Source organism: Rhizobium sp. CCGE 510, from assembly GCF_000292525.1.
Classification (GTDB): Bacteria; Pseudomonadota; Alphaproteobacteria; order Rhizobiales; family Rhizobiaceae; genus Rhizobium.
The window spans coordinates 737,850-795,086 of the sequence record NZ_AEYF01000045.1 but is presented as its reverse complement, the minus strand read 5'-3'; the positions used below and the strand labels follow the sequence as shown (position 1 = coordinate 795,086).

General features: G+C 60.9%; 53 protein-coding genes and 1 pseudogene (2 of these 54 running past the window's edge). 38 read left to right on the top strand and 16 right to left on the bottom strand.

The annotated features are described in order from the left end of the window. From RCCGE510_RS27725 to RCCGE510_RS27705, 5 genes are all read left to right on the top strand, one after another. Nucleotides 1–737, top strand: partial view of a sialic acid TRAP transporter substrate-binding protein SiaP gene (locus tag RCCGE510_RS27725; RefSeq protein WP_007635759.1) — the 3' portion only. It extends 238 nt beyond the left edge of the window; 737 of the gene's 975 nt are visible here — the last part of the coding sequence; the start codon falls outside the window, past its left edge; its stop codon occupies nt 735–737. A gap of 250 nt (nt 738–987) precedes the next feature. After that, complete coding sequence (locus tag RCCGE510_RS27720) at nt 988–1,560, top strand: TRAP transporter small permease (RefSeq protein WP_007635758.1); 573 nt, start codon at nt 988–990, stop codon at nt 1,558–1,560. A 4-nt stretch (nt 1,561–1,564) separates the two neighbouring features. Further along, the gene (locus RCCGE510_RS27715; protein ID WP_007635757.1) at nt 1,565–2,971 is read left to right on the top strand and encodes a TRAP transporter large permease; all 1,407 of its coding nucleotides are present in this window, start codon (nt 1,565–1,567) and stop codon (nt 2,969–2,971) included. Between the two features lie 10 nt (nt 2,972–2,981). Beyond that, nucleotides 2,982–4,016 carry an L-idonate 5-dehydrogenase gene (locus RCCGE510_RS27710; RefSeq protein WP_007635756.1) on the top strand — a complete coding sequence of 345 codons (1,035 nt, stop codon included), beginning with the start codon at nt 2,982–2,984 and terminating at the stop codon, nt 4,014–4,016. A 259-nt stretch (nt 4,017–4,275) separates the two neighbouring features. Continuing rightward, nucleotides 4,276–4,476: a hypothetical protein gene (locus RCCGE510_RS27705; protein WP_052029508.1), complete on the top strand. Its 201-nt coding sequence runs from the start codon at nt 4,276–4,278 to the stop codon at nt 4,474–4,476. A gap of 58 nt (nt 4,477–4,534) precedes the next feature. Here the strand turns inward: RCCGE510_RS27705 and RCCGE510_RS27700 are convergent, their stop codons facing one another. Continuing rightward, nucleotides 4,535–5,842 (bottom strand): GGDEF domain-containing protein, encoded by a 1,308-nt coding sequence (locus RCCGE510_RS27700; protein ID WP_007635754.1) that lies wholly within the window; start codon nt 5,840–5,842, stop codon nt 4,535–4,537. Between the two features lie 152 nt (nt 5,843–5,994). Here RCCGE510_RS27700 and RCCGE510_RS27695 point away from each other — a divergent pair, with 152 nt between their 5' ends. Next, nucleotides 5,995–7,641 carry an HWE histidine kinase domain-containing protein gene (locus tag RCCGE510_RS27695; protein WP_007635753.1) on the top strand — a complete coding sequence of 549 codons (1,647 nt, stop codon included), beginning with the start codon at nt 5,995–5,997 and terminating at the stop codon, nt 7,639–7,641. Nucleotides 7,642–7,726: 85 nt separating this feature from the next. Here the strand turns inward: RCCGE510_RS27695 and RCCGE510_RS27690 are convergent, their stop codons facing one another. Continuing rightward, nucleotides 7,727–8,191 (bottom strand): Lrp/AsnC family transcriptional regulator, encoded by a 465-nt coding sequence (locus tag RCCGE510_RS27690; RefSeq protein WP_007635752.1) that lies wholly within the window; start codon nt 8,189–8,191, stop codon nt 7,727–7,729. Nucleotides 8,192–8,318: 127 nt separating this feature from the next. Between RCCGE510_RS27690 and alr the strand changes: the two genes are divergently transcribed. The 3 genes from alr (at nt 8,319) to RCCGE510_RS27675 (ending at nt 11,841) form a co-directional block, all read left to right on the top strand. After that, nucleotides 8,319–9,452, top strand: coding sequence for an alanine racemase (alr, locus tag RCCGE510_RS27685; RefSeq protein WP_007635751.1), 1,134 nt, complete (start codon nt 8,319–8,321; stop codon nt 9,450–9,452). A gap of 30 nt (nt 9,453–9,482) precedes the next feature. Beyond that, nucleotides 9,483–10,739: a D-amino acid dehydrogenase gene (locus tag RCCGE510_RS27680; RefSeq protein ID WP_007635750.1), complete on the top strand. Its 1,257-nt coding sequence runs from the start codon at nt 9,483–9,485 to the stop codon at nt 10,737–10,739. A gap of 82 nt (nt 10,740–10,821) precedes the next feature. Continuing rightward, nucleotides 10,822–11,841 carry an AraC family transcriptional regulator gene (locus RCCGE510_RS27675; RefSeq protein ID WP_037079842.1) on the top strand — a complete coding sequence of 340 codons (1,020 nt, stop codon included), beginning with the start codon at nt 10,822–10,824 and terminating at the stop codon, nt 11,839–11,841. A gap of 20 nt (nt 11,842–11,861) precedes the next feature. On the opposite strand, the gene RCCGE510_RS27670 is transcribed toward RCCGE510_RS27675, so the two are convergent. Then, on the bottom strand, nt 11,862–13,193 hold the full coding sequence (locus RCCGE510_RS27670; RefSeq protein WP_007635746.1) for an aspartate aminotransferase family protein: 1,332 nt from the start codon (nt 13,191–13,193) through the stop codon (nt 11,862–11,864). A gap of 142 nt (nt 13,194–13,335) precedes the next feature. Between RCCGE510_RS27670 and RCCGE510_RS27665 the strand changes: the two genes are divergently transcribed. Continuing rightward, nucleotides 13,336–13,884 (top strand): cupin domain-containing protein, encoded by a 549-nt coding sequence (locus tag RCCGE510_RS27665; protein ID WP_007635745.1) that lies wholly within the window; start codon nt 13,336–13,338, stop codon nt 13,882–13,884. 13 nt (nt 13,885–13,897) lie between these two features. Here the strand turns inward: RCCGE510_RS27665 and RCCGE510_RS27660 are convergent, their stop codons facing one another. The 3 genes from RCCGE510_RS27660 to RCCGE510_RS27650 are packed head-to-tail and all read right to left on the bottom strand — an operon-like array spanning nt 13,898 to nt 15,862. Then, a complete protein-coding gene (locus tag RCCGE510_RS27660; protein WP_007635742.1) occupies nt 13,898–14,347 on the bottom strand; it encodes a DUF5086 family protein in 450 nt (149 codons plus the stop codon). Nucleotides 14,348–14,352: 5 nt separating this feature from the next. Continuing rightward, complete coding sequence (locus RCCGE510_RS27655; protein ID WP_007635740.1) at nt 14,353–15,138, bottom strand: pyrroline-5-carboxylate reductase; 786 nt, start codon at nt 15,136–15,138, stop codon at nt 14,353–14,355. Nucleotides 15,139–15,142: 4 nt separating this feature from the next. Further along, nucleotides 15,143–15,862: a GntR family transcriptional regulator gene (locus RCCGE510_RS27650; protein WP_007635738.1), complete on the bottom strand. Its 720-nt coding sequence runs from the start codon at nt 15,860–15,862 to the stop codon at nt 15,143–15,145. Nucleotides 15,863–16,058: 196 nt separating this feature from the next. On the opposite strand from RCCGE510_RS27650, the gene RCCGE510_RS27645 reads away from it, so the two are divergent. The 10 genes and pseudogenes from RCCGE510_RS27645 (at nt 16,059) to RCCGE510_RS27600 (ending at nt 25,708) form a co-directional block, all read left to right on the top strand. Further along, nucleotides 16,059–16,892, top strand: coding sequence for a transporter substrate-binding domain-containing protein (locus RCCGE510_RS27645; RefSeq protein ID WP_007635736.1), 834 nt, complete (start codon nt 16,059–16,061; stop codon nt 16,890–16,892). 62 nt (nt 16,893–16,954) lie between these two features. Further along, entirely contained in the window at nt 16,955–17,737 is a 783-nt protein-coding gene (locus RCCGE510_RS27640; RefSeq protein ID WP_007635734.1) for an amino acid ABC transporter ATP-binding protein, read from the top strand. A gap of 10 nt (nt 17,738–17,747) precedes the next feature. Beyond that, a complete protein-coding gene (locus tag RCCGE510_RS27635) occupies nt 17,748–18,410 on the top strand; it encodes an amino acid ABC transporter permease (protein WP_007635732.1) in 663 nt (220 codons plus the stop codon). Nucleotides 18,411–18,419: 9 nt separating this feature from the next. Further along, nucleotides 18,420–19,088: an amino acid ABC transporter permease gene (locus RCCGE510_RS27630; RefSeq protein WP_007635730.1), complete on the top strand. Its 669-nt coding sequence runs from the start codon at nt 18,420–18,422 to the stop codon at nt 19,086–19,088. A gap of 31 nt (nt 19,089–19,119) precedes the next feature. Then, on the top strand, nt 19,120–19,998 hold the full coding sequence (gene dapA, locus RCCGE510_RS27625; protein WP_007635728.1) for a 4-hydroxy-tetrahydrodipicolinate synthase: 879 nt from the start codon (nt 19,120–19,122) through the stop codon (nt 19,996–19,998). 74 nt (nt 19,999–20,072) lie between these two features. After that, nucleotides 20,073–21,107, top strand: a complete 1,035-nt coding sequence (locus RCCGE510_RS27620) for a proline racemase family protein (RefSeq protein ID WP_007635727.1) — start codon at nt 20,073–20,075, stop codon at nt 21,105–21,107. A gap of 12 nt (nt 21,108–21,119) precedes the next feature. Beyond that, nucleotides 21,120–22,370 (top strand): FAD-binding oxidoreductase, encoded by a 1,251-nt coding sequence (locus tag RCCGE510_RS27615; protein ID WP_007635726.1) that lies wholly within the window; start codon nt 21,120–21,122, stop codon nt 22,368–22,370. 34 nt (nt 22,371–22,404) lie between these two features. Continuing rightward, complete coding sequence (locus tag RCCGE510_RS27610; RefSeq protein WP_007635725.1) at nt 22,405–23,895, top strand: aldehyde dehydrogenase family protein; 1,491 nt, start codon at nt 22,405–22,407, stop codon at nt 23,893–23,895. Then, nucleotides 23,892–24,926: a proline racemase family protein gene (locus RCCGE510_RS27605; protein ID WP_007635724.1), complete on the top strand. Its 1,035-nt coding sequence runs from the start codon at nt 23,892–23,894 to the stop codon at nt 24,924–24,926. Before RCCGE510_RS27610 ends, RCCGE510_RS27605 begins: the two co-directional genes overlap by 4 nt. Before the next feature lie 9 nt (nt 24,927–24,935). Further along, a pseudogene (locus RCCGE510_RS27600) lies at nt 24,936–25,708 on the top strand (SDR family NAD(P)-dependent oxidoreductase). 93 nt (nt 25,709–25,801) lie between these two features. On the opposite strand, the gene RCCGE510_RS27595 reads toward RCCGE510_RS27600, so the two are convergent. From RCCGE510_RS27595 to RCCGE510_RS27570, 6 genes are all read right to left on the bottom strand, one after another. Next, nucleotides 25,802–26,803 (bottom strand): Ldh family oxidoreductase, encoded by a 1,002-nt coding sequence (locus tag RCCGE510_RS27595; protein WP_007635720.1) that lies wholly within the window; start codon nt 26,801–26,803, stop codon nt 25,802–25,804. A gap of 376 nt (nt 26,804–27,179) precedes the next feature. Further along, the gene (locus RCCGE510_RS27590) at nt 27,180–27,764 is read right to left on the bottom strand and encodes a TadE/TadG family type IV pilus assembly protein (protein ID WP_037079839.1); all 585 of its coding nucleotides are present in this window, start codon (nt 27,762–27,764) and stop codon (nt 27,180–27,182) included. Between the two features lies 1 nt (nt 27,765). Next, nucleotides 27,766–28,296 (bottom strand): TadE/TadG family type IV pilus assembly protein, encoded by a 531-nt coding sequence (locus tag RCCGE510_RS27585; RefSeq protein ID WP_007635715.1) that lies wholly within the window; start codon nt 28,294–28,296, stop codon nt 27,766–27,768. Then, nucleotides 28,293–29,657 (bottom strand): TadE/TadG family type IV pilus assembly protein, encoded by a 1,365-nt coding sequence (locus tag RCCGE510_RS27580; RefSeq protein WP_037080017.1) that lies wholly within the window; start codon nt 29,655–29,657, stop codon nt 28,293–28,295. Before RCCGE510_RS27580 ends, RCCGE510_RS27585 begins: the two co-directional genes overlap by 4 nt. A 419-nt stretch (nt 29,658–30,076) precedes the next feature. Further along, the gene (locus RCCGE510_RS27575) at nt 30,077–31,327 is read right to left on the bottom strand and encodes an ABC transporter substrate-binding protein (protein ID WP_037079836.1); all 1,251 of its coding nucleotides are present in this window, start codon (nt 31,325–31,327) and stop codon (nt 30,077–30,079) included. A gap of 64 nt (nt 31,328–31,391) precedes the next feature. Then, nucleotides 31,392–33,503 carry an EAL domain-containing protein gene (locus tag RCCGE510_RS27570; RefSeq protein WP_037079833.1) on the bottom strand — a complete coding sequence of 704 codons (2,112 nt, stop codon included), beginning with the start codon at nt 33,501–33,503 and terminating at the stop codon, nt 31,392–31,394. Between the two features lie 732 nt (nt 33,504–34,235). On the opposite strand from RCCGE510_RS27570, the gene RCCGE510_RS27565 reads away from it, so the two are divergent. From RCCGE510_RS27565 to RCCGE510_RS27505, 13 genes are all read left to right on the top strand, one after another. Further along, a complete protein-coding gene (locus tag RCCGE510_RS27565; protein ID WP_007635708.1) occupies nt 34,236–36,362 on the top strand; it encodes a bifunctional diguanylate cyclase/phosphodiesterase in 2,127 nt (708 codons plus the stop codon). Nucleotides 36,363–37,040: 678 nt separating this feature from the next. After that, a complete protein-coding gene (locus tag RCCGE510_RS27560; RefSeq protein ID WP_240539688.1) occupies nt 37,041–37,220 on the top strand; it encodes a hypothetical protein in 180 nt (59 codons plus the stop codon). Nucleotides 37,221–37,831: 611 nt separating this feature from the next. After that, entirely contained in the window at nt 37,832–39,025 is a 1,194-nt protein-coding gene (locus RCCGE510_RS27555; RefSeq protein WP_007635707.1) for an ABC transporter substrate-binding protein, read from the top strand. A gap of 21 nt (nt 39,026–39,046) precedes the next feature. Continuing rightward, a complete protein-coding gene (locus tag RCCGE510_RS27550) occupies nt 39,047–39,919 on the top strand; it encodes a branched-chain amino acid ABC transporter permease (RefSeq protein ID WP_007635699.1) in 873 nt (290 codons plus the stop codon). A gap of 40 nt (nt 39,920–39,959) precedes the next feature. After that, complete coding sequence (locus RCCGE510_RS27545; RefSeq protein ID WP_007635697.1) at nt 39,960–40,946, top strand: branched-chain amino acid ABC transporter permease; 987 nt, start codon at nt 39,960–39,962, stop codon at nt 40,944–40,946. Then, nucleotides 40,943–41,713, top strand: coding sequence for an ABC transporter ATP-binding protein (locus tag RCCGE510_RS27540; RefSeq protein WP_007635695.1), 771 nt, complete (start codon nt 40,943–40,945; stop codon nt 41,711–41,713). Before RCCGE510_RS27545 ends, RCCGE510_RS27540 begins: the two co-directional genes overlap by 4 nt. Then, on the top strand, nt 41,706–42,446 hold the full coding sequence (locus RCCGE510_RS27535) for an ABC transporter ATP-binding protein (protein ID WP_007635693.1): 741 nt from the start codon (nt 41,706–41,708) through the stop codon (nt 42,444–42,446). The genes RCCGE510_RS27540 and RCCGE510_RS27535 overlap by 8 nt, the downstream gene beginning before the upstream one ends. A gap of 27 nt (nt 42,447–42,473) precedes the next feature. After that, nucleotides 42,474–43,682: an aspartate transaminase gene (locus RCCGE510_RS27530; protein ID WP_007635691.1), complete on the top strand. Its 1,209-nt coding sequence runs from the start codon at nt 42,474–42,476 to the stop codon at nt 43,680–43,682. A 76-nt stretch (nt 43,683–43,758) separates the two neighbouring features. Then, nucleotides 43,759–44,697 (top strand): nitrogen assimilation transcriptional regulator NAC, encoded by a 939-nt coding sequence (gene nac / locus RCCGE510_RS27525; protein ID WP_007635676.1) that lies wholly within the window; start codon nt 43,759–43,761, stop codon nt 44,695–44,697. A 156-nt stretch (nt 44,698–44,853) separates the two neighbouring features. Then, the gene (locus tag RCCGE510_RS27520) at nt 44,854–46,917 is read left to right on the top strand and encodes a hydantoinase/oxoprolinase family protein (protein WP_007635674.1); all 2,064 of its coding nucleotides are present in this window, start codon (nt 44,854–44,856) and stop codon (nt 46,915–46,917) included. A gap of 11 nt (nt 46,918–46,928) precedes the next feature. Beyond that, nucleotides 46,929–48,605, top strand: coding sequence for a hydantoinase B/oxoprolinase family protein (locus RCCGE510_RS27515; protein WP_007635672.1), 1,677 nt, complete (start codon nt 46,929–46,931; stop codon nt 48,603–48,605). Nucleotides 48,606–48,616: 11 nt separating this feature from the next. After that, entirely contained in the window at nt 48,617–49,426 is an 810-nt protein-coding gene (locus RCCGE510_RS27510; RefSeq protein WP_007635670.1) for an SDR family NAD(P)-dependent oxidoreductase, read from the top strand. A gap of 9 nt (nt 49,427–49,435) precedes the next feature. Beyond that, nucleotides 49,436–50,137, top strand: coding sequence for an aldolase/citrate lyase family protein (locus RCCGE510_RS27505; RefSeq protein WP_007635668.1), 702 nt, complete (start codon nt 49,436–49,438; stop codon nt 50,135–50,137). Nucleotides 50,138–50,174: 37 nt separating this feature from the next. Here the strand turns inward: RCCGE510_RS27505 and RCCGE510_RS27500 are convergent, their stop codons facing one another. Genes RCCGE510_RS27500 through RCCGE510_RS27490 form a run of 3 tightly spaced genes read right to left on the bottom strand, consistent with a single transcriptional unit; the run spans nt 50,175 to nt 51,781 of the window. Beyond that, complete coding sequence (locus tag RCCGE510_RS27500) at nt 50,175–50,888, bottom strand: RNA polymerase sigma factor (RefSeq protein WP_007635666.1); 714 nt, start codon at nt 50,886–50,888, stop codon at nt 50,175–50,177. 43 nt (nt 50,889–50,931) lie between these two features. After that, a complete protein-coding gene (locus RCCGE510_RS27495; protein WP_007635663.1) occupies nt 50,932–51,252 on the bottom strand; it encodes a cupredoxin family copper-binding protein in 321 nt (106 codons plus the stop codon). A 7-nt stretch (nt 51,253–51,259) separates the two neighbouring features. After that, nucleotides 51,260–51,781, bottom strand: coding sequence for a DUF4142 domain-containing protein (locus tag RCCGE510_RS27490; RefSeq protein ID WP_007635661.1), 522 nt, complete (start codon nt 51,779–51,781; stop codon nt 51,260–51,262). A gap of 227 nt (nt 51,782–52,008) precedes the next feature. Here RCCGE510_RS27490 and RCCGE510_RS27485 point away from each other — a divergent pair, with 227 nt between their 5' ends. From RCCGE510_RS27485 to RCCGE510_RS27465, 5 genes are all read left to right on the top strand, one after another. After that, entirely contained in the window at nt 52,009–53,076 is a 1,068-nt protein-coding gene (locus RCCGE510_RS27485; RefSeq protein ID WP_007635659.1) for an ABC transporter substrate-binding protein, read from the top strand. 70 nt (nt 53,077–53,146) lie between these two features. Then, nucleotides 53,147–54,181 carry an iron ABC transporter permease gene (locus tag RCCGE510_RS27480; protein WP_240539687.1) on the top strand — a complete coding sequence of 345 codons (1,035 nt, stop codon included), beginning with the start codon at nt 53,147–53,149 and terminating at the stop codon, nt 54,179–54,181. Then, nucleotides 54,174–54,932, top strand: a complete 759-nt coding sequence (locus tag RCCGE510_RS27475; protein WP_007635655.1) for an ABC transporter ATP-binding protein — start codon at nt 54,174–54,176, stop codon at nt 54,930–54,932. The genes RCCGE510_RS27480 and RCCGE510_RS27475 overlap by 8 nt, the downstream gene beginning before the upstream one ends. After that, a complete protein-coding gene (locus RCCGE510_RS27470; RefSeq protein WP_007635653.1) occupies nt 54,925–56,223 on the top strand; it encodes a hypothetical protein in 1,299 nt (432 codons plus the stop codon). The genes RCCGE510_RS27475 and RCCGE510_RS27470 overlap by 8 nt, the downstream gene beginning before the upstream one ends. A gap of 301 nt (nt 56,224–56,524) precedes the next feature. Beyond that, nucleotides 56,525–57,100, top strand: coding sequence for a hypothetical protein (locus RCCGE510_RS27465; protein ID WP_007635648.1), 576 nt, complete (start codon nt 56,525–56,527; stop codon nt 57,098–57,100). 56 nt (nt 57,101–57,156) lie between these two features. On the opposite strand, the gene RCCGE510_RS27460 is transcribed toward RCCGE510_RS27465, so the two are convergent. Further along, nucleotides 57,157–57,237: the 3' portion of an aldehyde dehydrogenase gene (locus tag RCCGE510_RS27460; protein WP_007635645.1), read on the bottom strand. The gene runs 1,365 nt beyond the window's last position; 81 of the gene's 1,446 nt are visible here — the last part of the coding sequence; its start codon lies beyond the right edge, outside the window; the stop codon is at nt 57,157–57,159.

Sequence of the window (57,237 nt, the reverse complement as noted above, 5' to 3'; positions counted from 1 at the left end):
AGCTCGGCACGGTCGATATCATCATCTCGGGATCGAGCTTTGCCGCACGCGACTACAAGCCGATCGGCGTCACCTACTTCCCCTATATTTTTCGCGGTCCCGATCACCTGATCGCCTACACCAAGAGCGATGTCTTCAAACGCCTAGCCAAAGGTTATGAGGACAAAACCGGCAACCATATTGCCGCCGTCAGCTATTACGGCACGCGCCATACGACCGCAAACAAGCCGATCGCCAAATGTGCCGATATGCAGGGCTTGAAGATCCGCGTACCCGACGTTCCGGCCTATCTCGCCATGCCGCGGGCCTGCGGCGCCAACACCACGCCGATCGCCTTCGCCGAGGTCTATCTCGCTTTGCAGAACGGCACAGTCGAGGCACAGGAAAACCCGCTGACCACAATCGAGGCGAAGAAGTTCTACGAAGTCCAAAAGAACATCATCCTCACCGGCCACATCGTCGATCACCTCAACACGGTGGTCTCGAAGACGCGGTGGGCGAGCCTGTCCGACGAAGACAAAAAGATCTTCGGCGACGTCATGCAGGAGGCAGCCGAGCGCACGAGCAAGACGATCGCCGGCAAGGAAAACAGCCTGATTGCAACGTTCAAGGAAAAGGGACTGAACGTTGCCGAGGTCGATAAATCTGACTTCGAGAAGACCGTGATGGAAAAGGTCAAGTTCGAGGACTTCGGCTACGAGAAGGCCGATTGGGAAGCTATCCGCGCGATCCACTAAATCCGTTCGGTTCGCGCCTGCGGCTGCCCCTCACCCTAACCCTCTCCCCGTAAAAGGGGACGTGCCCCGCGAGACGTTGGCGAGGGATGGAGAGGTTGCCGCGTCACCCCTTCGCCCCGTTTGCGGGGAGAAGGTGGCGGCAGCCGGATGAGGGGCCGCACCTCCCGGCAAGGGACAGGATTCATCAACAAACTTGGGTCGCGCCGCTCAATCGCCGCGCCCTTCTTCCCCAACCGGAACAAGGCCGATCATGTCGCAAGAAATACACACGCAAATCACGGCCGAGGAAATCGGTCACGAATTCGAAGGGCATGCGCCGACCGCAAACATAGCTGACTACGCCATCGAAGACTGGATCACGCTGATCGTCTTCTGGCTGATGGCGGGCTGCGTCTTCCTGCAGTTTTTCACGCGCTATGTGCTGAACGACAGCTATGCATGGACCGAGGAGATCGCGATCAACTGCCTGATCGGCGTGGTCTTTCTTGGCTCCGTCATGTGCGTGCGCACCTCGCGGCATATCCAGGTGGACGTGTTTTATCACTACATGCCGGCGGGGCTTGCCCGCGTGCTGGCGACCGTCGTCGACATCGTTCGCATCGGCTTCTTCGCCTATGGCTGCCACCTGATGTGGCGCTATGTCGATATTGTCGCCGACGAGCAGATGGTCACCGTCGAGCTGCCGCGCAACATCGTTTTTTACTCCGTTCTCGTCGCCTTCGTGCTGATGCTGATCCGCGCGGTCATCGTCTTCATCGCCAATATCCGCCGCGGCTACTCCGTTCTGGAGCGCCCGGAAGAATTCCAGACTGTCGAGGATTGATCCGATGCTGTTGCTTCTTGGCTCGTTTCTGGTGCTGATGCTGATCGGCGTGCCCGTCGCAATTTCGATGGCCGTTGCGTCTGTGCTTTACATCGTTCTCTACGGCGTTGCGCCCGACATCATCGTCGCCCAGCGCATGATCGCCGGTGTTGAAAGCTTCCCGTTGCTGGCCGTGCCGTTCTTCATCCTGGCAGGCAATCTGATGAATTCGGCGGGTGTCACCGGTCGCATCTATTCCTTTGCGGTCGCACTCGTCGGCTGGATGAAGGGTGGGCTGGCGCAGGTCAATATCATCGGTTCCGTCATTTTCTCCGGCATGTCGGGCACCGCACTTGCCGATGCGGCCGGTATCGGCACGATCGAGATCAAGGCGATGAAGGACCACGGCTATCCGGTCGAGGCCGCGGTCGGTGTGACGGCGGCGTCGGCAACGCTCGGGCCGATCTTCCCGCCCTCGCTGCCTTTCGTGATTTACGGCATGATGGCGAACGTCTCGATCGGCGCACTTTTCATGGCCGGCATCCTGCCCGGCATCGTCATGACGTTGCTGATGATGATCACCGTCGCCGCCTTTGCCTATTGGAAGCGCTGGGGCTCGGACGCGCCCTTCGATGTAAAGCAACTGCTGTCGGCGGGAATGGAAATCGTCGTCGTTCTGGCGGTGCCCGCAGCAATCTACCTGCTGATGCAGGCGGGCGTATCGATGAATGCGGCGGCGGGCATAGCCCTTGCCGCGCTTCTCGCCCTCGACTGGTATTTCGGCTTTTCTGCGGTCATGGCGCTGATGACACCCGTGATCCTGATCGGCGGCATGACGATGGGCTGGTTCACGCCGACTGAGGCGGCCGTCGCGGCCGTCCTGTGGTCGCTGTTCCTCGGGCTCGTGCGCTACCGCACGATGACATTCTCGACACTTGCCAAGGCAAGCTTCGATACGATCGAGACGACGGCATCGGTTCTCTTCATCGTCACCGCCGCCTCCGTCTTCGCCTGGCTGCTGACGGTGAGCCAAGCCGCAGCACTGTTGTCCGATGCGATCCTGTCGATCACCGACAATAAATGGGTGTTCCTGATCCTCGTGAACCTGCTGATGCTCTTCGTCGGCTGCTTCCTGGATACGATCGCGGCCATCACCATCCTCGTGCCGATCCTGCTGCCGATCGTCGCCAAGTTCGACATCGATCCGGTGCAGTTCGGCCTGATCATGACGCTGAACCTGATGATCGGCCTGTTGCATCCGCCGCTCGGCATGGTGCTTTTCGTGCTGTCGAGGGTGGCGAAACTCTCGGTCGAACGCACGACAATGGCGATCCTGCCATGGTTGGTGCCGCTCTTCCTGGCGCTGATTCTGATCACCTTCGTGCCCTCCATATCGCTCTGGCTGCCGGAGCAGATGGGGCTGCTGAGATAGGAGGGACACGATGCACACACGTCTGGCGCGGCTTTACCAGAAGGGCGATCTCAGGATCGAAACCGACACCGTCCGGGTCCCCGCTCCGGGCGAGGTGCTTCTCAAAATGGCGGCCGCAGGTATCTGCGGTTCGGATCTGCATTATTATCAGGATGGCGGCTTTGGGCCAGTCAGGGTTCGCGAGCCGATCATACCGGGCCACGAGGCTTCGGGAGTCGTCAGCCAGGCAGGCGAGGGCGTCGACCTCAAGGCCGGCACGCTGGTGGCGGTCAATCCGAGCCAGCCCTGCGGACATTGCGAGTATTGTGAGAAGGGCTTGCCGATCCATTGCCTGGAGATGCGCTTCATGGGCAGCGCGATGCGGCTGCCGCATGAGCAGGGCATGTTCCGAGAATGGCTGGTGGTGCCGGCCAGGCAGTGCTTCGAGGTGGCGGCCGCGACCACCGCCGCGGAAGCCGCCTGCAGCGAGCCCCTTTCGGTCTGCCTGCATGCCGCATCGCGCGCAGGCGATATCACAGGCAAACGCGTCCTCGTCACCGGTGCCGGCCCGATCGGCGCCCTGACGGTCGCCGTCGCGGCTTATCACGGTGCAGCCGAGATCGTGGTGACCGATCTCGCGGATGCGGCGCTGGAGAGGGCCAAGGCGATGGGTGCCAGCCAGACGATCAACGTTTCCCGGGATGCCGCAGCGCTGGCGCAATTCGAGGCAGGGAAGGGCTATTTCGATCTCGTTTTCGAATGCTCGGCCGCCGCACCCGCCATCCGCAGCGCCATCGCCGCCATCAGGCCACGCGGCACGATCGTGCAGGTCGGCGTCACAGGAGAGATCCCGATCCCTCTCAACGCCATCGTCGGCAAGGAGCTTCACATCCTCGGAACGCAGCGCTTCCACGAGGAATTCGCCACCGCTGTCGACCTGATCGCGAGCCACAAAATAGACGTCCGTCCGATCATCAGCCACAGCCTGCCGCTTGAACAGGCCACTGCAGCTTTCATTCTTGCTGGTGACCGCAGCGCCGCCTGTAAGGTCCAGCTTACGTTTTAGCGGTTGGGCCGGCCGCCGGCACCCAGTCGCGAAAAGCCCGATGACTCCTGGCGCCGATCGTCGTCAGCGGCTGCGGCGGCAGCGAAACCGGTTCGGCCAGGCGGCAGTAGACGCGGCCGAGATCGGCCTAGAGGGTCGCCTCAGGGGTCTCACGATAAGGTGCGATACCGTACCGAAACAAAAAGGCCCCCGCGTCGTTACCGGTCAACCCGCGCAGGAGAATTTCCGTGCCGGGCGTGCATCCGCATTGGAGCAGGACATGGATACGGCAACGCAGTGGGCGCTTCTTCTCGGTGCCCTGACATTGGCGAGCTGGATCGCCGGCGGGCTGACGGCCGTCTTCGGAAACGTGGAGCCCGGTCATCCCCGACAAAAAGCAGCGGAATATCTGATGTTCGGGCTCAACGCCGCGGGCCTCGTCTCGGCAGTCGCCATGGTTGCGATCCTGGTGATCCGATGACGTCGATCAGCCGGTGGCCACAGACGAGAACGTCCCGCGATCGTCGAGCGCCCCTGTTCTAGCGGCGGGCGGCGATCTGCTCCGTGGCGGACGGCACAGCCTGCTGTGGCCGGCGAAAGACGCAGACCTGATTGCGTCCCGCTTCCTTGGCCCGATAAAGCGCCATGTCGGCCTGGTGCTGGAGATTGGCCAGTGAAATGTCGGTATCGAGAGCCGATTTCAGGGCTACTCCAACGCTCAGCGTCACCGACGGGCCGACACCGGAGGAAGGGTTTGGAAGGGCGGCGGCTTCCACGCTCTCGCGTATTCGCTTTGCAACCGCGACGGCCTCCTCTTCTTCGGCATCCGGAAGCACGATTAAAAACTCCTCGCCGCCATGGCGCGAGACGAGGTCGCGATCGGCCCGCACGCAGCTCTGGATAATGCCGGCAACCTTGACGAGGCAGCGGTCGCCCTCGCCGTGACCGAGCTTATCGTTGAGTGCCTTGAAATGATCTATGTCGCACATGAGCATAGCTGCGACGACGCCGGTTTCACGGTCGTCGCGCCACAGACCCTCGAGCGTTTCCATCATCCAGCGGCGATTGGCAATTCCCGTCAGTGGATCGGTTCTGGCCAGCCGCTCCAACCTTGCATTTGCATCGGCAAGCTCCGCGACCCGGTTCCGATCCCTGCAGTCCAGCAGAAATGTCTTTTGCGCCAGGATGTTCATCGTCCGCCGGGCAACGACGGTCGCGATGATCCCGCAGGAAAAGAACAACGTCGCGGCGACGACACCGCCCGTTTCCAAAAGGGGGTTGTACCATTGAAGGATGAAATAGAGGCAGAGGGCATAACAGGCGATCGCGATCGTCCATGGCAACGGCACACTAAAGATGGTGATTGCACTTGTTGCGACGAACAACATGATGTTCAAATGCCGCTCGTAAAACTCCCCTCCGGCAAAGACGCCGACGAGTGCGACCGAGAGAAGAATGACAGACATTCCCGCAAGCAGCGACGCTCGCTGAACCGTTGCGGCGCGCGGTTTACTCCAGACGACCGCCGCACAAATTGCTGCCGGCGGCAAAAGGCAGGCGGGGGCGACCATCGACAGGACGACGGGGTGGGGAAGCAGAATAGCGTTCAGCGCCAGCGTCAGAACATCGACGAATGCCACCCATATCATCCAGGAGCGGATGACCTTCGCCGTCTGCCGCCATGACCTTTCGTCGAATCGGCGACGCAGATCTCCTGACAGGCGGATATCACGGGTTCGGCCGGATAAAAGACGTTCGACCTCATCCACCATCGCACCAGTCAGGGGCCGCGACGAGAAAGACCCGGCTGCAGAACCTTCGGAGGGCGTGCTTTTGGCATCATTCATTCTTGGATTATCTAGCCGCGATCGAAAGTTCGGCAAGGTTTGCGCGCGGACGTCCGGATTCGTGCGTTGATATTTTGTAAACAAGTTAACCCGCGTGATCTGGGCCGGAGCGTCTCGATCATGCTACGAACCCTCGTCCGAGAGGGAACAGGATGAGACTCAAGCTGGTTGCAGTTGCGGTCGCGGCGCTCGCGCCGGTGGTTGCGATGCTCGCCTACAACGAAGTCGCGCTCCGCCATCAGCGCAATGAAGAGGTGCGCGCATCAGCAGCGCAGGCGGCTAGGCAAGCATCGTCGGAAGTCGAAAGGATTGTGGAGGGCCTGCATGCCCTTCTCGTGTCGGTGTCGGCCATGCCTTCGGTCCGCCATCTCGACATCCAGGCTTGCAACGAGGCTCTCAAGTCGGTCGCCGAAAGCATTCCGAACATTCGCACCATCTTCGTCGTCGGCCTCGATGGACGACCCGTCTGCGGAAGCATGGCCTTTCCGGACGGCGTGGTGTTCTCCGATCGCGATTACTTCCAGCAGACGATCGAGACCAAACACTTTTCCGTCGGCACCTACACGCAGAGCCGCCTATCCGACAGCCCCGTCCTGCCGCTTGCGATGCCTTTGATGGAAGGCGAGACCGTCAAGGCCGTCATCGTCAGCGGCATCCGGCTGGACTGGCTGCAGAACCGCGTCACCGAGCGCGGCGTCGCGCCGGGTAACGCGGTGACGATAGCCGACGGCAAGGGAAACATCGTCGCGCGCGTTCCCGCTCCGGAACAGTTCGTCGGCACTGTCATACCCGACGACTACCAGCACCTGATCCACGCCGAACAGCCCGACGTGATCGAGGTGATGAGCCAGGATGGAACAGCGCGCATCCTCGGCTATCGACCGATAGCGCTGCCTTCCAGTCCCCTCTATGTCAGCGCCGGTTTCTCGAAACCGGAGGCTTTCGCCCCAATCAACCGGGCGACGCTGATGAATACGCTCGCCATCATCGGCGGCGCGCTTTTCGCCTTCCTCGCCGCGATCTTCATCGGCAACCGCTTCATCCTCGTGCCGATCTCCAGGATCGCCGAGGTGATGGAGAAGTGGCGCGGCGGCCAGACGACGGCGCGCACCGGCATGAGGGGGCCGGACGAGTTGGAGGTCGTCGGCGCTACCTTCGATCGGCTGCTCGACGAACTCGACGAGCGCAGACGTCGCAACGAGCAGGCCGAGGAGGAGCGATCCCTGCTCGTCCGCGAAATGGCGCACCGGGTCAAGAATGGCTTCGCCCTCGTTCAGGCGATCGCCCGGCAGACCTTCTCGCGCTCCAATCCGGAAAGCTACAGCGCCTTTGCCGAAAGGCTGGCGGCGCTCGCCAGCACATATGATCTGATCTTATCGCGGGAGGGATCGGCCGCGCCCATCGGGGAGATCATCGCCGCCGCCTTGCGGGCGCACATCGCCTCGGAGGAACGTATTCGTCTTAATGGCCCCGACGTGGTTCTTCCCGCCGACATCGCCCTGCCGCTTTCACTCGTACTCCACGAACTGGCGACCAATGCGACGAAGTACGGGAGCCTGGGGAGCGAGCAGGGAAGCGTCGCCATCGAGTGGAAGCACGATGATGAGCGTGTCCTTCTCGTCTGGACGGAAACCGGTGGGCCAGCAGTGTCGACGCCGACGAAAAGAGGCTTCGGCTCCGTCCTTATAGAGCGGGCCTTTTCCTCCAAAGCGCGGGCGCAATCCAGGTCGGACTACCGGCCCGAAGGGCTCGTCTTCGAAATTGTCTTCTCAACCGGGGAGCCGGCAGGCGGAAGGTAAAGTCCAGATAGGAATATCATTCGAGCAGATATGCCGGGAGGCATGAGCGGTGGCGCCCTGTGCATTTCGACCAGCGCGGTGTTGTTCAGCGCCTGCCCCTGGTGCGCGTCGCCAGAACATTGCGGATCGAGAAACTGGAATGAATCCTAAGGACCCCGGGCAAGGTCGATAGTATCTCCTTGTGGATCCGCTCGAACTCGCCGGCACTGGCGACCTCCACGCGCAGCAGGTAGTCGGAGCCGCCCGTCATCAGAAAACATTCGCGAATCTCCGGATGCCGACGGACCGCCGCCTCGAAGCGGTCGAGATGGTCCTCCGTCTGCCGTTCGAGGGTGATGTTGATGATCACGGCGATCATCTCATCGGCATTGCCGGTCTCCACCAGCGCCGTATAGCCGCGGATCACGCCTGATTTTTCCATGATCTTGATGCGCCTGAGGCAAGCCGACGGCGACAGGCCGATCTGGCCTGCGAGTCTGGCATTGCTCATACGGGCGTCGAGACGCAGCAGTCTCAGTATATTGCGGTCGGTCGCGTCGAGAGCCGGCATGATTGATCATTCCAATTATGAGCAGATTATGCGGACATTATCGCAATAACGCAATAATCAACGAATAAATGATCGGCAATTTCGTTCATTATTTCATAGACTCCCAGCCAATAGAGAAGGGCTCGAGATGGATAGCGATATTCTGGTTTCCCACACACGCACCGCTATGACCGCGCAGGGAGCCACGGGCTATCTGACGATCGATCTGGCTGCTCTCGGCCGCAATTATCAGACGCTCGCATCGATGCTGGCGCCGGTCCGCGCCGGCGCCGTCGTCAAGGCCGACGCCTATGGCCTCGGCGCCGAGCGGGTTGCGGCAACGCTCTACGGCGAAGGTTGCCGGCATTTTTTTGTCGCCCAGTTCGTCGAGGCTGTGAGGCTGCGGCCGGCTCTTGCGCGGGACGCCCAGATTTTCGTGCTGAACGGATTGCAGCCGGGCAACGAGATCGCCTGCGCTGAGATGGGCATCGTCCCGGTTCTCAATTCGCTGGCGCAGTGGCGGAAATGGTCGGAGACGGCACGTATTCTGAAGCGCTGCCTGCCTGCCGTCCTGCAATTCGACACCGGCATGTCGCGCCTCGGCTTTTCCCGGGAGGAACGCCCCTCACTCGCCGCAGCCCTTCGCAACGGCACCAATGTCGAGATCCTATTCATCATGAGCCATCTGGCCTCGGCCGACGACATTGAGAGCGAGCAGAACGGCGAGCAATTTGCCGAGATGTCCCGCATCGCCGATGAATTTCCCGGCTTCGACATATCCTTCGCCAATTCCGGCGGCGTCTTGCTCGGCGATGCTTATCACGGTGTGCTTGCCCGGCCCGGCATCGCGCTTTATGGCGGTGCGCCCAACACCGGCGAGAAGAACCCGATGGAGCCGGTCGTCAGCCTCGACGTCGCCGTCGTGCAGACGCGCGCGGTGCCGGCAGGCGCCAAGGTCGGCTATGGCGGCGCGCATGTCACGCGAGGGGAGATGCGTCTCGCCACCATTGCCGCGGGCTACGCCGACGGCCTGCCGCGCAGCCTCAGCGATCGCGGCGCCGTTTATTTCAACGGCACCCGCCTGCCGATCGTCGGCCGCGTCTCGATGGACAGTGTAACCGTCGACATCTCGGCGCTCCCCGAAGGTGTCCTGACACTGGGCAGTCTCGTCGAAGTGCTCGGCCCGAACCAGACGCTCGAAGACGTGGCGCGGGATGCCGGCACGATATCTTACGAAATCCTAACCGGTCTCGGCGATCGTTATCACAGGCAATATCGCTGAAAGCCCGTCGGCTCCATTATTGGGAAGATCATGAAAGTCATCGTTCTGGGGGCCGGCATTGTCGGCATCACATCCGCTTATCAGCTGGCTAAATCAGGCCACGAGGTCATCGTCGTCGATCGGCAGATAGGCCCGGCGCTGGAAACGAGTTTCGCCAATGCCGGCGAAGTGTCCTTCGGCTATTGCTCACCCTGGGCAGCGCCCGGCATTCCAGCGAAAGCGATGAAGTGGCTGTTCATGAAACATGCACCGCTCATCCTGCGCCCGAAACTCGACATGGCGATGCTCTCCTGGATGGCGAGGATGCTGTCGAACTGTACCTCCGAGCGCTACGCGATCAACAAGAGCCGCATGCTGCGGCTTGCCGACTACAGCCGTATCGCGCTTGCCGAGCTTCGCGCCGAGACCGGCATCGCCTATGACGAACGCATGCAGGGAACCCTGCAGCTGTTCCGCACGCAGCAGCAGCTCGACGCCTCGGCCAAGGACGTCAAGGCGCTGGCGGCAGACGGCATTCCCTATGAAGTGCTGGACCGGGACGGCTGCATCCGCGTCGAACCGGCATTGAAGCACGTGCGCGACAAGATCGTCGGCGGCCTGCTGACGCCGAAGGACGAAACCGGCGACTGCTTCAAATTCACCAATGCGCTGGCCGCCAAAGCCGAGGCACTCGGCGTCCGCTTTGCCTATGGCACGACGATCAAGGCGCTGGATGTCGAGGCTGGTCGCGTGCGCGGCGTCATCACCTATCGCGAGCGCGAACGGATGAGTGCCGATGCGGTGGTGGTTGCGCTCGGCAGCTATTCGCCGTTGCTGCTGAAGCCCTTCGGCATCAGCCTGCCGGTCTATCCGGTCAAGGGCTATTCACTCACCATCCCGATCACCGATGCGTCGCGCGCACCGGAATCGACCGTCATGGACGAAACTTACAAGATCGCAATCACCCGGCTCGGCGACCGTATCCGGGTCGGCGGCATGGCTGAAATCTCAGGTTATACCAACGATCTCGGGTTCGCGCGCCGCAGCACGCTGGAACATTCGGTCACCGATCTTTTCCCCGGCGGCGATGTGTCTAAGGCTTCCTTCTGGTCCGGCCTGCGCCCGATGACGCCGGATGGCACACCGGTCATCGGCGCGACGAAGATCGCCGGCCTCTTCCTCAATACCGGCCACGGCACGCTCGGCTGGACGATGAGCACCGGTTCGGCGCGGTTGATCAGCGACCTGGTCGGCGGCCGCACGCCGGAGATCGATGCGCGGGATCTCGCAATCAATCGCTACGGCTGAAACCGCATCCGACGCCGCTAAATGAAAAGAGTTGATTGCGCAAATCGCCTATCACCGATGGCCATTGTCTTCGAGGTTATGAATGTCCGGTCGTTCCCCTGTGCCCGCCAATGGCAGCTTCCCCCACGATCCGGCGAGGCAGAGCCCGTCGTTTTGGAAGACGGCCTTCAAGGGTACAGACCCTGACGCACTCTCGGAAATATTGTCGACGCCTAGCTCCCCGATCAAGGCTGCGGCGCAAGCCGGCGCGCCTATCGCCTACCGCTGCAATTTCGTCTCGACGGAGGAGCTGACCATAGCCGATTGTGCCTATGATGGCCTGATCTCGATCAGGCGGGAAGCGCCCAGCGGCAAGGTGATCATATTCCTGCCGATGGAGGGGAATGCCGTCTTCGATGTCGGGAAGGAGCAGATCCATTCGATTCCCGGTCGCGGCTCCATTCTCGGAGCGGGCCGCGCCTCGGGTTCCCGCCTGGTCGGCCCGCGCCGTCATCTCGGCCTGTTCGTCGATCAGGCGAGGATCAACAGACAGCTCACGCATATGTTCGAGCGGACGATTATCGGTGACACCGATTTCCATCCGATCATCGATCTGACGGCAGGTTCGGGGCTCGTCTTGCAGCAACTCGCCGTAAACCTCTATCGCGGGCTTAGCGGCGACGGGCCGCTGCAGCAGTCGCCGCTGGCTCTGAGCGCGCTCTGCGACGCGATGATGTACCTGCTTCTGGAGACCTGTCCCCATCGCTATTCGGAGGCGCTTGCGCTCCCTGCTCCGGCCCCGGCTCCTCGCCACGTGAAATCGGCAATCGACTTCATGCGGGAACATATGGCCGAGCCGATTTCGCTGAGCGACATTGCGACCGCAGCCAAGGTCAGCGTCCGCAGCTTGCAACAGGGTTTCCGGCAGTTCAGGAATACGACGCCGATGGCCTACCTGCATGAATTCCGGATGCTTGCCGCCCATCGCGATCTGCTTGAATCCGGCCCGGGACAGGCCGTCTCCGACATTGCGCTCAGATGGGGGTTTACCCATCTCGGTCGATTTTCAGCCGAGTACCGCAAGCGTTTCGGTCGACTGCCGTCACAGGTCCTGAAGCGCTGAATGCCATGCCGGACGCAGGTCTAAGCGGCGCGCTTCAGCGCGTCGGCGATCGTCGAAACGATCGTGTCGATCTGGGCCTTCTCGATGATGAGCGGCGGCGAGAGCGCGATGATGTCGCCGGTCACGCGGATCAGCAGGCCCTTGTTGAAGCAGTCGACGAAGACGTCATAGGCGCGGGTTCCCGCTGCCGCTCGGGGCGCCAGCTCTATCGCGCCGACCAGGCCGAGATTGCGGATGTCGACGACACCAGGCTGGCCCTTCAGAGAATGCAGAGCTCCCTGCCAGTAATCGGCAAGCTCGGATGCGCGGGTCAGCAGCCCTTCCTCCTCGTAGATCTCGAGGGTGGCGAGCCCGGCTGCGCAGGCGACCGGATGGCCGGAATAAGTATAGCCATGGAACAGTTCGATCGAATTTTCCGGGCCGACCATCAAGCCGTCATAGATCTTGCGGCTGGCAAAGACCGCGCCCATGGGGATTGCGCCGTTGGTCAGGCCCTTTGCCGTGGTGACGAGATCGGGCACGACGCCGAAATAATCCACCGCGAAAGGCGTGCCGAGACGGCCGAAGCCGGTGATGACCTCGTCGAAAATCAGCAGGATGCCGTGTTTGTCGGCGGTTGCACGCAGCTTTTCCAGATAACCCGTCGGCGGCAGGACCACGCCCGCCGATCCCGACATCGGTTCGACGATGACGGCGGCGATGGTCTCGGCGCCGTGCAATTGCACCAGGCGCTCGAGATCGTCGGCCAGTTCGACGCCGTGGGCGGGAAGGCCCTTCGAAAAGGCATTGCGCTCGACGTCGAGCGTATGGCGCATATGGTCGGCCGGTATTTGCGGGAAGACCCGGCGGTTGTTGACGAGGCCGCCGACGGAAATGCCGCCGAAGCCGACGCCGTGATATCCCTTCTCGCGCCCGATGATCCGCGTGCGCGTGCCCTGGCCGATCGCACGCTGGTAAGCGATGGCGATCTTCAGCGCCGTATCGACCGATTCCGAGCCCGAGCCGGTGAAAAACACCCTGTCGAGCTTGGCTTCCGGGCCGCCCGGCGCGTTCGCGGCTAGCTTCGCGGCGAAGTCGAAGGCGATCGGATGGCCCATCTGAAAGGTCGGAGCATAATCCAAGGTCGAAAGCTGCCGCTCGACCGCCTGGGCGATCCTCTTGCGGCCGTGGCCGGCATTGCAGCACCAGAGCCCGGCGGTGCCGTCAAGTACCCGGTTGCCATCGACATCGGTGTAATACATGCCCTCGGCGGCCGCCAGAAGGCGCGGCGTCGCCTTGAATTGCCGGTTCGCGGTGAACGGCATCCAGAAATTCTCGAGTACGGGCGCGTTCGTCTTGCTGATCTGATCCATGCTGGCCTCCTGTCATTGGCGCCGACAATGGCAATTTTTCCTTTTCAAACAAGTCCTTTTCTTTGATAGCGCAAGTTATTGAAATTCAACGGATGACTAGGTATGTTTTTCGATATTCTGGACAACCCAAACGGACCGTATCATGTCAGTCGACATTGGCAGCCGCCTTCGCCATCTCCGTATCGCCCACAAGCTTTCCCAGCGTGAACTCGCCAAGCGCACGGGCGTGCCCAATTCGACGATTTCGCTGATCGAATCGAACGCCTCCAACCCCTCGGTCGGCGCTTTGAAGCGGATTCTCGACGGCATCCCCATCGGGCTGGCGGAATTCTTCGCCTTCGAGCCCGACCGTCCGAGGAAGGCCTTCTATGCGGCCGAAGAGCTAGTGGAGATCGGCAAGGGCGCCATCTCCTACAAGCAGGTCGGGGAAAGCCTGTTCGGGCGCAGCCTGCAAATGCTCAAGGAATGTTATCAGCCGGGCGCCGATACCGGAAAGATTCCGCTTGTTCACGAGGGAGAGGAGGGCGGGATCGTGCTCTCCGGAAGGCTTGAGGTGACAGTCGATGACGAGCGGCGTATCCTCGGACCGGGGGATGCCTATTATTTCGAAAGCCGGCGACCGCACCGGTTCCGCTGCGTCGGGCCGGTGCCCTGCGAAGTCATCAGCGCCTGCACGCCGCCGACGTTCTGAAGCGCGTCACATCTTATTCTGAATCGGATTTGATGCATTCGAGAATTGCCGTACGGCAAACCACGGCCTCCCTTTGCGCCGGAGGTTGTTCGCGCCAGGCCCGGTAGGAGATCCGGAACTCGATGTCCTTGTAAAAATAGGTCTTTGCTTTCTGTTTGAGGCGGCTCCTGTCCAAAGCCTCCGCCGTCACGACGAGATGGGTGGCAAGACGTTGGAATTGCCATGGCGGCGTATGCCGCTCCTTCTCGATCACCTCGACATGGTAATAGGGATCGTGATCGGCGGGATCGGGAACCTTATAAATGGTGGCCCAACGCACGGTCCGTGGTGACAGGGAGAGAATGACGGTGGAAACGGCCGGTCGTTTTGCCGCCGCGGCATCTGCCGAGACGGTTCCGCCGAAAAGGACCGCGGTGGCCGGAAGGACGGCGCCGAGGCCTATTCGCAGCCATGTCGATGCCATGCGTTTCAGCTCCTGCGGCCCTCGATGCGGGCAAGCACGCCGTCGAGCGCGGCGGTAAGCGCGGCAAGGCCGCCCTGCTTGTCGAAGTCCGAAAGAACCTGCTCGTTCAACCCGCCTTTGGTGGCGAATTCGCGGCTCAGCGCGCTAAACGGCTCGTTACAGGGGCTGTTGGCTTTCTGCGCCAGGCTTGCGAAGAGCGGGGCAATGTAGGCTTGGCTCTTCGCCCTTTCGAGGCCGCTTTTCTCCAACCAGCCGGCAACTGATTCCATGACGCCGAAATAAGTCGACATGACAGCGCTTGCGGCTGCGAGAAGATCGTATTCCTTCCGCGACTGACACTGGACGGCGGTTCCGAGTGTGTCGAACAGCGCTGCGACGGCGGCATCCGGCGGGAAGATGGCGGTGACGCCTTGCCGCTGTGCGACGAAGGGCAATGGGATCGCCTGGACGAGGTGCACGTCGGCTCCGATCCAATCGAGAAGGGCCTGGCGCTCCGTCGCTGCAACGAGGCTGATGACCGCTTGGCCGTTTCTGAACGAAAGCGCGCGCACCACCTCCTCGGCGACCTGCGGCCGGATCGCCAGGAACACCATCTCGCTGCGATCGACGACAGTCTGGTTGTCCCCGGCTATCCTGACGGAGGCAAACTCTTCTGCCAATGTCGCGGCGATGTGGGCGCTTCGCGGGGAAACGTGGATCTCGGAGGCGTAGGCCGGTTCGGTCAGAAGTCCGCGGACCATCGCTTCGGTGATCGCGCCGGTGCCGACGAATCCGATGCTGTTGATTGTCATGCGATTACTCCGCGGCCCGCAACGGTCCCAGCGCGACATCCGTCGTGTAGTTCTCGCGCATGAAGTTGATGAAATTGTCCTGGAACTGACGCGTATGGGCGTGGGCGAGTTCGTCGGCGAGATCCACGTTCTTTTCCTTGATCGCATCGAGCATGAGCGTGTGCTCGTCGGTCAGGAGATAACCCTCATGTGTCCGCTCCAGATATTCGAAATGCAGGTGGAGCATGCGCTGGCCCTGCGACAGGAGCTTCTCGTAGAAAGAGGCGAGATACTGGTTTTTTCCGGCACGGGCGATCGCCATGTGGAATTCCTTGTTGGCCTCCGACATGGCCAGGTGATTGCCGGTTTTGACTGCCGCCTCGAAAGTTTTCAGCCGCTTGGCGATGGTCTTCAGGTCGGTTTCCGTCCTGAGTGCGGCGGCAAGCCGCGTATTCATGCGCTGCGCGATATCGAGCGCCTCGACATATTTGGGAAAGGTCGCCACTTCGATCGGCGCAACGATCGTGCTGCGGTTGGAAAGCGTCACCACCAGCTCGTCGGCGCCGAGCCTGATCAGGGCTTCGCGCACCGGCGAGCGCGACATGTCGAAGCGTTCGGCGAGCGTCATCTCGTCGAGAAGCTGACCGGGCGGCAGAGCGAGCGACAGGATCTCGTTGCGGAGCGTCTCGTAGACGCTCTTCCAGCCGGTCCCGCGGATACGTTTCACTTCCGATTCATCAGACACTTAAGTCCCTTTCTCCAGATGCGCTCGGCATTGGGCCAGAAAAACACTGTGTCGGCAACGTAATTTTTACGCTTGACTTTGTCGACACGCTGTTGACATATTCTCTTCAGTCGACACGTAGCCGACAATAAAAACAGAAACGGCTTGAGCCGACGAGTGGAACCGCGCGCTTCGCGCACAGCAAAGAGGAATGCCGATGCTTTCGAAGTTCATAACGTCCGCCATGCGGGCGCTGCCCGCGCTCGCCCTGATGGGAGGTCTTTCCGCAACCGCCGCACACGCCCAGACCAATGACGGATATTGGCAGGGCGTGCAGAAGTCCGGCACGTTGCGCTGCGGCGCGGCCGTCGCGCCGCCCTATGTCATGCGCGACCCGGCGACCGGAGAATACTCCGGCTTCTTTGCCGATCTCTGCAAGGAATTTGCCGACGTCCTCAAGGTTAAGCCTGAATTTGTCGACACAACCTGGGACAATATCGTCGCCGGCCTGCAGGCCGGAAAATGGGATCTGTCGCTGGCGCTCAACCGCACGCCGACGCGGGCCATGGCCGTGCAGTTCTCGATCCCGGCGATGGAGTACCAGATCTCGCTCGCCTATAACAAAAACAATCCGAAGATTGCGGCCGGCGCCGCTTCGGTGGCCGATATCGACAAGGCGGGCGTAACGCTCGCGGTCATGTCGGGCACGGCCCAGGACAAGGCGATTTCCGCAGCGGTGAAGAACGCCACGGTCATGCGTCTTCCCGGCAACGACGAGACGCGCCTTGCCGTGAGCTCTAAGCGCGCCGATATCCTGGTCGACGCCTCCGACACCAACCAGCTCTTCACGCAGTCGAACCCGGATTGGGCGGTTGCGCTCAACCCGACGCCGGCGCTGGCCAAACAGGGCGTCGCCTTCGGCCTGCCGCACCAGCTTTCGGCCGCCGATGTCGAAGTGATCAATATCTTCCTCGAAGAAAGGGTCGCCACCGGTCACATCGACGAGTTGATTCACAAGGCGGTCGACGACGTGCTCAAGGGCGCAAAGTAACCTCGCCGGGCCGGAGCGGGGATCGCGCCGGCCCTTCCAGCTTCGATCATCGGAGATTGGCCATGACCACGTCCTTCAGCCTTCCCCTCGTGAAAATGCAGGCGCTGCACAAAAGCTACGGAGACGGCGCAATCCAGGTGCTGAAGGGCATCGACATCGAAATGAAGCCCGGCGAACGCGTCGTCGTCATCGGTCCGAGCGGCGGTGGCAAGAGCACGCTGCTGAGGGTGATGATGGGGCTGGAGCAGATCGACAGCGGCTCGATTAGCTTCGATGGCAAGGCCTATATTTCTTCCGACGGCACTGCCAGGAAGACCCAGATCGACACGAATGTCCGCCGCTCGATCGGCATGGTCTTTCAGCACTACACGCTGTTTCCGCATCTGAGCGTCATTCAGAACCTGATCCTCGCTCCCCGCAAGGTGCGTGGAGAAAGCAAGGCAAAGGCCACGGCCCGCGCAAAGGCGCTGCTCGAGCGCTTCGGGCTCGGCGCCAAATCCAATGCCTATCCGGCCCAGCTTTCCGGCGGCCAGAAGCAGCGCGTCGCCATCGCCCGCGCGCTGATGCTTGACCCGAAGCTGATGCTGTTCGACGAGGTCACCTCGGCGCTCGACCCGGAGCTCGTCAGCGAAGTGGAGCAGGTCATCCTGCAACTCGCTGCCCAGAATATGCCGATGATGATCGTCACCCACGACATGTGGTTCGCCAAGAACATTGCCTCGCGCGTCATCTTTTGCGCCGGCGGCGTGGTCGTCGAGGACGGTCCGCCCGAGCAGGTGCTCGGTGCCCCGCGCGAGGAGCGCACCAAGGAATTCATCGACCGCGTCTTCCACATCAAGCAGTAGGGAGGCACACATGAACTATACGTTCGATTTCAATTCCGTCTCCATTGCTCCGCTTCTGCAGGGGCTGTGGGTTTCGCTGCAGCTGACGGCGGCTGCGAACCTCATCGGCATCGTCCTGGGCTTCGCATTGGCCTTGCTGATCATGAGCCCGATCAAGGTTGTGCGGCTGCCGTTCATGCTGTTCGTCGAATTCTTCCGCTGCACGCCGGCGATCGTGCAGATCGTCTGGATATTCTATTGCGTGCCGATGTTGTTCGACGTCTTCCTCGATCCGATGACGATGGGCATCATGGCGCTCGGGCTCAATCTGATGGCCTTCAATGCCGAGGCCTACCGGGCATCCATCCAGGCGGTGCCGCGCGAGCAGCTCGACGCCGGCATCGCGCTCGGGCTCAATCCGCTGCAACGAGTGCTCTACATCGTGTTTCCGACGGCGTTCCGCGCCTCGATTCCGGTACTTCTGACCAACGGTATCGTCATCTTCCAGCAGAGCGCGTTGGTCGCGATCGTGGCGATCCAGGACCTTATGTACCAGGGCAAGACGCTGGCGACGGAAACCTACCGTCCGATCGAGACCTTCACTGTCGTGGCTCTCATCTATTTCGCCGTGTCCTTCCCGATAACCCAGATCGTCGGCCTTCTCGAACGCCGCCGCCAGATCCTCGTCAACTAGGAGCCCAGCATGATGACGCTCGACTTCTCGATCCTGCTGCGCTTCGAGCACGCGCTGCTGCTCGGTCTGTGGATGACGATCAAACTGACGGTCATCTGCATCGTGCTCGGATGTTCTCTCGGCTTTCTCGTCGGCCTTGCCCGCACGTCGCGCAACCTCGTACTTCGCGGGGCCTCGAGCCTCTACGTCGAATTCTTCCGCGGCACGCCGGTCCTCATCCAGCTCTTCTGGATCTTCTTCTGCCTGCCGCTGATCCTTGGCGTCGAGCTCTCGAACCTGAAGTCCGGCGTCATTGCGCTCACGCTCTATATGGGAGCGATTGCCAGCGAAACCTTCCGGGCGAGCCTTAAGTCCATCGGCCGGGAACAGCTGGACGCCTGCGTGGCTCTCGGCTTGCCGCGCAGCGCCCAGGTGATGAACGTCGTGTTGCCGCAGGCCGTGCTGCGCGCCATCCCGACGCTGCTGTCGAACTGCATCAGCCTCTTCAAGGAGAGCGCGCTCGTCTCGGCGGTGGGGATGGCCGACCTGATGTTTGTCGGCCAGAACATTTCGAACAATACCGCCCGTCCCGTCGAAGTGCTGACAGTCGTCGCCCTGATCTACTTCGTCATCGCCTTTCCCCTCACACGGGCCGTCTCCCTCATCGAGGGGCGCATTCTCAAGAAGCTTGCAATCTGAAAACCGTCGTTCCCAAGACAGGAGAAATCCCATGAAACTTTCCGGCGTCATGCCCGCGCTCATCACCCCCTTCGACGCAAATAACAAGATCGACTTCAAGGCGTTCGAAAAGCTTCTGACCCATCTGCGTGAGGCAGGCGTCACCGGCTGGGTTCCAAACGGATCGACCGGCGAGTATTTCAGCCAATCCAGGGAAGAGCGCCGTGACGTGCTGCAGTTCGTCAAGGATTTTGCCAGGCCGGGCGAAATTCTGATCGCCGGCACCAACGCTCCCGCCACCCGCGAGGTCATCGAGCAGACGGCGTTGGCCAGGGATATCGGCTATGACACCGTCCTGCTGGCGCCGCCATTTTATACCCGTCCGACCCAAGCAGAGCTTACCAAGCACTACGAAGCCGTGCTCGGCGCCGTCGATGTGAGCCTTGTGCTCTATTCCTATCCGGCCAAGGATGGTTCGGACATCAGCTTTGAGCTGATGGATCATTTTGCCGACAATCCGCGGGTGATCGGGATCAAGGAAAGCTCGGGCGTATTGCAGCGGGCGATCGACATCGCCAGCCGCTATGAGGACAAGATCCAGCTCGTCAGCGGCTCCGACGATATCGCGCTCGACTTCATGTTCTGGGGCGCGGAAAGCTGGATCTGCGGCCCGTCCAACTGCATGGCCAAGGCCTGCTGCGATCTCGACCGAACCTACAAGTCGGGAGACCTGGGCAAGGCCCGCGAGATGATGAAGACGCTCTATCGGGCGATGAACATCCTCGAAAGCGGCAAATTCGTGCAGAAGATCAAGTATGGCTGCGAGCTTCAGGGCTTGCCCGTGGGTCAGTGCCGCGCGCCGCTCGGCGAGCTGACCTCGGAGGAGAAGGCCGAGTTCCGGGCTGCGATGCAGCCGATCCTCAATTGGTAGAATTTTTCATTGCAGACAGCGGGATCGCAAGGGCCGATCCCGCGTTCCCCACCAGGAATTGGCAGGCTGTAGCGATGCGATTCAAGAAGGTTCTGTCCGTCGTCGATTGTCATGCGGAAGGCGAGAGCGGCAAAGTGGTCGTCGGCGGTGTCGGCCAGGTGAAGGGCGAGACCATGTTCGACAAGCGGACCTATCTCGAAACCCACATGGACGATATCCGTAAGATGGTTCTCTTCGAACCGCGCGGCGCGGTGTGGCATAACGCCAATATCGTTCTGCCCTCCAATCATCCGGAAGCCGATTTCGGCTATGTCATCCTGGAGACGACGGAATATCCGGCCATGTCGGGTTCGAACACCATGTGCGTGGCGACGGTGCTGCTTGAAACCGGCATTCTTCCGATGCAGGAACCGGTAACGAATTTGACGCTGGAATCGCCTGCGGGTCTCATCCGGGTCCGCTGCGAATGTTCAGACGGAAAGGTCACGAGCGTCCGGCTCGTGAACCAGCCGGCTTTCTGCTACCACCTCGACAGCAACATCGAAGTCGAAGGTCTCGGAACCGTCCGGGTCGATATCGTCTATGGCGGAATGACCTATACGATGGTCGATGCCGCGGCTCTCGGCTTTTCGATCGATCCCTCGGAAGCCCGCGACCTTTGCGAGATCGGGCAGAAGCTCAAATTCGCCGCCGCCGAGCAGCTTGCGGTGGAGCATCCTGAAAATCCCGAAATCCCGGGCATTACCAACACCCAATTCATGGGACCGATTCGCCGTGAAAACGGCCAGCTGATCTCGAAGAACTGCGTGGTCGTCTCTCCTGGCCGCTGCGATCGTTCGCCCTGCGGTACCGGTTCGTCAGCCCGCCTTTCCCTGCTGCATGTCAAGGGTTTGATCGCGTCCGGGGAAACCCTCATCCATGAATCGATCACCGGAAGCCGCTTCACCTGCGCCATCGACGGGCTGGCCAAGGTTGGACGATATAATGCCGTTATCCCGGCAATCGCAGGCCAGGCGTGGATCACGGGCTTCTATCAGATGGGCATGGATCCGACCGATCCTTATCAGCAGGGGTTCACCGTGGCTGACACCTGGATGACGACGGTGTGAGAGAGAATGGATATGAGCGTAAATAAAGCCCCTTTGGTCGTCGTGGGCGCCGGCATCATCGGCGTCGTCATTGCCTATGAACTCCAGCGCCGCGGGCAGGCCGTCCTGCTGGTTGACAAGGCCGCCCCCGGCATGGGCGCCTCCTACGGCAATATGGCGAGCATCGCCGTCACCGAATTCATGCCGGCCTCACGCCCAGGCATCTGGGCGCAGATGCCGAAATGGCTGCTCGACCCGGAAGGGCCGGTCCGCATCCGGCCGGGCTATCTGCCGAAACTGGCACCGTGGTTCCTGAGGTTCCTCGCCGCCAGCCGCCCCTCAAAATTGAGGGAATTGGAAGCGGCCGGCGCCGCGCTCTGCGGCCGTGTCTATGAAGATCTGGACGTCCTGCTCAAAGAGACCGGCCTGACCCACATGCTGACGGCCGATGGGTGCCTCAGCCTCTATACCGACGAGGCCGAATTCAGGGTGGATCGGGAGCATATTGACATCCTGGAGCGCTTCGGATTCCGGCACGAAATCCTCGGCGGCAACGCCATCCGCGATCTCGAGCCGGCCTTGACGACGAAGGTCGGCAAGGCGGTGCTCTTTCCCGACAACCGCTCTATCACCGATCCGTACAAGCTCGTCACGGCCCTTACCGAAAAGTTCCAGGCGTTCGGCGGCAGCATCGTTGAAGGCGATGTCGTCGGTTTCGAGCAAAACGAGGCCGGGGTCTCGGCCCTCCGCCTGGCGGATGGGCGCAGCGTCGCGGCCGATAAGGTGGTGCTTGCTGCCGGGGCCTTCACCGCCCGGGTTTCCGCTCTGTTGCGTGAACATATTCCGCTCGAAACCGAGCGCGGCTACCACACGCAGATCATGGAGCCCGGCATTTCGATGCGCCACTCGATCATTTGGCCGGCACGCGCTTTCATGGTGACGCCGACGGCGGGGGGCATCCGCGTCGGCGGCACGGTCGAGATGGCCGGCCTCGACGCGCCGCCGGATTATCGGCGGGCAAAGATCCTGGTGAAGCGTGCACGAGAAGCGTTGCCGGAGCTGAAGGCCGAAGGGGTGACGGAATGGATGGGGCACCGCCCGGCACTGCCCGACACCGTTCCGGTCATGGGTCCATCGGCCAAGCGCCGCAACGTCTGGTACGCGACGGGCCATGGACATCTCGGTCTGACCTATGCCGCCACGACAGGCCGCTTGATGGCCGACCTCGTTATGGGCGTCCAGCCGCCCGTGGACATGAAACCTTATCGCGTCGACCGCTTCTAAGAGCGGCGCCGGCGCAAGGAGAAAGGGAGTGAACATGCGAAGCGAACTCTATATCGACGGACAGTGGGTGAAGCCGGTCAAGGGCGGCACCTGCGCGGTGACGAACCCGGCAACGGAGGAGGTGATCCAAACGATCGGAGCCGCAACGGCTGAGGACGTCGATCTTGCCGTCAAGGCAGCGCGGCGCGCCTTCGACAAGGACGGCTGGCCGAAGCTGACGGGCGCCCAGCGCGCCTGCTATCTCCGCGCCATCGCCGACGGTATCCGTGCCCGCCAGGCCGAGATCGCCCGGCTGGAAGTTCTCGATAACGGCAAGCCGTTCCCCGAGGCCGACTGGGACGTCGCCGACGCGGCGGGCTGCTTCGACTTTTATGCGGGCCTCGCCGAACAGCTCGATAACAATCCCGAGGAGGCGATCGCGCTTCCCGACGCACGTTTCACCTCCAAAGCGGTGCGCGAGCCGCTCGGTGTGGCCGGCGCAATCATTCCCTGGAACTATCCGCTGCTGATGGCGGCATGGAAGGTCGCCCCAGCGCTGGCCGCCGGCTGCACCGTGGTGCTGAAGCCCGCCGAGCTGACATCGTTGACGGCGCTTGAACTGGCTGATGTCGCCGACGAAGCCGGGCTGCCGCCCGGCGTGCTCAACATCGTAACGGGGGTAGGGTCTGTCGCCGGGCAGGCGATCATAGACCACAGCCAGGTCGATAAACTCGCCTTTACCGGCTCCGGGCCGGTCGGCTCGAAAATCATGGCCGCGGCCGCCCGCGACATCAAGCGCGTCAGCCTTGAACTCGGCGGCAAGTCGCCCTTCGTTGTCTTCGAGGACGCCGATATCGACAAAGCCGTCGAATGGATCATGTTCGGCATCTTCTGGAACCAGGGCCAGGTCTGCTCCGCGACATCGCGCGTCCTCGTGCAGGACACCATCTACGAACGGTTGCTTGCGCGTCTCATCGAGGAAACGAACAAGATGAAGATCGGCAACGGTCTGGACGAGGGCGTCCTCCTGGGGCCGCTGGTGTCCAAGCGCCAGCATGAGCAGGTGGTTGCGGCGATCGACGCGGCCCGGCAGGCGGGCGCAACGGTTGCCTGCGGCGGCGCCCGTCCTGAAGGATTCGACACGGGCTACTATCTCCAGCCGACCGTTCTGACGGATGTCCCGCTCGACAGCGCCGCCTGGGTGGAGGAAATCTTCGGACCGGTCGTCTGCATCCGGCCGTTCAAGACCGAGGAGGAGGCGGTCGACCTCGCCAATGATTCCCGCTTCGGCCTTGCCGCCGCCGTCATGTCGAAGGACGATGCCAGAGCCGAGCGCGTCGCGGCCGCTTTCCGTGCCGGCATCGTCTGGATCAACTGCTCGCAGCCGACTTTCACCGAAGCGCCTTGGGGCGGCTACAAGGAATCCGGCATCGGCCGCGAGCTCGGCCGCTGGGGCCTCGACAATTATCTCGAAACCAAGCAGATCACCCGCTTCGTCGGCGAGGATCCCTGGGGCTGGTACATCAAGCCGGAGGCGGCCGAATGAACTGGGACCGCAGCCTTGATCTCCTCCAGGTCCACTGCCAGGGCGAGATCGGCAAGGTCCTCATGGCGGGGGCGCCCAAGATACCGGGCGCGACCATGCTCGACAAGATGAACCACATCAACACCGTCGACGACAGCCTGCGCCGCTTCGTTACCTTCGAGCCGCGCGCCAATGTCGCCATGTCGGTGAACCTGCTGGTCGAACCGACCCGCGCCGACGCGGATGCCGGTTTCATCGTACTGCAGGCCGACCGCGCCCACCCGATGTCCGGCAGCAACTGCATCTGTGTGGTCACCGCACTGCTCGAAAGCGGACGGGTGCCGATGTCGGAGCCTGAGACGATCGTCCGCCTGGACACGCCGGCTGGTCTGATCGTCGCGCGTGCCGCCTGTCGTGACAACAGGTGCCTGTCCGTCAGCCTCGACAACGTGCCAAGCTTTGCGGAAGCGCTGGACCGGGAGGTGGAGACCCCGAAATGGGGGCGCATCAGGATCGACGTCGCCTTCGGCGGCGTCTACTATGCGCTTGTCGATGTCGACCAGCTCGGCCTCGACATCGCGCCTGCCAATGCCCGGCTGCTGGCGGAAGCCGGCATCGAGCTCAAATCGCTTCTGGCTGGCCAGGTCTCGGTCGCCCACCCGATTCTCGCCGGCGTCGACGAGATCGCCTATGTGATGTTCCGCGGGCGCGAGGCTGACGGTGCGGTCAGGACCTGCACGACGTTGCAGCCGGGCCGTGTCGACCGTTCGCCCTGCGGCACCGGCAGCTCGGCCAACCTCGCAACACTCTACGCCCGCGGCGAGATCGCCGTCGGAGATTGCAGAACGTCCCGGTCGATCATCGGCGGCGAGTTTCTCGCAGAAGCGATCGGCGAGACCGAGGTGGGCGGCCGCCGCGCCGTGCTGCCGAGAATAACCGGCCGCGCCTATGTCTATGGCCGCGAGCAGCTGCGCATGTCCGAGGACGACCCCTTCGCCACGGGCTTTGCGCTCTCTGACACATGGGGGCCGCAGGTCGGCCTGCTCGGCTAGGAGCTTGCAATGTCTCATCTTCAACCTCTGACCGGCCAGACTGTCCTCGTCACCGGGGCATCCGGCGGAATCGGCGCAGCCATCGTCGAGCGCCTTTCGGCCGAAGGCGCGCGGCCGGTCATCCACTACGGCCGCGACAGGCAACGGGCGGAAGCCCTGCTTCATCAACTCGGCGGAAACGGCCTGATCGTCCAGGCCGACCTCTCCAGCCCGGCGATATTTCGCGGAAATCGGAATGCGTCGACCTCATCGAGAAGACCTTTGCGATCAAGGGACGGCTCGATGTGCTGGTCAACAATGCCGGCATCAACCGGCGCGGAAATCTCTTGTCGCTATCGGACGAGGATTGGAGCGTGAGCTTCGCCGTCAATGTGGATTCTATGTTCCATCTCTGCCGCGCGGCGCTGCCGCATATGATCGCCGGCGGCGGCGCGATCGTCAACACGGCCTCGCAATGGGGGCTCTACCCCGCGCCGAACCACATCGCCTATAACACGACGAAAGCGGCGGTCGCCGCCTTCACCCAGAATTTTGCCCGCGACTATGCGCCCTACAAGGTTCGGGTCAATGCGGTCTGCCCCGGCGAAATCCACACGCCGATGCTGGAAGCGGGCGTTACCCGTTCCGGCCGGACGATCGCCGATCTCGACACACTCGTTCCCTTCGGCCGCATCGGCAGGCCGGAAGAGGTGGCAGCGCTCGTTGCCTTCCTGGCATCGGATGAAGCGGCCTTCATGTGCGGCTCGCTGGTGGAAATCACCGGAGCGCAAGCCGTGGCGTGAAAGCGCCAATCGGCTTTGCATCCGGATCGTTCCTCGAACATCTGCCCGCAAAAAAGCCCCGCTGTGCCGTGGTCCACGATCGGCGGGGACCCGTCAGGCTCCCGCAATCTTCACGATGGCCTCGAATACCGCACGCGGCATTTTCAGCCCTTCCGACCCTGGCCTGGGATAGTCGATGCCGCTGACACCAGGCATGAACACGCCGTGCTCTTGGAGGCGGGCTGTCTGCCGACGTGCGCGTTCGACAAGGCCATCATCAGTGCGCCCGGGCATCATCGCCACGACCGTCAAGCCCACTGCGGGGCTGGCGCTCCCCTCTCTGAAAGACGGCGTGTCCAATGACCAGGGGCCACCGGATAGACCGGCCGACAGCATTTCCACTATCAGCGCCACATTGGCGCCCTTGCGCCCGCCGAAGGGAAGCAGGGCTCCGCCGAGCGCTTTTGCGGCATCCGAGGTGCTCATTCCCGCTTCGTCGACGGCCCATCCCTCCGGGATGCTGCGCCCCTCGGCTGCTGCTGCGACGATATTGACATAGGCGGTGGCGCTGGAGGCCTGATCGATGATGAGAGGCAGCGACCCTTCTCCAAGCGGAAAGCCGAAGGCCAGCGGGTTGGTGCTGTAGACAGCCGGGCCGCCTGGTTTGGCGACCACCATGGCATTGGCGTTGGTTGCGGCGATGCCGACAATCCCTTCGTCGGCAAGCCTGCGAACATAATAGCCGAGTTCTCCTGCCGTATAGCTGTTCGTCTGTGTGAAGATCGCGAGCCCGAAATTGCGCACCGCTGCTGTGAGATCGTCGAACGCTAGATCGAAACCGAGCTGGGCGATGCCCTGATCGGCATCGGCGACGAAGAAGGCGGGATAGGGACGCTCGCAGGTCGGCGCAGGATCGCCGTTGATGCGGCCCTCGCGAAAGCTGTCGAGGTAATCCACCATGTGCGGAAATCCGAGTGTCGAAGGTCCATAGAGTGCGGCGGACAAGGTGGCGTTCACAAGAGAGCGGGCAGTGGCTTCCCTGGCGCCTGCTGCCAGACAGGCCCGCATCGCTAAAGCCTCGGCTTCCGCCTGCTGCACTACGACCTCATCCGACATCCCAAATCTCCGATCTTTCAGGGCATCCGGTACGATCGGCGCCGTGGCTCGACCGTCCTAGCAAAAGCAGGGGACCGCCAACAGAAAAATGTACAATAGCGTCAGAAAGGAAGACGAGCGCGTGATTTAACCATCGGATTGAGAGACTGCCGGGCTCGCTCACCATCCGGCGGGGCCAGACACAGATCCAGGGGTGGACCCTGGTCAAGGAGGCCATTGCCACGCATTTGCAGCGGCTGCCGGGACCATGCGGCCATTGCCGATCTCGGGATGCCCCGACGACATATGCGAACGCAGCGTGGTCGGCAGAACGAGGGGGCGCCGCGGCCGGCCGCCGCCCGTTACGCTTCTGCACCATGCCGTCGTGACTTACGGTCTATTTATAGGTGATCGTATCGCTGGTCCGCGGTCGATTGAAGAAATGCTGATCGAAGCTGTAGCCGGTCTGTCCGGTAAAGCTTGAAAAGAACGCCGAGACGGGTGTCGTCAATTTGTATTGCACCCGCGTCAGTACGACCTGAACGCCTTGATCCTGGATTTGCGACGGGATTTCGATCACGCTCGCGGTGCCGGATTTGAGCGCGGTGGTGTTGAATGCGGCAGACCAGTTGACCGTGGCGTTGCCGGTCTTGCCGATATCGTTGACGGTGACCGTTATCGTCAGACCCGTCGTGTCATAGGGCTGCAGGATGAAGCTCGCGCCGGAAAGAAGCTTGGTGACGTCAGACGTCGACCAGGTGTTCTGCTGCGAGATCATGTCGCCCGTTGTGGAGGCGATTTCGTCTATCTTGCGGCTGACCGTGAGCGCATGGCCTAGGTCGACAGTGCCGAACAGCAACATCACGAGGAGCGGCAGCACGAGCGCGAATTCGACCCCCGAGGCGGCTGTCCGGTCGCGCGTAAGACGGAGGATGCGGGATGCCACGCATCGGAAGAGGGACGGGTTCCGCTTTATCATCATCTCAGAAAGGCTCGTTACGAAACAGCACGGAAGATCCGATGAGATAGCGGCCGTCGGAAAGCTTGGCGCTCGAAAGACTGAGGAAGTTGACGACGGCCGTCCAGGGCAGAAAGGTCTGGACCAGGATGTAGTCGCTGCCCTGACCGATATTGTAGGTCTCGGTGACGGCGAGTTTACCGCTGGTGTCGATTGGATTGCCACTGGCCGCGGACGACAGGTTGGAAAGCACGCTCACCTTGACCAGGAGATCGCTGGAGCAGTTGAACGAGAGGAGCATGTCATTGCAAATTCTGGCTTTGAGATCAGCCAATGTGATCTTCGAAGACGCAACCTCGCCGGTGCGGATCATCCGGGACATCTTGTGCACCGAAGCATCAAGCGCGGCGTTGACGAAGAACATCAGTGACACTTCGATAATGCCGAATATGATGATGAAGAGCGGCAGGGCCAGGATCGCAAATTCGATTGCGGCGACGCCATCGCGATCCCCCATGAGGCGGCGCAACGGGACAAACGATTTCCTTCGCCTCATTGGGTCAGCCGAACGGAAGAGAGATATTGTGTGAAGAGTGCCGACAGGCCCGCGGTGATTTCTGTGGACGACGCTGCTGAAATGAACAGGCTCTTGGAAGATGCGCAGTCCGAGAGCGCATAGGGAATGTAGTCGCGTCTCGTGATGCTGGTCGACACGCCGCTCTGCATGGTGCCACCCCAGGTGTTTTTCCAGTTGGCGCTTGCCATGGTCGAGCCGACGGTCGCTTTGTACCCCCAGTCCGAGGTGAGCGGCAGGTATTCGGTGTAAAGCACCGCCATCGTGTCGGATTGATCTTTCAGATAGGCACACCAGGCTGGATTGAGCGGCGCGACCTTATTCCAATATGCCCCAGATGTGGCGTTTCCGTTTTTGTCCCAAGTCACCTTGTCGGTAACCCATTCGCGCTGCGACTGGACGCCATCCGTCAACAGCAGAACGAGCTTGAGCGGCGTGCCTGAGGTGGTTCCGTCCCCTCCGGTGCCGACCTTCTGCTTCAGCGTCGCCAGCGACACGTCGAAATAGGTGGCCGCTTTCGAGGTTGCGCTGGTGAGGCCGTAGCTCGAGTCTGCGAGGCGGCTGCGCGCCGTGTCGGTGCTCAGCGTCGGGCTTAGAACTTCCGTCAGCGTATCGCCGAGGCTGTATAATCCGACCTTGATCCGTTGATGATTGCTATCGGCCGTGTCGACCAAAGCAAGCACGTCCTTGACGGCGTCACCGGCGACATCGGCACGCAGCTTTATGCCCTTCGCCGTACTGTATTCATAGTTGTTGGCGTATGTCTTGTTGCTGACAGTGTGGGAATCTCCCGTGTGGCAGGCGAACTGGCAACCGATCCCGGAATACATGGTGGCCTGACCTGCAGTCGTTGCCGCCAGAAGCATCGAAGGCGACGTGTCGATGACGATATAGACGTTAAGGTAGGAGGTGGCCGGCCCCTTGACGGCGCTGCCGACGCTGATGGGAACGGTATTGATATTGGCAATCTTCATCAACGTCGTCGGAACGGTGCCGCTTGCCGTCGCGGTTATCTTATGGTTGCTGGTATCGATATTGATGTCACCAAGCGTATAGCTGCTTTCCACCTGCGCGCCGAACCAGTCGGACACTTTCTGTTTGAGGGCGGTGCTGTCGTCGGTGTCGATTTCTTTGACAGCGGCAATCAGGGCAGTGTCAAGATCGCTCTGCATCCTCTGTCGGATGTTGTAGGTGCGAATGTAGTCGAAGCTCGCGCCGACCGCGATGATCATCGGGACCAAGGTGAGGGCGACGACGATCGCGACGTTGCCGCCTCTGTCTCTTCCGAGGCCGCGAAGGGTACGGAAACATCGACCCAATGAAAATGAAAGAACTGACCTCAAAAAAACCACCGTCGCACAGCATGAAAAAATACTAATGCAAGATGTATCCAGGAAGCTTAAGTCTTTGTTAAATCTTGCAAGTTCTGACCGGAAACGAGCTGCCTACGTATCGTTTGCTGCGTGTATTGGATAAGTCTGCGAATTTTGGATATTCGCATAACGCCACGTCATCGTGTTTCACGGCGCTGATCTCTTCGAGCTGGTACGATGTCTCCTCCCCTATTCAACGATCATTGTTCAGCGCGTGGCTAGAACAGGATGACATTCAGGCTGGGCCAGCCTAAGTGTCGTCCTGTTGTGGCTTGAAGAATTGGAGCATGATGTCGTCCGAAAACCGCTGACACTTTTCTGGTCCAGGGCGGCGGCTCAGTTCGTCGGCGACTGATTGAACACGTGGAAGTCCAACGGCTGTCGGGGGGTCAACGCTGCATCAGGAGGTCATGCAGGTGTTTTTGAACGTCTTGCGGAGGCATACTCCGATTATTGAAGAAGTCGCCCACCACGGCAATCCAGCCTTCTGACATCTGGGTTGGCATGGCCTGGGATTGGGCGCTCACTTCGCCCTTCTTTGCCTTGATCATCTCCAACCCAAGCTTGCCGCAACGATCAAGTCCAGACGGATCGACATCGGTGCGCACCGGCAAGGATCCCTTGATCCGGCTGAATGCAACCTGATTGTCGCGATCGAGCACCATGCGTGCGAAAGCCTGCTGGGCCTCCGCCGTACCGTCCCGATTGGTCAGCGGAAAGGCAAAGGCGTCGATTACCATGAAATAGGCGATGGATGTGCCGGGAACGAGGCTGCAATCGAAATCCTTGTCGACGCTGTAGCCGCGCGCCACAAGCTCACCCTTGGCCCAGTCGCCCATGAATTGCATGCCGGCCTTGCCCTGGCCCACTGCCGCCGTGGCATCGGCCCATGTCTTGTCTTTGCGCTGCTCGATCGGTTCCACATAGTTGGACAGGCGCAACAGTAATTCCAGGGCTTCCAGCATGCGCGGGTCCAGCACCAGATCGGCATCGCCGCTCATGAGACGGGCATAACCTTCCGGACCAAACTTGTGGTAGATGATGTCATTGAAGATGAGAGACACCTCCCAGCGTGTGCCGCCGAGCGCTACCGGCACACGTCCTGTCGCCTTGATTTTTTCGGCCGCATCGAAGAGCTCGTCCCAGGACTGCGGCGTCTTCACGCCGGCTTCGGCCAATGCTGCCTTACTTGTCCAGAGCCAGTTTTCGGCATGGATATTGGTCGGTGCAAAATAGACCTTTCCCTTGTAGGAGATCCGGTCAAGAACCGTGGCAGGAATGACGTCTTGCCAATGATCCGCCTTCGCGACATCGTCTAAATCCAGCACGATACCCATTTCCGGCAGTTCGCGTGATCCCTCGTTTGCATTCCACTGCATCACCGCCGGTGCATATCCGTTGGCAATACGATCGCTTACGACGCGCTGGACGGCGACCTTGTTTTCTGCCGGCATGTCGACCCATTGGTTGCCGGCGGCTGCCCAGGCCCTTCGGAAAACGTCGAGTGCTGCAGTCTCGCTTTTAGAAACCCAGAAATGCACGACGTCCACCGCCATGCCTTCTCCCGCGAACGCTGTTGCTGCCGGAGCCGTGGCTGCGAGAACAGTCGCAAGCCACGCCCACACCATTCCTTGTTTCATTCGCTATCTTCTTTCATTGATGTGTCCTGTCTCGCCAGTTCTGGTCGGCGCTCAGGTTTTGGTTTCAGCCCACGACCTGCGTGATCCGCCTGGACATCTTGCGCACGGTAATGGAAGCGCTGGACCCGGGCGCCAACCGTGCGACCGCCGCCGACGCTGGTTCCGGCTTGGCGAACAGATAGCCTTGGCCGATCTCGCAGCCGGCATTCAGGAGGAAATCACGCTGGGTCTCATCCTCGATGCCTTCCGCGACGCACCGCTTGCCGAGGTTGCGGCCCAGGTCAATGATCGCCCGGATGATTTGCTCCGAGCGAATATCCTTGCCGATCTCGGCGACGAAGCTGCGGTCGATCTTGAGTTCGTCGAACGGGAAGTCGCGCAGATGCACGAGCGACGCAAAGCCCGTGCCGAAATCGTCGAGCGCGACCGAGACCCCTTGATTTCGGAACCGTGAGATGGTCTCGACAATCTGATTGGCGCCGCGATTGAGAAAGACGTCTTCCGTCACTTCGATGGCAAAATCACGCCAGTCGAGCTGGTTCGCTTTGACCGCGGCACCAATGAGGTCGTAACCATCGTGGCCGACCAGCAGGGCTTCCGGCAGGTTGATGGCGACCGACCCGACGCATAGTCCCGCTGCCTTCCACGCTCTGAGGTCGCGGGCAACCGTATTGACGATACAGTGCGTCATGCGTTGCATGACGTGGCCCTCCATGAGCGGCAGGAAGCGGCCGGGCGGAAGGATGCCGAGCTGTGGATGGCGCCAGCGCACCAATGCCTCGAAGCCGAGATGGTTGCCAGTCTGCAGATTGACCTTCTGCTGATAGTAGACGACAAACTCGTCGCGATCGGCAGCGAATGCGAGGGCGGCTGCAAGCCGATTCTGCTCCATACGCTGGGCGAAGGATGCCTCATCGAAGATGACGGCTGTGTTGCGCTTGGCCTTTGCGGCATAAAGCGCCAGATCGGCGATGCGCATGAGGGTCGCCTCCTCCGATGCATGGCCGGGTACCACCGCGCCGCCGACGCTTGCGGAAACCGGAAGCAGCCGACCCTCGAAATGACATTCCGCGGCGATCGCGGCAATCGCACGCTGGGCAATTCCCTCAAGCGTCGCCGCATCCGAAATTCCGGGAAGGAGAGCGGCGAACTCATCGCCGCCAAGCCGTGCGACGACATCGCCGGCTCGAATAGTCTTCTGTAGCGCGCTCGCGACATGGCTCAGAACAGCATCGCCTGCCGGATGGCCAAAACTGTCGTTGGTGGCCTTGAAGTGGTCGAGATCGACCAGCAGCATCGAAAAACCAGCGCCCGTCCGCTCCAGGGAAGCAAACAGCCCGTTCAGCGTCTCATTGAACGAAGATCGGTTGCCGAGGCCTGTCAGCGTGTCCGTATGGGCCAGATGTGTCAGCTTGATCTCGAAATCGAGAGTCCTGCGATGCTCGGTGCGCAACTTGATGAGGAGCGGTATGAAGAGGATGAGGGTCGCCAGGATGAGTGTGGCTGCCGTGAGCCCGAGGAGGACGGCGCTGATGATGCGGGTATGATTGATACTCATATCGCTCCGGTCATGCGCGCTCTCGATCAAGGCGCTGAACTGACGCATGAGCATGCTGTCGGATGAAACGGCGAAGTCGATTGGCCCCCAGAAGCTGTAACGCTCCCGCCGATCCAGCAATTTCGCGGACACGACGTGTTCGGCTCTTTGAAGAAAATCCTCAAGCCGGCCGTCAAGTTCCAGACGCAGTTTTTCAGACGCTGCATCCCGGCCGTTCAGCCGTTCGAGAAGGTTTGCTTCGACCTCATCGTTCAACTCGTTCAGCTGTACGCTCATGGCGCGGATGTCATTGATCGCAGTCTGAACGTCTTCGACCATTGGCCTGACGATATATTCCGGCATATTCGGATCGGCCGAAGCGCGCATGATCGCCCGCGTCTGGTTGGCAAGCTGCTGGAAGCGTATGAATTGGCGCCCGATCAAATAGCTGATGTTCTGCTGTAGGGAATGGCGATCGAGTGCCACTTTGACCGTCAGGAAAGTCGCGCCGATCAGAGCCGTCATAACGACGACGGCGACGACGTAATGCCGCCCGATGGAACGGATATATCTCGCCACGGAAGAATGAGACTCGCCGGGCGGCTTCACCGTATTTTCCAAGTCCGAACCCCCACCAATCCCGCTCCATCACGAAAACACAAGCCGGTCGACTCCGACGTGTCGACAGCTACTTCACTACGCTTACCGAGAAATCAGCCATCATGGCCGGACTCCGGCGCGTCGAGCATTGGCGCCGGGAAACAGAAGATTCACGAAACCGCCCTCGCGAGCAGCGTCAGCTAGCAACGCTGCCGTGGGGTTCTTTCAGCGAGCCGGCAACTGAAGGAGAGGTAAGCAGCACCTCATTCGATAACCCAAATTGTCGATGGTTTCGTTTAATAAGCGTAAACGCTTTTGTAAAAATGAAACAAAACCAGTTCCTTGCAGGAAGCCTGGTATGAAAATGTCGTGATGTGGCCAGCGGATTCGGATTTCGGATAAAGGCGCGCTGCTTTCCGCTCTGGTGCCTAAGCCCTCATCAGAGCGCCCGATTTCGACATCGCGTAACGCTGGTAAAGCGATGAGGAAGGCAAAGTTGGGCACTGCGCGAGGGTCAGGACTATCCACATTACGCACTCTGATCCGTATCGCGCGTTGAAAGTCATTGTAGACCGGAACTGCAGCGATCTCTTAAGTTTTTACCCGCAGAATCCAAGACTGAGCCGACATACTCGATTGCAGCGGACCGGTGCCGTTGCGACTACATCCTCCACCATCGTTTCGCTTCAAATGACTTGGGCGGCCTTTCCTAGAAAATTGTCGATTGGATGAATGATGCATCCGGTTGTGCCCATGGTGAGGAGATCCATCATGACGTCGTCGCAATCGTTTCCGCAACCGGCCCTTATCGTCGACATTGCCGAACACAGGCAAGCGGAGCGGGAACTCAAGAAGGCGCTTGAATTTGCAGAGGGGATCATCACCGCAATTCCGGATGTTCTCTTTGAGATGGACGAGGATGGCCGTTATCTTCAAGTCTGGACGCGAAATCCACAACTGCTGGCTCAGCAGAAGGAGATGCTGCTCGGCAGGACGGTCAATGACGTCCTTGCACCCGATCAGGCGGCTATCGCGATGGAGGCTCTGCGCGAGGCCGGCAAAGAGGGCGTTGCCTATGGCCGATGCATTTGCATCTCCCTGCCGAACGGCGAGACGCGGTGGTTCGAACTCTCCGTAGCGAAACGACCGGGCGATGATCCGACTACCACACTGCTTGCGCTTTCGCGCGACATTACCGAGCGCAAACAGGCGGAAGAAGCCATCAACTCCGTACGGATGCAGCTTCTCAGCGTGCTTCAGACCATGCCCGATATGGTCTGGGTGAAGGACACGGATGGCGTCTATCTCTTGTGCAACCACGCCTTCGAGCGACTGACCGGGAAGGCGGAATCCGACGTTGTCGGAAAGACGGATTTCGACCTGTTCGAGACAGAAAGGGCTCAGACCTTCCGAGAGTCGGACAAAGCGGCGATTGAGGCTGGTGGTATCCTCGTCAGCGAGGAATGGGTCATCTCCCGGGAGAGTGGTCAATCTGTTCTTCTTGAAACACGCAAGGTTCCGGTATTGGCCCCCGGGGGAGAAGTTGCCGGGGTTCTGGGCGTGTCGCGCGACGTTACCGAGTTGAACGCCTCGCGTCAGAAAATCCATCAGATGGCCTTTTACGATCCTTTGACCTCGCTGCCGAACCGATCGCTGTTCAATGATCGGCTTCGGCAGATGATTACTTCAGCCGTTTCCCGCGGTCAGCGGGCCGGCGTGATGTTGATCGACATCGATCATTTCAAGGTGGTCAACGATACGATGGGCCATCCCGTCGGCGATGAATTGCTCTGTCAGGCGGCGGCCCGCCTCAATGCCAGCGTTCGAGACTACGACACCGTCGCCCGCCTGGGCGGCGACGAATTCGCGATCCTGTTGCCGGATATCAGCCAAGGCGACGGTCTTGGCCGGATTGCCAATAATATCCTCGAAAAGTTCCGAGAACGCTTCTTGCTGGATGGCCAGGAAGTCTTCATTTCATGCAGCGTCGGCATCGCGCTCTATCCCGATGACAGCGCCGATGCCAACGACCTCGTGAAATACGCCGACTCGGCGATGTACCTCGCCAAACGGTCGGGGCGAAACAGTTTTCGCTTCTACTCAAAAGATCTGACGGCGAGCGCCGAAGAGCGGATGCGGCTGGAATCGGAATTGCGCCGGGCAATCGAGCGCGGCGAACTGGAACTGCACTACCAGCCGAAAGTGCTTCTCACCAGCGGCGCAATGGTCGGCTGCGAAGCCTTGTTGAGATGGCACCATCCCGAAATGGGCATGATCCCTCCCGCCCGTTTCATTCCGATTGCTGAAGACACCGGGCTGATCGTGGAACTCGGTCGATGGGTGCTGCGCGAGGCGTGCCAGACAGCGGCCGAATTCAATGCCGACAGCGAGTCACCGCACAAGGTGGCGGTCAACCTGTCGGTCAAGCAATTCCAATCCGCCGGATTGGTAAAGTCGATCGCAGAGATTCTCGACGAGACCGGCTGCCGCGCGGAATGGGTGGAAATCGAAATAACGGAGAGCCTTCTTCTGGATCAGAAGGATGAAACGCTGGAGATGCTCTCCGAACTTCGAAGCATGGGATTCTCGATCGCCATCGACGATTTCGGCACCGGTTATTCGGCGTTGAACTATCTGGCGCGCTTTCCGATCGACACGCTGAAGATCGACCGGTCGTTCATCAACAGCGTCGACAGACGGAACGAGGAGCTCGTGAAGGCGATCCTCTCCATCGCGCGTTGTCTCGGACAGAACGTAGTGGCGGAAGGCGTTGAAACTGCCGAGCAGGCAGCCTTCCTTGCTGCAAATGGATGCGGCTCGGCGCAGGGGTTTCTTTACAGCAAAGCTGTGCCAAAAGCAGAAATCATCGCTGTATGGCTGCATTCTCTGGGTCGGTAATCTCAATCTAAGAGAGCCGTTGCGAGTGAATTGCGTCTTAAGAATACGCATCGGATAGGTCGCCCAGGTGCTTCTTTAATTGCCTTCACGCTGTTCGGCTGCATGAGGTTTTTATGCCGATCGGCCAACTGGTGGCAAAGTGGGTATGGCTCGGCGACGCTCCCCGCGTGGTTTCTGCGCCTTGTGGGTATCATCGATTTCGCCAGCCGGGTGGGCGCGCTGCTGCCGGCCCTGACTCGGGATCCGGCTGCGTATCAATGTCATCCTGTGGGGCCGCAGCAAGAGGATGCCAATATGCCGCGCCAATGACGGATCGGGAACTACGCTCCAACTTGGAGCAAACGCCGACACCATCATCGGCCCGAGCGTGCCGAGCGATAGGAGAACCGGCGTTCTCCTTGGTTTTGGCTTTCGATCTAAGCGTGTTCAGAAATAATATTCAATTTTTAGTCATAAAAATCGCCGGCAAAGGGCGATGTTTTAAATTCGGGGTTGCCGTATCCGTTTTTCGCATCTCTGTCCATTTGGCGCGGCAAAGCCGCAAAGTCCGCCGCCCCGCGCGCCGAAGTAGGATTTTGTTAAGGATGAGGAGTTGTTTAGTGCCATACGGACAAAGCAACCCGTCGAGATGAAAAAAGGTTTCCTGTCCTCCCATAACACAACAAATAAAGAATGCTCATGGCTGAAATCATACCGTTCCCAAATCCAGTCTCCAACGCCTCGATCGACGTTTACGACTTGAAGGTCGCAGGCGAAGCGCCTGACAATCTGGATAAAATGCTGCAGGCGCGTGCCCGGATCCAAAAAGTATTGGACGAGCTCGACAGATTAAACGTTGAGCTGCATAATCAGTCATGACTTCTTGCGCTCCGGTCGATCGGCAATAAAACCCGCCGTATCCCCTTTAGCCATCGGATCTGGAGACATGAGCGTCTCCTGTCCGCCAGAACAACGAAACAATGAATGCAAATGGCTGCATGAACGCGGAAGGCATTGGCTCCGCTCGTTGACGGGATCTGCATACGCTCTCACGCCGACGATCTCGCCATTGAAGACGTGAACGAGCGGCAAGCTGCAAACCTTGCGTGAATGACGTCGACCTACGCCATTGGCAGCGCGGGGATTTCCGCCTTGGCGCCGGGCGCGTACGGTCCATTTTGATAGTAGGACGATCCTGCTAAGTCTGGATCGACTTCTGTGTCTTCCTGGTGTGGGCTTCCAATGGGCGCCGGCTCTCAGCGACGTCGGAACGCTGCTTGTCAGCGGCTATCGTCAACTTTCCGAAACCTTCCTCGCTATAAAGATTCGCTATGGCGGCAGAAGCGAGTTGTGTTGGCCACGCGCCAAGGGATGAACCTACTGTGACAGCGTCAGCAGAAGACTGGCGCAACAAGAACCGCGGCAAAGCGGCATTTGAGCACACGACGGCAGGGGCCGATCAGACGTGTCCAACAAACGGAGTGGGAACCATGAACAAGACTATGACGCGCCGGGCATTTTGCATTTCCACGGCAATCCTTTCCTTGACCGCGCTCATGACGGGTGTTTCGCAACACGCTCTCGCCGCGGATGAAAAGATTAGGCTTGGCCTCGTATCGCCGATGAGCGGGCCGAATGCCCGTTACGGTGCGTTTTCGCTGCATGGTGCCGAACTTGCCGTCAAGGAAATCAACGATGCCGGCGGCATTGACGGCCGCAAGATCGAAATCTTTTCCGCCGACAGCCAAGGAACGCCGGTCGAAGGCGTTTCGGCAACTCGGCGCCTGATTGACCAGGATAAGGTCAACTACATCATCGGCGATGTTTCGAGCTCGGTCACTCTGGCGATGCAGCCAGTTGCCGAAGATGCGGGCGTGCTTCTCCTAAATGCTGCTTCGTCCAATCCGAAGATCACTTACGGCGCCGGTGTCGGCGGCTTCAAGTGGACCTTCCGCAATTATCCCACAGACGAGAACCGGGCGCTGATCGTGGCGAAATATGCTGCCGAGCAGCGCGGCTTCACCAAGTTCGCGGTTCTCTCGGTCGACAGCGACTACGGCCGTTCGGCGATTACCTTCACCAAGAAATATCTGCCCGACTTCAAGGGAGAGATCGTCAGCGAGGACTATTACAAGGAAGGCGAAGTCGACTTCCGCAGCGTTCTCGCAAAGATCCGCGACAGTGGCGCTCAGGCGATCATCATGTACGGCCTTGCCGATACCACGCCGATCATCGCGCGCCAGATGCTCGAACTCGGCCTTGCCGGCAAGTTGACCCTGGTCGGCAATGGCGAGTTCAACACCGAAAAGACCATAAAGTCAGCGCCGAAAGTCCTTGAGGGCGCGGTCGAAGCCGCGGCATGGCTGCCGGCCTTCGACTCCCCGGAGAGCAAAGCTTTCGTGGAGAAGTTCACGGCGACCTATAACGAGGCTCCAAACAACCACGCCTATGTCCATTGGGACACGGTTCACCTTCTCGCTCAAGCGATTAAGGAGGCTGGCAGCCCCGACCAGGCCAAGGTGCGCGATGCGCTCTCGAAGATCAAATACAGGAGTGCCGTCGGAGAGGTGACCTTCGACGATCACAATCAGGCCCGCCTGCCGATGATCCTGCTGCAGATCGAGGATGGCAAGCCGAGCATCAAGGGTGCCTACGCGGCGGATATCCAGTATCCTGCGAACTGATCCATCGTCGGGGATACGACCATGTTCTCAACAATCCTTGAGCAGATCATCAATGGCATCGTGACAGGCTCCGTCTACGCCATCGTTGCGGTCGGCATGACTATGATATTCGGGGTGCTGCGGGCCATCAATTTCGCCCATGGCGAATATTACATGCTGGGGACGTTCGGTGCATGGTTTGCCATCGACTACCTCGGCCTGTCCTATGAAGCCTCGATCGTGGTCGGCGTGCTGTCGACGATCGTCATCGCCTATGTGGTCGGCAAATTCGTGATGCAGCGCATGGTCGGGGCCCCGGCGGAATCCGGGGTGCTCGCCACGCTCGGCATCGCGCTCGTTCTGCAGAACACCGTCATCCTTGTCTTCGGCGGCGGCTACAAGTTCTTCTCGGGCGGCTATATCGAGCCCGTGTCGATCCTCGGATTCAGCCTGGCCGAGCAACGCGTCATCGTACTCATCGTCTGCCTGATCGTGTTCGTCAGCCTTGAGATGATGGTGACCTACACCAGGATGGGCAAATCCATGCGGGCGGTTTCGCAGAATGTCGAATGCTGCGAGGTGGTCGGCATCGACGTGCCACAGGTCGTGCTCAGGACGTTCATTCTCGGCGCCGCACTTGCCGCCCTCTCCGGAGTGCTGACGGCCCCGGTCAATGTCAGCGTCTATGGCGGCATGGGTGAGCTGATCACCTTCAAGACCCTGCCGATCATCATTATGGGCGGCCTCGGCAATGTGCGCGGCACCTTCTTCGCGGCGATGATCCTCGGTATCGCCGAGAGCCTGGTTGCGACCTATGTGGGACTGCAATTCCGCGACACCGTCGGCTTCGCCACGCTGATCCTGATGCTGATGTGGCGCCCGCACGGGCTGTTCTCGACGCAGGCGCGCTTCTGAGCGCGCTCCGCCGAACCTTTCTCGAATTTGAGGACTTGCTATGTCTCTCACTGAAGTCTCGCAATCACAGCAACGCCGCGATCTTCGCCTGCCGCTCGGTTTGCTGCTTCTGTTGGTCGCGCTCTCCGCCCCCTTCGTCGCCAGCACCTATGTCGTCCATGCGTTGATCATCGCGCTGATCTTTATGCTGCCGGCGCATGGCCTCAATCTTCTTGTCGGCTATACCGGCCTGCTCTCGCTTGCCCAGGCCGCATTTTTCGGCATCGGCGCCTATGCCTCGGGCCTACTGGCCGTCACCTACGGCACGCCGTTCTACGTCAATGTCGCCGCCGCCGGGCTGGCGGCGGGCGCCATCGCCCTGCCTCTCGGCATCCCGGCGCTGCGGCTGCGCTCGACATCCTTCGTGATGTGTACGCTCGGCTTCGTGATCATCGGCCAGGCGATCGCCAAGAACTGGATTTCGCTTACCCGCGGCGATATGGGCCTTTCCAGCATACCGAAGCCGTATTTTGCGCTCGGGCCGCTGTCCTTCACCGTATCGGGCACGACGGCCTTCTATTATCTGGCGTTGACTGTCGGAATTCTGGCAACGCTCGCCGTCTGGATGATCGTCCGCTCGCCTGCCGGCCGCAACATGATCGCCATCCGCGAGAATGAGACGCTGGCCGAATCCGTCGGCATCCCCACCTGGCGCTACAAGCTGATCGTCTTCATGCTGAGCGCGGTCTTCGCCGGCGTCGGCGGCAGTCTCTACGCGCATTACCTGACGGTGGTCAGCCCGCTGACCTTCCAGATGTATTATTCGACGACGATGCTGATCATCGTGCTCGGTGGCGGCGCCGGGACGATCTCGGGCGTCGTCTTCGGCAGCCTGCTGTTCGTCGGTCTGACGGAAGCCCTGCGTGTGACGCCGGAACTGCGGATGATCGCCTACGGGCTCTGCCTGCTGGTCCTGGTCTTCTGGTTCAAAAAAGGCTTTGCGCCGGTCATCAACCGCCTCTGGGATTCGATCGGGAGCACGAAATGACCGGTCTTCCCATTCTCGAAATCAGCAATCTCACGAAATCCTACGGCGCGGTGAAGGCGGTCGACGATGTCAGCATTCATGTTGAGCGAGGCGAGATCGCCGGCTTGATCGGGCCGAACGGCTCGGGCAAATCGACCTTCTTCGATTGCAGCACCGGCCTCGGCAAACCCGATCGCGGCAAGGTGAGGCTCGACGGCCAGGATATCACCGGATGGACGCTGAACCGGATCGCCCGCGAGGGGCGCATGCTGCGCTCCTTCCAGAAGACGGTCGTGTTCAAATCACTCGACGTCGAGGAAAACCTGATCATAGCAGGGCAAATGTTCAGCTTCCCGTCGCTCTTCTCCACCTTCGGGATCGGCAAGCTGTCGCGCAGCCGAGTGTCGGGATTGCGCGAACGGGCGCAGGAATTGATCCGGATGGCCGGATTGTGGGACGTGCGCAAACAGCCGGCCGGCAATCTTTCCGGCGGGCAGCAGAAGCTTATTCAGTTTGCTTCGATGCTGATGCCCGAGCCGAAGCTGATCCTGCTCGACGAGCCGATGGCGGGCATCAATCCGAAGATCATCGAGCGGGTGGTCGAGACCATCCTCTACGCCAACAAGTCGCTCGGCGTCAGCTTCCTGATCATCGAACACAATATCGACGTGGTGACCAGCATCTGCCGGCGGGTGATCGTGCTCGACCAGGGGCGCAAGCTCGCCGAGGGCCTGCCGCAGGAAATCATCAACGACCAACGGGTCAGGGAGGCCTATCTCGGTGGCTGATTCAAACCTTTCGATCAAGAGCCTGCATGCCGGCTACGGCTCCCTCGATATCCTGAACGGCATCGATCTCGACGTGCCTGCAGGCCAGTTCGTGGCGTTGATGGGCCCGAACGGAGCCGGTAAATCCACGCTCCTGAAGACCCTCTACGGCATGACGACCATCAAGGATGGGAGCATCGGCTGGCGGGGCAAGAATATCGCCGGTTTCAACTCGCGCGCGATTCTCGGTGAAGGCATATCCTTCGTGCCGCAGGGTCGCTGCAATTTTCCGGTCATGACGGTGGACGAAAACCTGCAGATGGCGGCCTATACGCTGCGCGACGACAGGGTGAAGGCGGATCGGGACTATGTCTACGATCTATTCCCGATCCTGAAGACGCGGCGCTCGACGCTGGCCGGCAATATGTCGGGCGGCGAGCAGCAGCTGCTCGAAGTGGCGATGGCCGTTCTGCAGCGCCCGAAGGTGCTGCTGGTCGACGAGCCGTCGGTCGGCCTTTCACCGGCGGCGATCGGCATCGTCTTCAACGAGCTGCTTCGCCTGCATGCCGCCGGGCAGACCATTCTCCTTGTCGAGCAGAACACCAAGAAGGCCATGGAGGTCGCCGAACGCGCCGTGATCCTCAGGCTCGGCAAGGTCATCTGGGACGGCCTGCCGGGTGAGATCAGCCACGACGAACTCGGCGAGCTTTTCCTGACGGGCAAGATGCGCGGCGAGACCGAAGCCGTTCACTGAACCCTAGGAAGAACTAAGGACATATCCATGAGCACTTTCGTGCCAGCCTCACGTGTCTCCAGAATCAAGGTTTCGCCGAGCACGGCGGCGGCAGCGCGCGCCCGCGAGCTGAAGGCGGCAGGCCGCGACATCGTCGACATGACGGTCGGCGAGCCCGACTTCGATACGCCGGATCACGTCAAGGCCGCGGCCCATGCCGCCATCGATCGGGGCGAAACCAAATACACCGCCGTCAACGGCACGCCTTCCCTGCGCAAGGCGATCATCGGCGATTTCGAGCGGCGTCTCGGATTGCGATATGCCGATAACGAGATCTGCGTCGGCGGCGGCGCCAAGCAGATCCTGTTCCTCGCCTTGATGGCCAGCGTCGAGAACGATGCCGAGGTCATCATTCCAGCACCCTATTGGGTCTCCTATCCCGATATGGTGATCGCCAACGAGGGCAAGCCGGTCATCGTGCAGTGCCCGCAGGAGCAGGGCTTCAAACTGACGCCGGAAGCCCTCGAAGCAACGATCACACCGAAGACCATGTGGCTGATCCTGAACGCGCCGTCGAACCCGACCGGCGCTGCCTATAGCCGCGACGAACTGCGGGAGATCGGAAAGGTACTGCTGCGGCACCCCGAGATCATGATCCTCTCCGACGACATCTACGATCAGGTCTGGTTCAAGGACGAGCCGATGGCAACACTGGTCGCAGCTGTGCCGGAATTGAAGGACCGGGTGCTCCTCACCAACGGCGTGTCGAAATCCTATGCCATGACCGGCTGGCGTATCGGTTACGGAGCGGGGCCGGCGCCGCTGATCGCGGCGATCAACAAGCTGCAGTCGCAGATGTCATCCTGCCCGTCCTCGGTCAGCCAGGCGGCGGCCGCGCATGCGCTCGCCTCCGACCAGGGCTTCGTCACCGACAGCGTCAAGGTCTACAAGGAACGCCGCGACTATGCCTGCCGGCGTCTGAACGCCGTGCCGGGCCTGTCGTGCCTGGTGCCGGACGGGGCCTTCTACCTCTTTCCCAACTGCGCCGGCGTGATCGGCAGGAGGACGCCGGAAGGCAAAGTGATCGAGACGGACCTCGACTTCGTCCTCTATCTTCTCGACGGCGTCGGCGTGGCGGCCCTGCAGGGTGCGGCCTACGGCATGTCGCCGTACTTCCGCCTGTCGATCGCCACCTCGATGGACGCCATCACCGAAGCCTGTGATCGCATCGAGCGGGCGGTCGGCGAATTGCGTTGAATTCTGCAGCACGCGGGAGGGGCTTGCGCGTCTCCCGCCCGAGGTCTTAGGTTCCGTAAAACCGAAGCTTGAGGCCATGAGCGTAGATTTCAGAAAACTGCGAAGTTTCGTCAAGATCGTCGATACCGGCAGCGTTTCACGCGCTGCGGCCCTGCTTCGCACTGCTCAGCCTGCGCTTTCCCAACAGATTGCCGCGCTGGAGGCCCACTTCAAGCACAAGCTTCTGATCCGAAGCAATGTCGGCATCACTCCGACCGAGGCCGGCCTGATCCTCTATCGGCATGCCCAGCTGATGTTGAAGCAGATTGATCAGGCTCAGACCGATATCAACCAGTCCGCAAAGTCGGTGGCCGGACGGGTGTCGATAGGGCTTGCGACCTATTCGACGTCGAGCGCCTTGTCCCTTCCAATCCTGAAGGAAATGAAAGCCCGTCATCCCGACGTCGTCGTCCACATAAACGACAGTTTTGGCCATATTCTCAGCGAACTTATCATGACCGGCAAGATGGACATGGCGCTGATCTATGCCGCAGATCCTATCAAAGGCGTGACGCTCCAGCCGCTGTTCCGCGAGCAGATGTTCCTGGTATCGCCGCCTGGCGCGGAATTGCCCGGCGATCCTTCCGAGCCCTTGCCGCTCGAATCGGTCGACGCCCTGCCGCTGCTGCTGCCGAGCAAAGGCCATCTGCTTCGCCGGCTCATCGACGAAGCATTCGCCCGCGCCCGCGCCCATCCGCAGGTGGTGTCCGAGATCGAGTCGGTGCCGGCGCTCGACGCTGCGGTACGGGAAGGGCTGGGCTCCACCATTCTTCCGGCATCGGTGGTGACCGAGACCTCCTATTTCGCCGGTACGCAGGTGCGGGCGCTGACCAAGCCCGTCATCGAAGCGACCGTCTCCCTCTGCGTCTCCGACCATCTGCCTCTGTCGGAGCCAGCCCTCGCGGCTCGAGCCGTCCTGCTGGAGATCGTTGCAAAGCTGATGAGCAGCCAGCATCAGGGTATTAAGACGGTGTAGAGCCGACCCGTTTTTTCAACCTCGCCTGCCATAAGCAAACCCTATGGCGGCAGACGGCAACTGTGTTAGCCAAGCCGGTCGCCGATCACCTAACCTCCTCAGTAGACATAAGGGTCTCCGAAACCGCATGAGACCAACCGTTGCTTCGAGGGAAACATGGCAAAACTGGCTTTCGACACTGGCGGCACATTCACCGACTTCGCGTTGCTTGACGATAATGGCGATCTCCATCTTCACAAGGTGCTGAGCACGCCGAAGAACCCGGCGGAAGCCGTCGTGCAGGGCGTGTCGGAACTCCTGGAGCAATTCTCCTCCGCCATCTCGATCGAGCGTCTGCAGGTCTTGGGTGCGACGACCGTGGTGACGAATGCCGTGCTGGAGCGCAAGGGCGTCGAGACCAGCTTCATCACCACCGATGGCTTTCAGGATATGCTGCGCATCCGCAACGAAGGCCGCTACGACCTCTACGATCTCAATATCAAATATCCGGATCCACTGGTCACGCGGTCGAACAGCCATGGCGCCGTCGAGCGGATCGCGGCCGATGGCGCGGTGATGACGGAACTCAAGGAAGAGACCGTCCGTGAAATCGCGTCGCGTCTAAAGGAGAAGGGCATCCGTTCCGTCGCCGTGTGCCTGCTGCACGCCTATAAATATCCGCAGCATGAACAGCGCGTGGCCGCCCTCCTGCGTGAGGAGGACCCCGATATTTTCGTATCGCTGTCGTCGGAGGTCTGCCCTGAAATGCGGGAATTCGACCGCGCATCGACGACGGTGGTCAATGCCTATACGCGTCCGCAGATGGCCGGTCACGTTGCCCATCTCCAGCGTGAGTTCGCCAAGAAAGGCATCGACCGTCAAGTTCTCTGGATGACCTCGTCGGGCGGTCTGGTGCCGAGCCAGCGTGCGGCCGAGCTTCCTGTTCGTCTGATCGAATCCGGGCCTGCGGCCGGCGCCGTCGCTGCTGCCGAGTTCGGGCGCATTGCCGGCGAGGGAAGCGTGCTTTCCTTCGACATGGGTGGCACCACCGCCAAGCTTTGCCTGATCCCGAATGGGGAACCAACCGTCGGAACGGACCTGGAGGTTGCCCACTATCAGCGTTTCCGCAAGGGCTCGGGCTTTCCACTGAAGATCCAGTCGATCCAGATGATCGAAATCGGTGCCGGCGGCGGTTCGATCGCAGCAAAGAACCCGCTTGGCCTCCTCGATGTCGGCCCGCATTCGGCAGGCGCGATGCCCGGTCCGGCTGCCTATCAGCGTGGCGGCACGCAGCCGACGGTGACCGATGCGGATATCCTGCTCGGATATATGGGGACGGAGTCCTTCGTCGGCGGTTCCTTCAAAGTGTCGAAGGACGCCGCGCGCGAAGCGATGGCCGTACTTGCCAAATCCCTCGATGTCAGCGTCGACCGTTGCGCCTGGGGCATTCACGATCTCGTCAATGAATCCATGAGCAAGGCGGCGGCCATGCATGCCACCGATCTCGGTGTCGATCCGCGGTCGCTGCCGATGGTGGCATTCGGCGGCGCGGGCCCGGTGCATGCCTACGGTATCGCCCGCAAGCTCGGCATCAAGCGCATCATCTGCCCGACGGGGGCAGGCGTCACCTCGGCCATCGGCCTGCTGATCGCGCCGGTCGCCGTCGATCTCTCCGCAAGTCATCCGATGCCGGTCGACAATTGGGATGTCGCGGCGGTCGACCGTCTGCTGGACGATCTGGCTGCGCAGGGCACCGAGGTGGTCTCCGCCGCCGGCATCGCCAAGGAGACGATCACCAACCGCTTCACGGTCGATATGCGCCATGTCGGCCAGGGCCACGAGATCACCGTGGCTCTGCCCGATCGCGGCCTGCCGAAGGAGGAATTCCTCAAGCAGCTGCTCGCCAATTTCTACAAGCTCTATCGCGAGCTGTTCGGCCGCACAGTCAAGGCGTCCGTCGAGGTCATCACCTGGCGGCTTCGCGCCAGCGGCGAAAAGGATCGGGTGACCCGGCCTCATGAAGTCAAGGTCGCCGATGCGTTGAAGGGGCAACGCCAAGTCTATTTCCAAGAACTCGGCGCCTATGCAGAGACGCCTGTCTACGACCACTACAAGCTTCCGGTGGATCGGGAATTTGCGGGACCGGCGATCGTCGAACAGCGCGAATCCACGGCCGTCGTCGGGCCAAGCGGCGTCTTCCACGTCGATGCCAACGGCAACCTCGTGATTAACATTCAGTAAGGCGAATTCCGATGTCGAACACCGCTACCGATTTCAACGATCCGATCAATCTGCAGGTCATGTGGAACCGCTTGATCTTCATCGCCGATCAGGCAGACAACGTGCTCGGCAAGACGGCCTTCTCGCCGATCGTCCGCGAGAACCACGATTACGTCACGGTGCTGCTCGACAGCAAGGGGCGGGCGCTTGCCCAATGCACCTGGTCTATCCCCGTCTTCATCACCTCGCTGCCAGCCGCGGCGCAGAAATATTTCCTGCCGAAGTTTCCGGCGGAAACGCTTGCCGAAGGCGACGTTCTCGCGACCAACGATCCGGAGATCGGCACCGGCCATCTGCCCGATGTGACGATGATCACCCCGATCTTCAAGAACGGCAAGGTGGTTGCCTATGCCGGCTCGATCGCCCATCTGCCCGACATCGGCGGCGCGCCGCTTCATGCGGAAGCGAGCGACATCTTCGAGGAAGGTATCCGCTTCCCGATCGTCAAACTGCACAAGGCCGGCGTTCCCAATCAGGACGTTCTCGACATCATCGCCGCCTCGGTGCGGCTTCCGACCGAAGTCCAGGGCGATCTGGAATCGATGATCGCCGCCAACAATGTCATGGGCCGCGAACTGGTGAAGTTCCTCGACGAATACGGCCTCGACGATATCGACGGCCTCGCCGAAGCGATCCATTCCCGCTCGGAGGCGCAGACCCGCAAGGCGATCAAGGCGTGGCCGAATGGCCGCTATTCGGCGCAGATGACGCTGGACGGCTATGAGACCGACATCACCTTGAAGGCGACGGTCATCGTCGGCGACGATTCCATCCATGTGGATTACGCCGGCACATCCGATCAGGTTCTCCATTCGATCAACTGCCGCACCAACTACCGCTATGCCCATTCCGTCTATGCGCTGAAATGCCTGCTCGATCCTGATACGCCGAACAATGAGGGTTGCATCACGCCGATCACCGACGAAGCGCCATTGGGCTCCGTTCTCAATCCGGAGCAGTGGACGGCGGGCAATTCCCGCAACCTGATCGGCCATGCGATCCCCTCCCTGATCTTCCGGGCACTCGAAGGCGTAGTGCCTGACAAGGTCATGGGCGACAGCGGCGGCGCGCCGATATGGGCGGCCAACTGCGTCGGCCGCAGGGACGACGGCTCGCAATATGGATCGGTGCAGAATTTCCATGGCGGTCAGGGCGCCCGCGCGGAGTTCGACGGGCTGGACACGCTGAGCTTTCCATCGAACTGCAAGGTGACGGCCATCGAAATGTTCGAAATCGCCGTGCCGGTGCTGATGGAGCGCAAGGAGCTGATCGCCGATTCCGGCGGAGCCGGCAAATATCGCGGCGGCCTGGGGCAGCGCGCAATCCTGCGCAATCTTGGCCGCTCGGCAATGAACATCTATCTCGCATCCGAGCGTGTCCGGCATCCCTGCTTCGGTGTCGTCGACGGGCAGGACGGCGCCCCGGGCAAGGTCAGCAAAGAAGGCCGGCCGCAATTTCCGAAGGGCAAGGTCGTCCTGAAGACCGGCGAGCGGCTCGAGGTCGAAACGCCGGGCGGCGGCGGATGGGGCAAGGTGAGCGAGCGTCCGGCCGCACTGATCGAACAGGATCTAGCCGAAGGCCTGATCACGCCAAGGGCTGCGAAGCTTATATATGGCTACAAGGGCGCGGCCGCGGTGGCCGCGGAATAGGAGAAGCCATCATGGGCCTGTTGAACGGAAAGATCGCGCTCGTTACCGGAGCGGGAACGGGCATCGGTCGCGAGGCCGCGATCCTTCTTGCCGAGGAAGGAGCCACCGTCGTTCTGACCGGCCGCCGGATGGCGCCGCTGCGGGAGGTCGCCGGTCTGATCGAGAAGCGGGGCGGCAAGGCCTTCACCCGGCCTTTGAACATTGAATCGCGGCTGGAAATCTTCGAAAGCGTGAAGTGGATCAAGGACGGCATCGGCCCGGTCGATATCCTCGTCAATAATGCCGGAAGCGCAAGTAAGATATTGAGTGCGCGTTTCCTCAGCGAGGAGGAGTGGAACTCCACGGTCAACGTCAACCTGACCGCCGTCTTCAACCTCACCCAGGCCGTCCTGCCCGACATGATCGCCAATGGCGGCGGCACGGTGATCACCGTTTCCTCGCTTGCCGCACTCAATCCGAACTTGCTGGGCGGAGCGGCCTATGGCGCTGCCAAGGCCGGCGTGAAGAACTTCATGACCTTCGTTCACAACACCTATCGAAACCAGGGTATCCGGGCGACGACGATCCTTCCCGGCGAAACCAACACGCCGATCATGGACAACCGCGCACGGCCGCCGCTCGAAAGCGAGCGTGCCGTCATGCTCGATCCGCATGACGTGGCGAGGGCAATCGCGCTCTGCGCAAGCCTGCAGAAGGGCGCCGTCATCCCCGAGCTTCACATCTGCCCGACCTTCATGCGGGACACATCCGCCGATATCGAGACCGCGCGCTGGGTCGGCGCGCCGGCCGATACGCCCGATATGCCGAAACCAAGGAAATAGGAGGACATCATGAACGGCGCAAAGCTGCGTGCCCGGCTGCAGGCCGGCGAAGCCATCTCGATGTTTACGCCCCACCACTCCTCTTCGGGCCTGGCCGCCCGGCTAGTGGAACTTGGCGCGGATTCGGTCTTCGTTGACTGCGAGCATGGCACCTGGAGCTTCGAGGATGTCAGGATGACCTCCCAGATCGTTCGCTCTGCCGGCGGCGCTGCGATCGTCCGCCCGCATTCGCACGAACGTCCCGTCATCATCCGCTATTTGAATGCCGGCGCCGATGGGATCATGGTGCCGATGGTCGAGACTTCAGAACAGGCGCGTGCGATTGTCGATGCCGTCCGTTATGCCCAGCCATCTGATTACGAAAAGCGGCTGGTGATCGCCATGGTCGAGACGCAGGATGCGATCGCCAATCTCGACGAGATGCTTCGTGTTGACGGCATCGACGTGTTCTTCGTCGGTCCCGGCGACCTCTCCCAGGATATGGGGTATCCGCCGGCTCCGCCGTTCGGCGAGCCGCGCCCGGCAGCCGTCTTGGACGAGGTCGCGCGTGCCGTCAGCAAGATTCGCGCCGCAGGCAAGATTGCCGGTACACTCGTGACCGCCGAGGAACTGCCGCATTGGCGGGAGAAGGGCGTGCAGTTCTTCTACATTCACTCGGACCCGTTCCTGCGTCGCGGCCTCGCCGGCATCAGGCAGGCGCTTGCCTCATAGCGACGGGCGGGGGCGCGCCGTCGATACGGCGGCAGTATTATGACGGCTGGCGAAGGGCAGCGATGACGCGGTCGGCCATGAAAGCGCAGCGGGCGCCATCGAATGGAAATAGCGCCGAGAATGCGCCCGAGAGCCGCTTTTCGATCGACTGGCGCATCAATTTCCGCGCCCGGTGGAGCCGCGTCTTCGCGGTTTCGGGTCTTATGCCGAGGTAGGATGCGGCCTCGTTGGTGCTCATACCCTCGACATCACGCAGCACGAAGATGGCGCGAAAATCATCGGGAAGTTCGTCGACTGCTTGTTCGAGGAGATGCCGCGCCTGGCTCCGCGACAGCTCGGTTTCCGGATCTGTTGTGGATAGGGAAAACGGAAACTGCACCACTATCTGCCCACTCGCGGACGTTGCCTGCATGTCGATTTCCTCCAGCCCGGTGGTGTTCTTCCGAACCCGTACCCGGCCCAGCGCCTCGTTGAGCGTAATTCGGGTCAGCCATGTCGAAAGCTCCGCCTCACCCCGGAACGTCGTCAGGTTGGTGAAGGCCTTGATGTAAGACGCCTGAACGACGTCTTCCGCTTCCGCATCGTTGCGAATGACGGCGCGCGCGGTGCGGAACAGGCGCTGGTTATGGCGCTGAATGATGGCGCGGATAGCGGGCTCGTCGCCCATTTTTGCGAGGGGCACGAGGTCGGCGTCGGAAAGTGTCGGCTGAAACGGCCGGTGTCGCGGGACCGGAACCGGAATGGCTGTCATGGGAATCCTCCGCCTGCCTGCCGTCTTTGATTGACGCCCGCCCCTATGGCCGGACGTTCAGTTTACCCGTCATGGCGGGATGAAAGCGGCAGTAGAAGTCGACCGCTCCCGCTCGGCTGATCGTCATGCGGCCCTCCGATTTCGGCGGCAGATCGATATCGAAGCTTTTGTCGCGCGCTGTTGCCGTATGCCGGAATATATCATCATTTCGCCAGACGATCACATCGCCGACATGCAGTTCGGCAGGTGGCGCACTGAATTTCATTCCTGCAATGGTGACCTGATATTCCGCGGCGGAGGCAACGCTGCTGCTTGCCCAGAACAGCGCAAGCGGCAGCGGCAGCGATTTCATCAGCCGGTTCATCGCAAGCCTACTTCATCATCGAGGCAAGATGCTCGGCATGCATCTGGTGCTGCTTGAACAAGGTCAGGCCCGTTTCCAGGAGCGACTTGAGTTCCTTATTCTGCGCCGAGGGGATCAGCACCTTGGCAAGCGCTGAGTTGACCGACTTGTGATAGGCGACTTCGTTTTCGACATAGGCCTTATCGAAAGCCGCACCGTCGAGAGCGCCGAGCGTCGTCAGTTCCTTGCTCGCCTGTGTCGACAGCGACTGGCTGATGGCATTGTCTTCAGGCGTCACCTTCAGCTTCTTGACGAGTGCGAGCGCCTGATCGTTGACGGCCTTGTGGTCGCGCTCCATGGTCTTGGCGAATTCGATGACTTCGGCATTCTTGCTTTTCTTCAACGCCTGTTCCGCGGCGGTGACGTCGATCTGCCCCGCCGTATAGGCGATATGAGCGATCTGAGGGTCGGTCGGCTTGGCATCGGCGGCGATCGAAACCGTGCCGAGCGAGGCGGCTATCAGTGCTGCACCGAAAATTTGTTTCAACATGATCTGTCTCCTTTGTGTCCGTGTGACGGAATGCCTTCCGCGGCGGTGGTGCGCCTTTGGAAGCAGGCATTGGACGCAGATCTGCGCAAAAGGTTCCCGGAGATTGCCGCGTCCAACTTGTGCTGGACAGCGGTAAATAACATGACTAGAGAACTCATGTTATTTACCTGTTATCGCCGCCGCTCCGATTGCCAAGGAGCTGGGGGTGCCAGTCAAAGGAGTGGTCCATGTCCCGCCGCCGCAAGGCTTTTTCTGCCTTGGCAATGTCCCTGTCGCTTTTCCTGCCGGCAACGCTGCATGCCGAAAGTTCGTTTGTCGATCACCGCGGCAAGACGATCACCTTCGAAAAGCCGCCGGAACGGGTGGTGACGATCGTCCGGTCGGCGCCGATCATCTATCGCGCCGTGGACGAGAAGGCGGACAATATCGCCGGCATGAACAGGGACTCGCTGGTGCGTTATTTCACCAAGGGCATCTATGCCGAGATGCTGCCTGAAATGGCGAAGATCAATGCCAGCGCCGCCCAGGACGGTTTCGTGCCGAATGTCGAGGCGATCCTGGCTGAGAAGCCGGACGCCGTCATCCAGTGGAACCATGATGAAAAGCTCATCGAGCCCTTGGAGCGTGTCGGCCTCACCGTCGTCGGCTGGCGGTGCTGCACAGAGCAGGATCGCCTCGACTATATCTCGCTGACCGGCGCCATGACCGGCCGCAACGACCGGGCCCAGGCGATCCTGAAGGCGCAGGCCGACACGTTGAAGGCGCTCGACGGCAAAGTCGCCAAGCTTGACAAGGAAGCGCTTCCCTCCGTCCTGCACATCGACAAGGTGGCCGACCAAATCCAGGTCATCGCCAACGGTTCGCAGGACCTCTCGCTCAGCGGCGTGACCAATCCGGCGGCTGACAAGAGCGGCGAATGGTGGCGCACTGTCGATTTCGAACAGTTGCTGGTCTGGAACCCCGACATCATCATCATTCCGGCCTATGCGACCGACCTCAATCCGAAGGATTTCTTCGACAACCCGGTCCTTGCCAATCTCAAGGCGGTCAAGGAGAAACGCGTCTACAAGCAGCCGGTCTTTGCCCGCACGCCGGATGCGCCCGAGATCTTCCTGACGTCGGAATGGCTGGCGGCTGTCGCCCATGGCGCCGACTTCGCGCCGGATTTCAGAAAGCAGATCCGCGATGTCTACAAGCTAATCTACGGCGCCGCGCTGACGGACGATCAACTGAAGGCGATCCTCGAATCCGAAAGCAACGCGCCGGCGGACAAATATGTCCAATTCTTCGGCTAACCCCCGCGCAAGCGAAGCTGCGCGGCGGACAAGCGAAGCTGGGCGGCCGGCAAGCGCCACTGTGCCTGGCTTGCCAGGACGGAAACTGGCTTCGGTTTCCGTCCTTCCCGGTCTGATCGTCCTGCTGGCCGCAGCCATCCTCTATTCGGTAACGATCGGCCGCTACGACCTGTCGGTGCGGGATGTCGCCTATATCCTGATCGACAACGTCCATCCGTTGGTCACGCCTTACTGGGATCCGGTGCAGGAGGTCGTGGTCGAGCAGGTCCGCCTGCCGCGCATCATGGCGGCCGTTGTCGTCGGCTTCGGCCTGGCGATCTCGGGGGCGGCGCTGCAAGGCCTCTTCCGCAATCCGCTGGTCGATCCCGGCATCATCGGGGTGACATCAGGGGCCGGTTTCGGCGGGACGCTGGCGATCCTCATCGGATTGCAGGACTACATTCTCTTGGCGATGGCCTTCCTCTTCGGCATGGGCAGCATTTTCCTCGTCAAGCTGCTGTCGACGGTCAGGGGGCGCACCAGCATGCTGACGCTGGTTCTGGCGGGCGTCGTCATATCGGCCTTCTTTTCGGCGGCGATTTCGGTTGCCAAACTACTGGCCGATCCCTTCCAGAAACTACCCGCCATCACCTATTGGCTGATGGGCAGCATCGCATCCAGCAGCTATTGGGACGTTCTGCTGATAGCGGTGGCGGTCGTGCCGTCCGCCGTTGCGATCTATCTCCTCCGCTTTCAAATCAACATCATGTCGCTCGGCGAAGAAAAGGCGAGGGCGCTCGGCACCAAGGTCGTGCTGGTGCAGTGGATCGTCCTGCTGGCTTCGGCGATGATTTCGGCGGGCGTAGTCGCGACTTCGGGCATCATCGGCTGGGTCGGCCTCGTCATCCCGCATGTCGCCCGCGCGCTCGTCGGCGCCGACCACCAGCGGCTGCTGCCGGTCTCCGGCGTCATCGGCGCGATCTATCTGCTGATCGTCGACGATCTCGCGCGAACGGTAAGCACCGCCGAGATCCCGCTCGGCATCATCACCGCGCTGATTGGCGTTCCTGTTTTCGCGTTGATCCTGCGCCGCCTGCATGCAAAGGGAGGCTGGTCCGGTGATTGAGGCAAGCGATCTCACCGTCGAGCGCGGCGGCAAAACCATCCTGAAGAATTATAGCCTCCGCCTGGAGCGGGGGCGGATCCTGGCCGTGCTCGGCGCCAATGGCGTCGGCAAGACGACCCTCATCAATACGCTGATCGGCGTCATCAAGCCGAAGTCGGGCCGGCTTTCGATCGGTGGGCAGGTCGGTTTCGTGCCCCAGCTTTTCGAAGTGCCCTTTTCCTACTCCGCTCTCGATATCGTCTTGATGGGACGGGCGCGTCACCTTGGGCTGTTCGGCGCGCCGGGCCGCAAAGATTACGAGATCGCGCGGCATTATTTCGAGATGCTCGATATCGAAGATCTCGAACCGCAGGCCTTCAATTCGCTGAGCGGCGGCCAGCGCCAGCTGGTGATGATCGCCCAGGCTTTGGCATCGGAATGCGAACTCCTGGTTCTCGACGAACCCTGCGCCGCGCTCGATTACAAGAACCAAGACAAGGTCCTGCGCCTGCTCGCGCATTTGAGGGATCTGCATGCCATGACGATCGCCTTTTCCACCCACATGCCGCAGCACGCGGTGGAGATTGCGAGCGACGTTTTGCTGATGACCAGCGGCAGCCGCTATGTCTTGGGCCCGACTGCGGATGCGCTGAGCGCCGAGAACCTGACTGATCTCTACGATCTGCCGGTCGCGCGCGCGGATTTCGATGGATTGGCCAAGCACACCTACGCGCCCGTCTTCCGTCATGAAGGAGCCCGTTTCGATGGCTGACGCCACCTCGCCGGGAAAAGGCATCGCCTATATCCATTGGGGCAATAGCTGGCAGCTACGAAGTTTCCAGGATTTCCGTCATTATATCGACGATCTCATCTACATCCACGACCTGCCGAAGGTCGATCTGTCGCCTTACGCCGCCGTCGTCATGCCGGATGCGATGGATGCAGCCGCAGCGCTTCCGCACGCGCAACAGTTGAACGCCTATCTCGGAGGCGGCGGTTTTCTCGTCGTCTGCCTGCAGGGCCATGCCGATTGGCTCGACATTCCGGGGCTTGAATGGACGCCTGGAAACTGTCGCGACTGGCTGTGGTGGACGAAGGGCGAAAAGCTGGAGGTCAGGCTTTCCGAACCGCACCACCCGATCACCGAAAGCCTGCCGCTCTCGCACATGAGCTGGCATTGGGGCGGCTCCTACAATGTCCCAGATGGCGCGCGCTCCATTCTTGAGATCAACGATGGAGCCGGCAGTCTGTTTCTCGATTTTCCGTCGCTGCCGGGCGGCGGACGCCTGCTGCTCGCAACGCTGGATCCGCATTCGCACAATGGCCAGCGCTTTATGCCGGCGACCACGCGGTTCCTCCGCTCCTTCTATCCCTGGCTGAACCGCGAACTCGGGATCGAGCGGCCGGCGAGGAACCGGTTCACCTATCTGCAATGCTCGCATGTCCCGTCGGAATGGCATCCAGACGGATTGGAGGACAGCCTCGGACACGCCGGCTTTGAAGCCGCATTCGCTCCGCTTTATCAGCTCGGCCCCGAACTGCTTGGAAAGACCGACACGCTCTATATCCCAAGCAGCCATGACGAGTTTTTCCTCAAGAGCCGCGCGAACGATCTGATCGCATTTCTGGAGCGCGGCGGAAACCTGATCATCGCGGCCGAACCATGCCAGCCCTGGCTGCCCTTCATGGCGCCGTTTCACGCTGTTCCCCCGCGTCCTTTCACCAATATCAAGGTTCGCATACGCGATGACCGCTTCGGGATCTTTTCCGATCTGGGGGAGGGCTTCGACGGCTGGAAAGGCGTTTTCGGCCAGTATGTGCGCGGATGGACCGACCCGCCGCCCGGCGCGATCTGGCTGACCGATATCGGCCCCGAGCACGATCCGAAGCCGGCGGACTGGATCTGGCAATTTCCAACCCCGACGGGCCGCGGGGGATATGTCTTCATGCACAATGGCGACAACATGACCCGCTATCCTGATCGCGGCCCGAAAAAGGAAGCGCTGCTCGCCAATATCGCCGTCGCGCTGAGAAAGCTCTGCATGGGCGAGTTGCTGTTTTAGCCCTAGCGCGCCAATGTTATGTCGAGCTGCCGCCTTCGAAAGACGTTTGCGGGCCGCGCAATCACGATCGAAATACGCAGATACTATCCGGACTGCGCGCGAAAGATCCAACTGCGGCGACGGCGAAGGACTTTCTTAAGCGTTGCGGCCTTGGATTGGATCGCGCTTGTCACAGGTAATCTGGGAGCGGCACGATTGGTCGGCAGGGATGCGGGAATTCGACATGGTCCATAGCAGTTATGCCCTTATGATCCGCGGCTGGTCTTACGGCTGCGGTGCTTTGCGTTAAGGCTCCATGTGCATGGTCGAGACAACGAACGGCTCGGGGTCGAATGCGGCGTATCAGGATCGAGTTCCTGACGATGCCGCCAGCATTAAAGCGTCAACCGATCTCAACGATCAGAAAGCCAGATTCTCCGCGGAGATCGCCGCATTGGCGACGGCTGTCCAGGGCGGAGATCTGACGCGGCGAATGAAAGCCGACTATGCCGATCCGGATCTCTCCCGTTCAGCCGCTATCCTCAATGAGCTGATCGTATCGATTGGCGATAATCTGTCCGATTTCAACGACGCGATGGCTGCTCTCGCCCACGGGGATCTCCATGGAGGCATGCGGGACAAGCATCGCGGCGCCTTCGGACAATTGCAGAAGAACTTCAATCTCGCCTTGGTGACGATCCGCGCAGTGCTGGGAGAACGTGGTTCAGATCAGTTCGCGGACAAGGCGACGAGATTTCGTCGGATGCTGGCGGGCTTTAGATCGAACGGGGTCGCTGTCGAAATCCGGGTTTCCGATGAAGATTCGCGAGCGATTCCTTCACCTCCCCATGATCTCTGGCTGAAGCTCGCCGACGCACTGGATGGTTTCTCGGCCTGAACATGGCTGCGCCACAACCGCAATAGCCGTTGTGGCGCGTTGATGTGTTTTCGTCGTCAGAAGGGGTAATGCTGGGCGGAATCCTCTATCGTGATCCAGCGCAGGTCGGTGAATTCGGCGATTGCCGCCTTGCCGCC

Coding starts and splice junctions, on each gene's coding strand:
- RCCGE510_RS27720 (WP_007635758.1), top strand. CDS start 988: ATGTCGCAAGAAATACACACGCAAATCACGGCCGAGGAAATCGGTCAC.
- RCCGE510_RS27715 (WP_007635757.1), top strand. CDS start 1,565: ATGCTGTTGCTTCTTGGCTCGTTTCTGGTGCTGATGCTGATCGGCGTG.
- RCCGE510_RS27710 (WP_007635756.1), top strand. CDS start 2,982: ATGCACACACGTCTGGCGCGGCTTTACCAGAAGGGCGATCTCAGGATC.
- RCCGE510_RS27705 (WP_052029508.1), top strand. CDS start 4,276: ATGGATACGGCAACGCAGTGGGCGCTTCTTCTCGGTGCCCTGACATTG.
- RCCGE510_RS27700 (WP_007635754.1), bottom strand. CDS start 5,842: ATGAATGATGCCAAAAGCACGCCCTCCGAAGGTTCTGCAGCCGGGTCT.
- RCCGE510_RS27695 (WP_007635753.1), top strand. CDS start 5,995: ATGAGACTCAAGCTGGTTGCAGTTGCGGTCGCGGCGCTCGCGCCGGTG.
- RCCGE510_RS27690 (WP_007635752.1), bottom strand. CDS start 8,191: ATGCCGGCTCTCGACGCGACCGACCGCAATATACTGAGACTGCTGCGT.
- alr (WP_007635751.1), top strand. CDS start 8,319: ATGGATAGCGATATTCTGGTTTCCCACACACGCACCGCTATGACCGCG.
- RCCGE510_RS27680 (WP_007635750.1), top strand. CDS start 9,483: ATGAAAGTCATCGTTCTGGGGGCCGGCATTGTCGGCATCACATCCGCT.
- RCCGE510_RS27675 (WP_037079842.1), top strand. CDS start 10,822: ATGTCCGGTCGTTCCCCTGTGCCCGCCAATGGCAGCTTCCCCCACGAT.
- RCCGE510_RS27670 (WP_007635746.1), bottom strand. CDS start 13,193: ATGGATCAGATCAGCAAGACGAACGCGCCCGTACTCGAGAATTTCTGG.
- RCCGE510_RS27665 (WP_007635745.1), top strand. CDS start 13,336: ATGTCAGTCGACATTGGCAGCCGCCTTCGCCATCTCCGTATCGCCCAC.
- RCCGE510_RS27660 (WP_007635742.1), bottom strand. CDS start 14,347: ATGGCATCGACATGGCTGCGAATAGGCCTCGGCGCCGTCCTTCCGGCC.
- RCCGE510_RS27655 (WP_007635740.1), bottom strand. CDS start 15,138: ATGACAATCAACAGCATCGGATTCGTCGGCACCGGCGCGATCACCGAA.
- RCCGE510_RS27645 (WP_007635736.1), top strand. CDS start 16,059: ATGCTTTCGAAGTTCATAACGTCCGCCATGCGGGCGCTGCCCGCGCTC.
- RCCGE510_RS27640 (WP_007635734.1), top strand. CDS start 16,955: ATGACCACGTCCTTCAGCCTTCCCCTCGTGAAAATGCAGGCGCTGCAC.
- RCCGE510_RS27635 (WP_007635732.1), top strand. CDS start 17,748: ATGAACTATACGTTCGATTTCAATTCCGTCTCCATTGCTCCGCTTCTG.
- RCCGE510_RS27630 (WP_007635730.1), top strand. CDS start 18,420: ATGATGACGCTCGACTTCTCGATCCTGCTGCGCTTCGAGCACGCGCTG.
- dapA (WP_007635728.1), top strand. CDS start 19,120: ATGAAACTTTCCGGCGTCATGCCCGCGCTCATCACCCCCTTCGACGCA.
- RCCGE510_RS27620 (WP_007635727.1), top strand. CDS start 20,073: ATGCGATTCAAGAAGGTTCTGTCCGTCGTCGATTGTCATGCGGAAGGC.
- RCCGE510_RS27615 (WP_007635726.1), top strand. CDS start 21,120: ATGAGCGTAAATAAAGCCCCTTTGGTCGTCGTGGGCGCCGGCATCATC.
- RCCGE510_RS27610 (WP_007635725.1), top strand. CDS start 22,405: ATGCGAAGCGAACTCTATATCGACGGACAGTGGGTGAAGCCGGTCAAG.
- RCCGE510_RS27605 (WP_007635724.1), top strand. CDS start 23,892: ATGAACTGGGACCGCAGCCTTGATCTCCTCCAGGTCCACTGCCAGGGC.
- RCCGE510_RS27595 (WP_007635720.1), bottom strand. CDS start 26,803: ATGTCGGATGAGGTCGTAGTGCAGCAGGCGGAAGCCGAGGCTTTAGCG.
- RCCGE510_RS27590 (WP_037079839.1), bottom strand. CDS start 27,764: ATGATGATAAAGCGGAACCCGTCCCTCTTCCGATGCGTGGCATCCCGC.
- RCCGE510_RS27585 (WP_007635715.1), bottom strand. CDS start 28,296: ATGAGGCGAAGGAAATCGTTTGTCCCGTTGCGCCGCCTCATGGGGGAT.
- RCCGE510_RS27575 (WP_037079836.1), bottom strand. CDS start 31,327: ATGAAACAAGGAATGGTGTGGGCGTGGCTTGCGACTGTTCTCGCAGCC.
- RCCGE510_RS27565 (WP_007635708.1), top strand. CDS start 34,236: ATGACGTCGTCGCAATCGTTTCCGCAACCGGCCCTTATCGTCGACATT.
- RCCGE510_RS27560 (WP_240539688.1), top strand. CDS start 37,041: ATGGCTGAAATCATACCGTTCCCAAATCCAGTCTCCAACGCCTCGATC.
- RCCGE510_RS27555 (WP_007635707.1), top strand. CDS start 37,832: ATGAACAAGACTATGACGCGCCGGGCATTTTGCATTTCCACGGCAATC.
- RCCGE510_RS27550 (WP_007635699.1), top strand. CDS start 39,047: ATGTTCTCAACAATCCTTGAGCAGATCATCAATGGCATCGTGACAGGC.
- RCCGE510_RS27545 (WP_007635697.1), top strand. CDS start 39,960: ATGTCTCTCACTGAAGTCTCGCAATCACAGCAACGCCGCGATCTTCGC.
- RCCGE510_RS27540 (WP_007635695.1), top strand. CDS start 40,943: ATGACCGGTCTTCCCATTCTCGAAATCAGCAATCTCACGAAATCCTAC.
- RCCGE510_RS27530 (WP_007635691.1), top strand. CDS start 42,474: ATGAGCACTTTCGTGCCAGCCTCACGTGTCTCCAGAATCAAGGTTTCG.
- nac (WP_007635676.1), top strand. CDS start 43,759: ATGAGCGTAGATTTCAGAAAACTGCGAAGTTTCGTCAAGATCGTCGAT.
- RCCGE510_RS27520 (WP_007635674.1), top strand. CDS start 44,854: ATGGCAAAACTGGCTTTCGACACTGGCGGCACATTCACCGACTTCGCG.
- RCCGE510_RS27515 (WP_007635672.1), top strand. CDS start 46,929: ATGTCGAACACCGCTACCGATTTCAACGATCCGATCAATCTGCAGGTC.
- RCCGE510_RS27510 (WP_007635670.1), top strand. CDS start 48,617: ATGGGCCTGTTGAACGGAAAGATCGCGCTCGTTACCGGAGCGGGAACG.
- RCCGE510_RS27505 (WP_007635668.1), top strand. CDS start 49,436: ATGAACGGCGCAAAGCTGCGTGCCCGGCTGCAGGCCGGCGAAGCCATC.
- RCCGE510_RS27500 (WP_007635666.1), bottom strand. CDS start 50,888: ATGACAGCCATTCCGGTTCCGGTCCCGCGACACCGGCCGTTTCAGCCG.
- RCCGE510_RS27495 (WP_007635663.1), bottom strand. CDS start 51,252: ATGAACCGGCTGATGAAATCGCTGCCGCTGCCGCTTGCGCTGTTCTGG.
- RCCGE510_RS27490 (WP_007635661.1), bottom strand. CDS start 51,781: ATGTTGAAACAAATTTTCGGTGCAGCACTGATAGCCGCCTCGCTCGGC.
- RCCGE510_RS27485 (WP_007635659.1), top strand. CDS start 52,009: ATGTCCCGCCGCCGCAAGGCTTTTTCTGCCTTGGCAATGTCCCTGTCG.
- RCCGE510_RS27470 (WP_007635653.1), top strand. CDS start 54,925: ATGGCTGACGCCACCTCGCCGGGAAAAGGCATCGCCTATATCCATTGG.
- RCCGE510_RS27465 (WP_007635648.1), top strand. CDS start 56,525: ATGGTCGAGACAACGAACGGCTCGGGGTCGAATGCGGCGTATCAGGAT.